Origin of the sequence: Lysinibacillus irui, assembly GCF_028877475.1 — a bacterium.
Lineage (GTDB): Bacteria > Bacillota > Bacilli > Bacillales_A > Planococcaceae > Lysinibacillus > Lysinibacillus irui.
In genome coordinates, this window is record NZ_CP113527.1 from 290,515 (window position 1) to 348,185 (window position 57,671).

The window sequence follows — 57,671 nt, forward strand, 5'->3', positions numbered from 1 at the left end:
ACATAAAAGTATTCATAAAATTTCTCCTTTTATAGTAAATTGTAATTTTTTGAAAATTATATAAATCATAAAGTGTGTTATTTGGATTACCTTTAATTTATAAATTCCACTATACGAAATTTAATCTGCATAATGGAATATAAATTATCGTAAAGGGAAAATATAAAATTGTCAATTTTAATTTTTAAGAATACTTGTAATTTTCCGTACTAATAGTGATTTCCTCTAGACATATTTCATCTAGCATCTATTTAAATATTTAAAAATTAGTTAAAATAAAATGAAACTACATTCAAAAGCAGGGGCTACATGTTAAATTTAAAAAGCACATGAAAGATTTGATAATTTGCATGAATTGTAATTTCTAAATTATTCCCCTAACAGCTATTTTAGATCTGTAAAGCTTTAGAGTAGAGGTCATATAGGATAATGGAAGGGAGAAATGGAATGATACAATCAATAGAAAGAGCAATGGTAGTTATAAATATGCTAGCAAGACATCCAAAACGGTTTTTTTCTGTGCAGGAAATTTTTAATGAAACAGACCTACCAACTAGCACAATTTACAGAATATTGTATACATTAGAAAACTTTGATTTAGTAGAGAGAAATGATAATAAAAAGGAATTTCGACTGGGCTATACATGGTTGCAACTTGGTATGAAAATGTATCATGAAACAGATATCAGGGAAAAAGCGCATCCTCTCTTAGAAAACCTTGCCTATAATGTTCGTGAAACGATCTACTTAAGTATTGCAAAACAGTTTGCATCCATTATTATTGATCGAATTGATAGTCCTAAAAATGTACGTATTATTGATATGATTGGTGAGAAAATCCCGTATCCTATCGGAGCTCCTAATAAAGTGTTGCTTGCATTTTCTAGAAGTGAGCTACAGCAGCAATTTTTAAAACAACTTGAAGAGCAAGAGAAAGAAGAATTGATTGAGAAGCTCAATGGTGTGAGAGAAAAAGGATTTGCCATAAGCTTTGGGGAAAAAACAAAGGGAACAGTATCAATAGCAGCACCTATTTTTGATTCAAATAAACAACCAATTGCAGCAATCAGCGCTGAATGCTTTGAATATGATACAGATGCTGAAAAATTGGAGAGTATAACAAAAGAAGTAATTAAAACAGCACAGCAGCTTTCATTTGAATTAGGATATATCTAAAACATTCTCCATTTTAATAACCATCTAATGTCAATGTATAGTAGACGTTAGATGGTTAAATTTTTTTAAAACACAAATGCTTCAGTTTTAGAAAGAATGGTTATTTCCTGCTACTCTCAATGCCTTGGTAATAGCGTCTTTTCGAAGGTCGTGTAGTTAACAGTAGTAGAATAATAGCGGTTAACAACATGAAAAAGGAAGCACTAACGACAACTGCACGGATTGTCATCCATTCAGCAACTAACCCAAATACAGCGGTGAATATAATGATAAAAAGAGCTTCAAAGAATCCGTAAATACTTCCAATTCGCCCCATGCTCTTAGTGGGAATGTTATTTTGATAAAATGTATAAAACCCTGTATTCGCAAAAGCAGTTGCAAATGACAATAGAAAGCATCCTAAAGCAGCAATAAGAAAAGTAAAGGATGAAGTAAAAACCAAATAACCTACTGCTGTTAAAAGAGAACCCATACCGATGAGCCATGCTGTAGGAATTTTTTCGACAAATGCTGAATTGGTTATAGAGCCAATTAACACACCTGCTCCTGCGAGACTGACTAAAATTCCATATTGTCCTTCTGACAATGCAAGAACTTGTGTTGCAAAAGCTGCCTCTAAAGAATCGGTTGCTGTCATCAAAACGACGGTAGTACTAAACAACAAATAGATCATCATGACGTAGCGATTTTTTAAGCTAAAACGTATGACCATTTGCCAATCATATAGTAAGACTCGGTAAAGCGATGCTTTTTCTGTTACATTATCAAATTTTTCATTAGCTTCAACATTAGGCATCTTAAAGGTTATACAGGCTGATAGACATAAAGCAATTGCATTTAAGTATATGGCCATATTGGGTGTTCCAAGTGTAAATAGTAAACCAGCAATAGCAGGACCAGTTAAAAATGCCCCAGAATCGAGAAGGCTACGCAGGGAATTAAAACGTTTCCGTTGTGCATTAGGGATCAATTTAGTGATATAAGTCATAGATGTTGGATGATACATAGTGCTAGCTACTGTAATGATAAAGACTAAGATATAAATTGATACTAAGCTAGAAAAGAAAGGGAGTAAAACGATTAGTATAGATTGAAAAAGATTTAAAATAATCATTAAATTTTTTTTATTAAAACGATCGATTAGGCTTCCTGACCAAAAATTAGTGAGCAAGGATGAGCATGCTCTTACAATATATAAGCCAGAAACAGCAAGAGCTGATTCTGTAAGCTTCAAGACAATCAGATTTAAGGCAATAAAATAGATCCATTCACCAATACTAGAGATACCAATACTACACAATAGGATAGCAGGATAGCGCCAGGCCTCTAAAGATTTTTTCATATAAATTCCTCCTTCAGCAAAGTCGTGATTTGCAAATAAAAAATCCCACCCCCAAGACGTATAGTCTTAGGGACGAGATTGTGGAATTTATACTCACGTGGTGCCACCCTAGTTCACTATTATGTCACTATAATAGCCTTTTCAGTACGACATAGTGCCTATGCTTATACGGTAACTCTATAACGGGAGTTCCCGTCGCACCATCAGTCAGATAGAAATCCAATGCGCTACTCCGAGGCTTGTTTCAATAATTCGTTCTTGCTCGTTTTCAGCAACTCGAGCTCTCTGGGAAGAACAGCCTTATTTACTCTTCTCTTCACTGTATTTTTGATAGTGTAGCATAGATAGATATTTCTGGTAAATAACCCGTTGGAAATTTACTTAATTAATTTGCAGAAATGCCTTTAATTGTTTCATTAGCGACTGACAACACTGAATAGTGAGCGCTATATTAGAAGGGATTTCAAGTGAATGATCAAGATTTTCGAAAACAGAAAGTTTATGTGAAGTTAATTGTGCTATTTTTTCCTGTGAATAATGGGGGTCAGCTGTGCCAATTGCCAAAAAGGCATGTTTGTCTAATAGATTTGTCAATGTATGTTCCAGTGACAACAGGGGTGTAAAGAGCACATAATTAGCAGGGATCAAGGAAGGTCGCTGCATATAAAAATCGATAATAGGCATGGTACCTAAAGATTTCCCTATGTAAATAACATGTGAATAAGGTTTTGTTTGTAAAAAGTCTTCTACAATAGGATTGACAACGCTATAAACCATATTCGAAATAGCTTGAGGCTCCTGCTCGAATTGCTGTTGTGCAAATGTATAATTAATTTGAATGACATCATAGCCGAGTTCTAGCACAAGTAACCTTGAATAATAAAGAATAGGTTTGTCATAGCTATAGCCAGTCCCAGAGAACATAAAACATATTTTATCGCTATTGTTATCAAAAAAGTTGTAGGATATACCGTTGTACATATCTTGCTTCGGTTTGATTTTCATGTAGGTTCCTCCATTATTTCTATATTTAGTTTATAATTTACTATAACAAGGAGGGGGAAATAAATGAAAGCAATTGTTATGAATGAGTTTGGTGGATCTGATGTTTTAAGATATATAGATTGTCCTAAGCCTACTATCTCTGAAGGAGAGGTTTTAATACGCACATCTTTTACTAGTGTCAATTATGCAGATATTAAAAACCGTACGGGTAATAAAGCGAAAGCGAATTTCCCGATGATTCTAGGCTTAGATGTTGCTGGTGTTATTGAAGAGGTTTTCGGTGATAACAGTGCTTTTCAAAAGGGTGACCAAGTCATTGCATTCCCCAAAAGTGGCGCTTACGCAGAATATGTGATAGCAAAGGAGCAATTAGTTTTTAAAGTTCCAAGTAATGTACCTTTTGAAAAGGTTGCAGCTGTACCGACTGTTTCTTTTTTATCGTATATCTTAACACATCAGATAGCACCCATTAGTCAACATGATGCTGTATTAATTCATGCTGCTTCAGGTGGAGTAGGGACAATGCTCATCCAAATGGCAAGAAAGCTTGGTGCAAAACAAATTATTGGTACGGTAAGTAATTTAGAGAAGGCTACAATTGTTGAACAACTAGGTGCAGATCATGTCCTCATATACGATCAATTTAGTAATCATGTCAATAAATTAACAGATGGCCGCGGTGTTGATATTGTATTTGATTCGATTGCAGGAGCTATAACCGAAGAAAGTTTGGCTTGTCTAGCACCTTATGGAACACTTGTGCAATTTGGCAATAGTGGAGGCCGTGCAGGAAACATTAAAACATCAGATTTACATAGTAGCTGCCGTAATATAAAAGGATTTAGCTTAGGCACAACTAGAGCTTCAAAACCAGAGATGTTACAACAAGTTGCGCAGGATATTTTTACTTTATTAAAAGAAGACAGCTTCCATGTGCCAATTGCTAAAGTGTTTAGTTTAGAGGAAATGCAAAAGGCGCATGATTTTATGGAGAGCCGACAGCATCAAGGGAAAATACTTATTAAAATATAAAAAAGTAAGGAAAAGATGACGCTCTTATAGTAAAGAGTATCATCTTTTTTAGTACTGAAAACAAATCAATCAATAGCAATTTTACGGGCAAGGCCTTGCTGTTCCACTTAAAACTTTTAAGGGGCTATTTTGCTTAACACTTTTGCACCATCTTTTTTCATCAACATTCTAATTCATTTAATTTTTCATAAATACGTCTTTTTCGATAGAGCATAATGCCGGTTTCTGCAACATCCTGTATCATCCCTTTATTGGCATAAGCTCCAAAAACCATCCCTGCAATGGGAATCATCTGAAACAGCTTTTTCCAGCCTAGTTGATCGCGATATGTGTAAAAAACCTCCTGCCAACCCTGAAGCTGAGAAATCATATTGTCCGAAGCTTTTTTTGTGCTATTCATTGTAGAAAGCTCCTGTAAAATCGCTTCTTTACCAACAATATCAGCAGAAGTAAACTGTAGGCACTTCACAATAAAAATACGCTCCATTTTATCATTCGGATCATAGCCATGAATCATGGCAATTTCCTGCAATGTTTTTAATGCTGTTCCTAAAATAACAGGAATATCAATAGCTAACGTAAAGATTCCACCAAAGCCAGTAGAAGCTCCTTGAACGGTAGCAAACTTTACACGCTCATTTTGTAATTGATCGCTAAGAGTGATCATGTTTTCTAATGGGATTTGACCGATATCAGCAATGGTCAATATGTGTTGAGTGGAAGAATGGTTACGGATTTTTTGCATCATTGCTTGCTCACTAATTAAATACTTTCCTCCTGATTGAATATAATTTCCCAATTCATCAACCAATAAAGCGATTTTATTTTGAATAAAGACTGGGGTCATTTTATCTAAAAGCTTAAAAGGTATTCGTCCTAACTTTTCCCAAAACCATAAATCTTTTTGATCTTTTTCCCATACTTTAATTTCCTGTAAATGCTGTTCTAATTGCTCACGGTTCTCCATCTCGTTTAATCCCCTTATGTGTCCATTTAATTTTAATGATTTAGCATATGTTATTTATTTAAGGTCTGCCGAATCTAGATCTAGCCTCCAACGGATGTCTCAGATTTTGAAGAGGAGATTTTTAAGCCTTGCTCGATAAAATCTGAACGCTTTGTTTAGCTGTACCAAAGTGATCTATGCAGAATCTGAGGCTTAATTGATATACGAAAAAATGTTTTAAAGGTTTCGCTTTATTTAATGAGTATTTCGACAAATAAAGAATAAGTCAGCGTTGCCAAACAGAAGCAAGCAGCGCGATGCCATCATTAATTTGCCCAAGTGTCAGTCCACCGTAACCAATAATGACCATTGCCTCATTGGTTCCATTTTGATAGGCAGTAGAGCAAGGGTAGACACGAATGCCTACTTCTTGTGCAAGCTGGATCGCTTTTTTCTCAGTAAGATAATGAGGTAACTTCAAAACAATATGGAGCCCTGATTTTTCACCGATTACCTGAAAGTCATTTGAAAAATGCTGAGAGATAGATGTCAGTAATGCTTGCTGTTTTTTACGATAAATTGTCCGCATTTTAGCCAAATGTTTATCGAATTGTCCTTGTGCGAGAAAATCTGCTAAGACAAGCTGGTCTACTTTGGAGACAACCGATTTTTGCTCTTGGTGGAAGGTCATAAATGGTGCGACTAAAGATTTTGGTAGAATCATATAACTTATACGTAATGATGGGAGCAATGTTTTCGAGAATGTTCCGAAATAGATAACGTGTTGAAGCTGGTCCATCTTAGCTAATGAAGGGATTGGAAGTCCCTTAAACCGAAACTCCGAATCGTAATCATCTTCTATAATAAGAGTCTCGTTCGAGATAGCCCATTGTAACAATGCAGCTCTTCTTTCCATTGTCATAATCATGCCCAAGGGGAATTGGTGAGCCGGTGTTGTGTATAACATGTGAATTGTTTTTAAGGGAAGTGTTATTCCCGAATTATCCACAGGAATTGCCTCTGTTGATAATCCACACTGCTGTATGATTGCACGTACTCGTTTAAAGCCTGGTTCTTCTAAACCAACCCGAGTAGTTGAACCAAGAAAAAGACAGAGGGCTAAAAGCTGGCTTTGCGTACCACTATAAATAAACACCTGTGAAGCGTCACACACGACCCCTCGGGAGCGTTCTACATAGCGGGCAATCTCCATACGTAAAACAGTTTCTCCTTCCCAAGGGCTTGTTGATAAGTTGTCGCAATTAAAATGCTTTTTCATGAGCTTGTGCCAAACAGCGTAAGGAAACGCTTCGTTATCCACATGGCCATTAGTAAAATCGAATTGTATGTTATCTTGGGGGTTGGTTGTGCTTGGAGCAGCAATTTGTTGTTCGACATGCTGCTGCAGCCAATCAAATTCAAATGGAGCAATGTAATAACCGGATCGTTCTTTGCTATAAATATAGCCTTCTGCAAGTAATTGTTCATAGGCTTCCTTTATAGTATGCACACTGACATCCAGCATTTGAGCAAGAGCACGTTTTGAGGGCAATTGCTCATGAGCGAGTAATCTTTTAGTTAAAATAGAGTGCTTTATTTCTTCATAGATTTGTATGTACTTAGCTGAATTTCCTGTAAATGAAATAGAGAGCTCCACATTCAAAACCTCCTTTGGTATGGTCGTTTTTTTAATAATTGGATATATCCATCATATCAATTTTGTCGTTAAATAAGTAGAAAAGGAGTGAAGTGTAGTGGAATTCATTACATTAGAAAATGAAGTAGTCAAACTAAAGCCTTTAGAGTTAAGCGATATTCAAGGACTTCTAAAGGCAGGTAGTTATCCAGAGATTTGGTCACATATGTCCACAACTATAGAAAAAAGGGAGGATGTGAATAACTTTGTGGAAAACGCACTACTTACAAGAAGCGGTAAAACTGAGTTTCCTTTTGTGATTGTGGATAAACAATCGGGGAATATTATTGGCTCTACTCGTTATATGGATATTGATGACAAGCATCAACGACTAGAGATAGGGTATACATGGCTGACACCCGCATACTGGCGCACAGCTATTAATACCCATTGTAAATATTTATTATTACAATATTGTTTTGAATACCTTCATTTACAACGAGTTCAAATCAAAACAGATCATGAAAATATCCGTTCTCAAAGAGCTATTGAACGTATAGGTGCCACAAAGGAAGGGATATTGCGTAATCATATGATTCGCAAAGATGGGACAATTCGGCATACAGTGATGTACAGTATTACAATTGAAGAATGGCCACAGGTGAAAAAACATGTAGAAGATTTATTAGTGCAAAGTAAATAAATAAAGGTATAAAATGGAATTTAATTAATCGATAAATCCGTTTTTTCTTATAAAAAGTGTCAAAAAATAATAGGAAGGGTAGAGTACCTAAAACTTGAAAGAGGGTAATCTACTTGAAACCAAAATATACTTTAAGACAAATTTATGGTGATAATGCTGTGTATACACCAAGAACACCGTATAGTGATAATCCTTGGATGATGGATGATCCTCATAAGCTAGATGCTTTAACCTCAAGAGAAGTAGCTATTGCTGATATCCCCGTATTAGTACACCGAGCCACACAAACAGAAAAAGCTCAAGAGCTACATGAAGTGGCAGGGTTACCTTGGGTTGAACAGCCCTATAGTTATGAAACCAAAGAGGAATATTTGGCACAAATTCAATCTTGGTGTGAGGAAGGAAAGACAATTGTTTGTCAATATATCCATGACTTGGAGCACATGGATCGTCAATGCTATTGGATGGATGCCGAGAAATTTAATGAGCTGAATACAAAAGCATATATCGATCATCTAATCGACAGTAAATTCGTGCCGAGCCGTTTAAATGTTGAGACATATAGACTTTCGGATGCCATTAAAAATTGGCAGCCACCAGTTGTACTAAAGCCCGGAGATGATTCTCCAACATCTGGGGGGTATGGTGTCATCATCTGTCATAATAAAGAAGAGCTAACAGAAGGCTTACGGCAATTTAGAATGACCGGTACGGAGAGCATAATTATTGAGGAACTTTTACAGACAAAGGACAATTATAGCTGTCAATTTGTTTATTCAGAGGAGCTAGGTATTCAATACTTGGGAGCCTCTCAACAAATTACCGATGATAATGGCATTTATGAAGGGAATATTATAGTAGAAAAAGTCCCTGAAAAAGTTATTGAAGTGGGAAGACATATTATGGAACGTGGTGTTGAAGAAGGTTTTGTTGGAGTGGCTGGCTTTGATTTAATCGTCACGGAGGCGGGAGATGTTCAAGCCATAGACTTAAATTTTCGTCAAAATGGTTCTACCTCTATGCTGATGTTTCATGAAGCTTTAGGGAAGCCCATTAATAAATTTGCTTCTTATGCAGCACCAAGCCCAGAAAAGAATAAGCACTTTTTTCAAACAATCAAGACATTGATTGAACAAGGGACGTTGTTTCCGCTATCTTTCTATGATGGCGATTACTTTGAAGAGCCTATAGCATCTAGATTCGTTGGCATATGGTATGCTGATACACTAGATGAAATTGAAAAGCTAGAGCAGAAGTTAGTGTATGAAGAAGAAAAGAATGGTCATTAATCGACCATTCTTTTTTTATAGATAATTGCCGCTAAAATCCAAGAAAGAAGAGACCATACAATAATCGTAATCATAGGAATAATCACATCTGTCATAGTGTACTTACCTTCTAATGCTTCCGCTAAAAGTAATAACTGTGAGCTTGGGAGCCATTCCGCTAATTTTAAGATTGGGTAAGTCGAAGATAGAGCTAAGGCCATAGGACCGAATGAGAAGATCAACATTATAGGCAGCACAATGATAGATGCTTCCATGATTGATTTAGCAAATAATCCACAAATTGTACCTAGAGCAATATAAAACACAGCAGAAAGTAATAATGCAATTGCTAAGATAAAAAGGTTCGCAGGTTCGTAGCCAACTAGAAAAATAGCCAGTGCTACAGAAACAATTGTAATAATTAGAACAAACAAGCTTTTACCAATCAAAATATCTCCAAGTGAGGCTGGGGAGAGCATGAGACTGCGAAGAGTGTTTTTTTCTTTTTCTTCTGCAATTAAACTACATTGTACGTAGGTGGTCACTATGGAGAACGTTAAATTAATTGGTAAGAAATATATGTTAATGGTATTTGCACCTGTTTGATTATATAAAAATGCCATTACAAGTGGTAATAACACCATAGATGATACAGCATAGTTACGTGAGAATTCCTTATAATCCTTCATCAATATAGCTTGAATACGTGTCATTGAAATATTCATACTAAATCACTCCCTGTTATTTGCATAAAAATGTCACCAAGTGTTGGCTCGTTTGTATAGATACATCTAACTTGCTCTGATTGCATCCATTGATATAATTTTTCTGCATCCTGAGCACCATTTTCTATAATTTCCTGAGCACCATTTTTAAGCTCTACTGTAATAGTGTCAGTACCAAATTCTTTTTTTAGGTCTTTTGGAGCTCCTATTGCTCGGATTTTCCCTTTATGGAGGAAAGCAACACGGTCACAAAGTATTTCTGCCTCGCTCATATCGTGGGTTGTTAAAAAAATAGTTGTCCCCATATCATTTAATCTTCTTAAGCCATTATAAATATGCTGCGTATTGACAGGATCAAGTGCAGAAGTAGGCTCATCTAAAAACAATAATTCGGGCTTATGCATGATGGCACGTGCAAGTGTAACACGTTGAATCATTCCTTTTGAGAGCTGACTAATCTTCTTTTTTCGGTCTGCATATAAATTGACAAAGTCTAAAGCTTCTTTGACAGCAGAATTAGGTATCTCATATAAATTACTGTAGAGTAATAAATTTTCCTCAATAGATAGTCTTGTGTACAGTCCACTATTATCTGTTAAAATACCAAAACGTTTTCGATTTTGACTTTGCTTCATGTCAGTTGCTGGCTGACCAAATAATAGAACATTGCCAGCAGATTTATCTGTTTGTGCGGTTAATATTTTAATAGTAGTAGTTTTACCTGAACCACTCGGTCCAAGAAAGCCAAATATTTCGCCTTTCTGAATAGTAAAGGAAACATCTTGTAATGCTGTCTCTTTATTAAAAGTTTTTTTCAAATGTTGCACATCAATCACTGCGTTCATGTGTAACCTCCTGTTTGTTGTTGATGTCTATACTATAATCAACAATAGTAAGGCTCACAGTAAAAATTGCGTGAAAGGCAGAAAAATGACCTTCAGTGGAACCTTATTAAAGGTGACAGGAGTCGTTTATTTCCTGGGAAATCTACTAAATTCCGAGTATTTCCTTTAAATCTGCCAGTTTATTTTTCGACAGGGGAACTACTGTCTTTTCTGTACTGTTGAGTGCTAGGCTATAGCTATTGCGTGTCCATGTAATGATCTCTCGAACCTTTTGTAGGTTAACGATATAAGAACGATGACTTCTAAAAAAGCCGAAAGGTGTCAATTTTTGCTCTAGCTCATTAAGGGATAAAGAACATGGGTATGCTTCACCAGCAACAAAGACAGAAACAACCCCATCAACACTTTCAATATAATCAATTTCAGGTGGATTAAATAAAATAATCTTGTCATTTTTCTTTGTAGGAATCTTATCAAGCCGAATTGGTGCGCTCTCAAATGGCTGTGGAGTATGTTCTACCTCCTCCTCCTTAACATCCAATGTATGTAAACCAGTTCCATCTAGCCTATGTATAACCGTACTTGTAATCATTAAGTCTTCCAAATTATTCGAGAGTAAAATAATACTTTTTTGTTGCTCGACTAAGCGTTTTAATAATTTTTGGATATTTTGTTTAGAAAAATCATCAATGTTTTGAAAGGGCTCTTCTAAAACTTGCATAGGCGATTGGTGGAGATATGTAGTCAAAAGCTTTAATCGCTGTTTTTCACCAGTAGAAAGTTTATGGATTTTAGTGTTTTTTTGTTCCATAAGGCTAAGTAATTTTAATAAATTCTCTTTTTCCCTAGTTGAATGATGAAAAAGCTTTAAAAAAAACTGTAAATGCTCGAGGACAGTTAGGCGCTCATACAAGGCACTCTCACGAAAGTATGTAAAAGTATTCTTTTGCTTCATAAACCATTGCATCAATGTATGTATTTTAGAAACATCAGTGTAGATCCCAATGATTGTACCAGGTTGTAAGGACAGGTGAAAACTTGGATAAATAACATTACCTCCTTCAATATAGGGATCAACGTCAATATTAATGTTACGTTCCATCTTTGTTCCTCCTAAATTTTGTTCTCTTGTAAAAAGCTTTTAATGTCAGTTTGTGCTTGTAGGAAGCTACTGTAGCAATAATTAGAGTTGGACGCATCCATAAAACCATGAAGCCCCTGATATTGTTTCAGATGGACATTTGGTATGCTCACAAGTGCTTGTTTTAAGGTTTTAACATCAAAGCTACTTTCCTGACTAGGTAAAATAACCAAGGTTGGACAGGAAGGTCTAACATCTATATATTGACGTATACGTGAACCATAAACACAAACGATTCGGTGGAGGGGAAGTGCTGATAATCTCCAAGCTAAAGTGGCCCCTACACTATATCCAATTAATACTACTTCTTCGTAGTCTTCACATGCTTTTAGCAGTTTTTGTGAAAGTAATTCAATAGGAGTATCGAATCCAACTGTCTGTACGAAAAAGTCATAAGCTTGTTTTTCCTGTTCATATGGAAAGGAAAGTCCCTCTGGATAGAGCGAAATACAGGTAGTAGTTGTGTTGTCATCACAGTAAGCTCTCTCCTGTTCTTTAATAAAATGATTTACCCCATATATTTCGTGTAATATAAATAGTATCCTTTTCATGATTACCTCTTTAACTTTTTCCAATAGTTTATCAAAAAGTAACGTTAACGTATATTTTGGAAATTTATGAATGTTCCTTTTTGAAATGAAAAAAAGCTGTCCGACTACTCGAACAGACTTTTTCAATATTAGTATGATTGAACAAATAAACGATAAAGAATGGACGCGATAGTAGCACGAGATAATGTGCTTTGTGGTTCGAAAAGTTGTTGTTTATCTCCTGTTAAAATTCCAGCTTGTTGTAAGCTATAAATGGCCTCTTTAGTATGAGCGGAAATAGCAGCATCATCCTTGAATAATAGCTTTGGCTGATGCTTTGATAATGGTTTTTCTATTAGCTTTGTAAAATTATACAAAATTACGGCAGCTTCCTCTCGGCTAATAGGTTCATGAGGCCTAAACTTTCCATCTGTTGAATCAACTAGCTTATGTTCATGAGCCCAAGCAATAGCTTCAGCAAAATAATCATCTGGTTTTACATCTGAAAAAGGGGCTTTTGTTGTAGTGCTAATCCCCTGTGCTCGACTGAGAACAGTAATAAATTGTGCTCTTGTCAGTTGTGCGTTTGGATAAAACTGATTTTTTGTGATGCCATTAAATATCTGAGTGCTTGCTAAGTATTCAATAGCTGTTTGAGCCCAGTGTCCTTGTATATCTGAAAATGTACTGTTATTCGAGTTGCCAAATGTAAAAGCAGTAACAGTGCCACTAACCTCGTGGGCAGCAAGTAAAGTTGGAAGTCCAGTAATACTTGTGGATGCAGGAATAAAGGTTAAACCTTCTGGTGAAACATCTCCCTTTATGTTTTCACTAAAATCTCGTTCATTGAAATATTGAACAAACTCTGGAGCATCCGGCTTTGTAATATCATACATCATAATGCCACCAACTCGTTCTATACCGATAAAGGCATACGTACGATCACCAATTTGCCCGATTTTTACATCCTCTGGTTCAGGTCCTTTTTTACCGCTGCGATTATCAAGCTTAGTATTATTATTGGAAGCATTGAAGTATTCAGGCAATTTGTATCGGCTTCATAGATTGAGAAAGACCGTGCACCGAAGCTATATAACTTTCCTTGTTGTAAACCATCATAATCAGATGAATCAAAAAGAACAACATCATTTCCTTTTAATTCCGTTTCTTTTTCATTTATGTAACCATTCCAATCACGTGAATCGCCTTCATTTGCTGTGACTAAATACGTTTTACCATTTACCTCGTAGGATGCAATTCCATCAGGCATATAGATTCCAAAAAGATTCTCTGTAGTAATATTGATTTTGTTATCTTTCATAAAATCCAGAGCATTTTTTTCCTTACTATGATCCTTAAAACCTAATGGTTGTATATTTATCCATTCACCCATTGTAAGATCTAGAGTAGCAATAGCATTTGCTTCTTGTAAGGTAATATAGGCTTTATCACTCATACGATTAACAGCTATATATTCTGGTTCAAAATCAACGGACGGATTCGTTTTCTTCTTTAGAATTATTCCTTTAGCCACAAGATCCTCACGTTGAGCGTCCATAGCCTTAAAAGTTATGTTTTTAGCGGTGGCTTTTGTCATATCAGTTGAGAGCTCAATTATACTGACGCTGCCTTCGGGATCTGTGGCCATCTCATAACCTTCTCGGGGTTCACCTTCATTTGCTACAAGTATCTTCTTTCCATCCGGGGTAAAGGTGATCATATCAGGCTGTTTACCAGCTTCCACAACATGAAGGATTGTACCACTGTAATCTAACAATACAGCTAATCCATTATCATTGTAGTCTGCTGCTTGTACTGCGGCTGCGATGATATCCGATTCCGTGCTAATACTAATACTTGTCACGTCCCCATATGAGAAGTTTGGTTTTACTTCTTTTAATGCCTTTTCAAGATTTATGAATTTCTCTGCTTTTAGGGTAGTAAAGGGCGTATTTTTTTGTAAAGGGACAACCTCAATTTGCTTAGTCGTCCCGTTGATCACATAATATTTGTGATTGTCAGCATTGTAAGCAACGATTTCGGTTGCGCCGCCATCCTCATTTTTTACACCAGAATCATACCGAGAGGAGACATTTAAGGTTAATTCAGACGGTATTTTTTCTACCGCATAGGATTGATTTTCTCCCACTAAAAAGGAAGCTAAAGCTATAGAACAACCTGCTGCCATTGCGGCTAATTTTTTATACTTCATACATATTAAACCTCCAATTAAAGTTAGTTTAAGCGTACATGTCCAATGTAAAGGCCGTATAAAGATTAATTAAAGAATAGTAAGATTTAGCAAAATATAAGGTTTTCATTATCATTTTAGTTGATAATGATTATCATTATCGTATAATGAGGTAAGGAGGAAATATAAAGTAATTTTTGTATATGAAAAGTAAACAGTTAGAGCTGTGGTAGGTAAGCCAATGCTATGGCCTTGGGATAGGAATAACAAATGAAAGGTGTGTTAAATATTGTTAGAACAAGAATTGTATGATGTAACAATCATTGGTGGGGGACCTGCAGGTTTGTATGCTAGTTTTTACTGTGGTTTACGTGAAATGAAGACAAAGTTAATTGAATCACAGCCACAGCTTGGTGGTAAAATCCATGTTTACCCAGAGAAAATGATTTGGGATATTGGAGGAGTTACGCCCATTTCAGGTGGGCAACTTATTAAACAATTAGTCGAGCAAGCCTTAACGTTTAATCCTTCCATTTATACAAATGAAAAAGTGCTGTCAATTGCCAAAAATAAAGAAGGAATTTTTGTCGTTACAGCTGAATCTGGAAATATTCATTATTCTAAAACGGTTATTGTTGCTATTGGTGGTGGCATTCTGAATCCTCAAAAAATCGAAATTGAGGGAGCTGAACGCTTTGAAGTATCGAATTTAAACTATACAATCAAATCCTATGAAAAATTTAAAGATAAGACAGTAATAATATCTGGTGGTGGTAATACCGCTGTAGATTGGGCATTAGAGTTAATGGAGGTAGCTTCCAAGGTATACTTAACTTATCGAAAAGATAAATTGTCTGCACATGAGGCTCAAATAACAGAGCTTACGAATAGTGCCATTGAGTGTCATTATAATTCTGAAATTACCAAGCTCATTGCAGACGATCAAGCAGGAATGATTAAAGCGATTGCTTTAACGAATCATGAAACAGGCACTGTAACAGAAATTCCTGTCGATGAAGTGGTTATCAGTCATGGCTATATACGTGATAAGGAGTTATTAGATAATAGCCCGCTAGCCATTGAACGTAAAAATGACTATTTTATTGCTGGTTCAATAAATAGTGAATCTTCCATTCCGGGTCTGTATGCTGCAGGTGATATTCTGCATCATGCTGGTAAAATCCATTTAATTGCTGCAGCATTTCATGATGCATTACATGCAGTCAATAGTGCGAAGAAGTATATTCAACCTGATGCTTCAGAGGGTGGTATTGTTTCCTCACATAACGATATATTTAAACAACGTAATCGCAAGCTATTGCAGGAAAGTTTAAAATGATAATTCCTAGGAACACTAATAAACTGTTGGTGTTCCTTTCTTTCTGTTTTCACATGCTTGATGAGGAAAATGATGTTCTATAAAATTGCCCCACTTAGTTGTTTTTTATCGGAAGGAACATAGATTTCCCTTTTTTGGACAACCTAAGCTAGAAATAATGACATGAGGTGATGATCATGAAAATAGAAAGGTCGTCCGAGTGGGAAGAAGGATTTGTTAATCGATTAAATCATCTTGAGAAATGGCATAGCTGGACATTGTATAAGATGAATTATGATATTGTGAAAATGAAATTGATTCCTGACTTTACAGGATTACAAGCTACGAAGTATTTACCTAATTTAAAGCCGCTGACACATCAGCTAGAAGCAGCTGAAACTGTAATTGAACGCATGAATGGAAAGGCTATCTTAGCTGATGAAGTAGGTCTTGGTAAAACGATTGAAGCTGGTTTAATTTTAAAGGAGTATCTCATTCGAGGTCTTGTCAAAAGGGCATTAATTTTGGCCCCTGCCTCTCTAATTAATCAGTGGATAGAAGAGTTAAATGTTAAATTTCATATACCTGCCATCGCCTATAAAAAAAATTGTCCGATAGAGCGCTACGATGTCTTAATTATGAGTATGGATACAGCAAAAAAAAGTCCTCATAGAGAGCGTATTTATGAGCAAGATTATGACATGATTATTATTGACGAGGCACATAAATTAAAAAATAATAAAACACAAATTTATGAATTCGTTCAAGGTTTAAAGAAAAAATTCTGCTTATTATTAACAGCCACACCTATACAAAATGATGTGTTCGAATTGTTTTATTTAATCTCATTATTAAAACCGGGTCATTTAGGGAACTATGATACCTTCCAATCGGCATTTTCAGCTAGTAAGCATCATTTAGAACATGATGATTATTTGAAAGAATTAGTCAATCAGGTTATGGTGAGGAACCGAAGAGAAGATACGGGTATAGAATGGACGAATCGTTGTGTTCAAATTGTACCGATTACTTTTACGGACGAAGAAAGAGAAGTTTATGATATGCTTGGAAACCTTGAAAACACAGGATCATTTTCATTAATTACATTGCAAAAGGAAATGTGTAGTAGTAAGGAAGCGACAGCATTAACATTAACAAATATGCTGGAAGAGCATGCACAGTCACAAGATATTGAAGCAATTATAGCAAAGGTAATGGCTTTAAAAGTAAATTCAAAAGCAGAAAAAACGCTAGAAATTGTGAAGCAAGCAAATGACAAGGTTATCATTTTTACTGAATATCGGGCTACACAAATTTATCTACAGTGGTATTTACACTCTAATGGTATAACGAGTGTGTTGTTTAATGGTAAATTTAATAAAAGTAAACGAGATTATATGAAGCATCTTTTTAAAGAAAGAGCACAAGTACTTATTGCTACAGAGGCAGGTGGAGAGGGGATAAACCTTCAATTTTGTCATCATGTTATCAATTATGACTTACCATGGAATCCAATGAAGCTAGAGCAAAGGATTGGTCGTGTCCACCGTTTAGGTCAGGAGCATGACGTCCATATTTATAACCTTGCTATCGAAAATACCATTGAAGAAAAAATCTTGGAATTACTTCATACAAAAATAGATGTGTTCGAGAAAGTGGTTGGTGATTTAGATGCCATTTTAACTAACTTTAAAGAATCCGTATGAGGTAAGGAGGAGCAGCCATGTATCCGCAACAAGTCCATCACTATTTAAAGGAATTTTTTTCTGAGAATGACTGTGCCATTTTGGTAGAAGAAAATCATTATTTAACGGTACAACTAACAGTAGATATTGATAAAAGAATTATGAATAGGCCGTTTTACTGGCAGTATATAGAAGCGACGAATAGTGAGCCAAACCCAGCACAAGTAACCTTTATTACAGATCAGTCAGCACTATCAGGCAATGTATTTGGAGAGGCAATTCATTACGGTTCGCCACGTCTAAATCAGCTATTTTTAGCGACAAGGGAGCTTGGTGCATATGTACAATTGTTTGAAAAGGTTGATCGAGATATGGGACAGGTCATTTTAACGCCCTGGCTAGGCGTTAATTTTAAAGTTTCCTATTGCTGTGATCGTACGAAAGAAATGCTTTATTCATTTGGTATCAATTTATTAACGGGTGTTATCAAGGAGGATTTTCATGAAACGATTTGTTCTTCGGATTTTGACACAGAACCCGCAGACAATGTATTTCATGTGCAATATATTATAAAGCCAACGCGAGCGCTTGAAAGATTAAAGGCTACAATAGAGTCAATTATTGAGCAGGACGATCATTCATGGGCAAATGAAGCACAAAAACGATGGCAACGAGATCAACGAGTTTTAGATTATTTTTATGAAGATGTAGAGGAAAAACCAGAATGTTATGAAATTGAAAGAAAAGCATTAGAGGAGCAATATGAATCTAAAATTAAAATTGACATAGTGAATGGCGGATTATTTTATCTCTTTTAAGAAGGAGCTGTCTGAAATAAGGACAGCTCCTTTTCTTTTATGAATCTTCAACCAAGCTCTGTAGCTGAGCCAATTTATTGTCCCAAAATAAATGGAAATATTGCAGCCAATCTTCAATTTCTTTTAAACGCTCGCTATGCAGCGTATAGATTTTCTCTCTACCCTTTTTTTGGGCAGAAATAAGCTCTGCCTGTTCTAATATTTTTAAATGCTTCACGACAGCAGTTCGACTTATGTCAAAATGCTCGGAAATATTAGAAATGGGTCTATCAGTTGCTGCAAGGAGCTGTAAGACATTTCTTCTTGTAGGATCAGCAATTGCTTGAAAAACATCATACTTTACTGCTGATTGAGACATTAGGATTCGGCAATCTCTTTTAATTTTTGATGAATAATCATTGTCCACCCGCCATCCATTTTTGTACGGATAGCTTCAGCAGCTGTGTTGGCTTTAGGGATAATATGTGAAGCTTCCTTCCAGCCTCCATGTGTTAAGGTAAATTCAGTTTGCTGTCCTACTTCTTTTAGCTCAAAAGTTACAAACCAGCCATCCTCATCCCAGGCAAATCGCAGAAAATGTGGGGCATCTACACGTTCTACCTTACAAGGTGAAGGTCCAAAAGGTGATTGAATAGTGAATTCGTGGCCTTCGATAGGTTGAAAATCATTTGGCATAAACCAAGTAGCAATCTTTTCAGCCGTTGCTACTGTTTCCCACACTTTTTCAATAGGGGCGTTTAGTGTAATTGTTTTGACAATATCCTGTAATTGTTCAGTCATGTTGAGTTACTCCTTTGTTGATGATATATAACCATAAGGTGTTATGAATATATAACACCTTATGGTTATATGTCAATAAAAATAATTTCTATCTTTTTGTAGGGCGATGCTTGTGCTACAATTAATTAAAATTTTCTGACAGATGGTGAGGGGATTTTATGGTCAACATATCTGTGTTCTTAGTTATGTGCATTTTGCTCATTATTTTACCTGGTCCTGATACAGCCATTGCCACAAAAAATACGTTAACTGTAAGTAGAAGGGGAGGGTTGCAGACAATAATAGGTTCTTGTTGTGGTTTATTGATTCATACATGTGCAGCAGTTATCGGACTTTCAGCTATTATTGTGAAATCTGCCTATATATTTGCCGTATTAAAGTATGTTGGAGCGGTTTATTTATGTTATTTAGGTATAAAAACCTTATGGACAATTCGAACAATACGCACACAACCGCCTGTTGTCGAAGATGTGGAAAGCATGGATCACAAATATTCTCAGCAATCTTGCTTTAAGCAAGGGTTTCTAACAAATGTGACAAATCCAAAGGTCGCTGTATTTTTCCTAACATTTCTTCCGCAGTTTGTGGACGGTACAAGCGGGACATTTTTTCCTTTTTTAATAATGGGTTTAATTTATACAGCATTAACCATGTTATGGTTTGTCTTTTATGTCTATCTTTTAGATCGAATTAGCGCATTTATGAAAAGGCCATCGACGAAGGCTATTATCGAAGGGGTAACTGGCGCTGTGTTAATAGGCTTTGGAATTAAATTAGCATTAGAAAAAGCCCACTAATTTTGTTGGGCTTTTCTAATGTAATATAAAATGTTAGAAGAAAAGGAATCCTATGCTAATAATGATTCCGGTATAAATTAAAATAAACAAACAGAAGCCCATAATATCTTTTGCCTTTAACCCAGCAATAGCAAGAGCAGGCAAAGCCCAAAATGGCTGAATCATATTCGTCCATGCGTCTCCCCATGCAATTGCCATAGCTGTTTTCGCATAATCTGCCCCTAATGCCGTCGCAGCATCTAACATAATAGGCGCTTGCACAGACCATTGTCCACCACCTGATGGAACGAAGAAATTGACTAATCCTCCTGAGAAGAATGTAAATAGATAGAAAGTATGTTCATTGGAAATACTCACAAACCATTGAGAGAACACTGCAGCTAAACCTGAATCTGTCATCATTCCCATAATGCCCGCATAGAAAGGAAATTGAATAACGATACCTGTAGTTATTTTAATGGCATCCTGTGCTGCCGCAAGGAAACGCTGAGGAGTACCATGAAAAATAATGCCCAAAACAATAAAGATTGTATTGACTACATTTAAATCTAGGGCAAAGCCTTTTGTAATAAAATGATGAAATAAAAAGACAAGTCCAATTAAACCGATTAATATCGTTAAAATATAGCTACGCTCCGAACGACTTGCGAAGTTATTTTCTGGCTTAGGTAGTGCGACTTTTTCTTCCTCTAATAATGAGGGCTCAACTTCAATTGTATCTTCGTCCTTTGGCATCATCCAGCGATTAAAGAAAGGTAAAGTTAAAGCTATTACAATAACAATAAATAAGTTATACGTTGAAAATAGTGTAACATTTGTTGGTATAACACCAATTAAATTTGCAAAAGGATGTCCCTCAGTTGCAATGGACAGGGGAATAGAGCCTGCCAATCCTCCATGCCAAATGATAAAACCCGAATAAGCACTAGCAATTAATAAGCGGTAATCTACTTTCTTTACATGACGAGCAATTTCCTTTGCAAATAAAGCCCCAATGACAAGACCAAATCCCCAGTTAATCCAACATGCTATAAGTGATATGAATGTTACAATAATAATGGCCATGCTTGGTGTCTTTATTTTACTAGCTACAGCTGACAACCCTTTTTTGAAAATTGGGCTATTTGCCAGTATATGTCCAGCTGCTAACACAATGACCATTTGCATCGTAAATTCTAATAATTTCCAAAAATTCCCTCCCCAATAAGTTACCATTTCGAGAGGTGACGAATCAGTAAGAGAGACCCCTAATAACAGTACTAATACTGTGAGTATAGTGACAAATATGTATGGGTCGGGTAAATACTTTTCCATAATAGTATTTGAAATCTTTGTTAATGTTTTCATTCATGAATCCCCTTTCTTTTTTCTGCATCCCCTACACTTAATATTACATAGAGATTATTGCGAATAAAGAGAAAATTTGTATAAGGGACGATAAATAAAACGTGTAATAGAAATAGATGTTTTGGGATTTTAATAAACGTGACCTAAATTAATGTTATTGTAATCATATGAAAGCCTTACAGCTATAGTATTCGGATACAAATTTTTTTAGAAGAAGGACTAGCAATATCAGAGAAGAATTTATTACTATATAGGAGTTTTTTAAAATAATTCATAACAAATTAGAATAAATGAGGAAGATGTTTATGGAATTACGAGATTTAAAAGCTTTTATGGCTGTGGTTGAACATGGAAGTTTTACGAAGGCAGCGAATGAATCGTTTGTATCGCAGCCTTCATTAAGTAAAAGCATTAAAAAATTAGAAGATACATTGCACGTTGAATTGTTAAACAGATCTACACGTAATGTAGAGTTAACAGATGCTGGAGATATAGTCTATAAACAGGGGCAAAAAATAATGCGCTCTGTACATGATTTGCATATTTTACTGGATGATTTATTACATATTAAAACTGGCTCAATCAAGTTAGGAATTCCACCTTTAATTGGTACATTATTTTTCCCGAAAATAGCTAGGGACTTTCATCAACAATATCCAGAAGTCCATTTAGAGCTGGTAGAACGAGGAGCAAAAATGGTAGGTACGTTAGTAGAAAATGGCGAGGTGGACATGGGAATAGTTGTGCTGCCCACTGATGAAAGGAAATTTTCAGTTCAGCCATTTGTAGAGGATCAATTTTTCGTATTTATTAATGAATTACACCCATTAGCTCAACAACAACATATACAATTACAAGATTTAAAAAATGAAACTTTTATTATTTTTGCTGAGGAATTTGCATTACATGATTATGTTATTAAATCATGTAAAAATGTTGGGTTTACACCCTATGTGGGCTATAAAAGTTCGCAATGGGACTTAATAGTTGAACTAGTTTCCTCCAATTTAGGTGTGACACTACTGCCATACTCCATTGCTGCCAAACAAACAAATACTAATGTCAAAATTCTTCCTCTATATAATTTTGACATGCCATGGCGTCTGGGAATTATTACAAAGAAAAATACATATCAATCCTATGCATTAAAACAGCTACTCAAAACAGTTCGTATGCAAGAAGATAAGTGATTTATTCTATTTAGGAATAAATAGTATTCAAATTAATTCCTTTACTTGTAAAATAGCAATGATGTAGAATTTTCCTTAATAAACGAGCAAATTTGGGAGGTTTCGAGATGGGGAATGGGAAGGTATGGAGTTCGTTCGAAGATGCTGTTGCAGATATTAAGGATGGAGATACATTAGCTGTAGGAGGCTTCGGGCTATGTGGTATACCTGAAAAGTCAATTGCAGCATTAGTCCAACAAGGAACGAAGGATTTAACGGTTGTTAGTAATAATTGCGGTGTGGATGATTGGGGACTTGGCTTACTGTTAGCAAATAAGCAGATTAAAAAAATGGTTGCTTCCTACGTAGGGGAAAATAAAATTTTTGAACAGCAATTTTTAAGTGGTGAACTAGAAGTAGAATTAACGCCACAAGGTACACTTGCTGAACGACTACGTGCAGGGGGGGCAGGAATTCCGGGGTTTTATACAGCTACTGGGGTGGGAACGCCAATTGCTGAAGGAAAAGAAGTAAAGGTTTTTGATGGAAAAGAATATATTTTAGAAGAAGGAATTGTTGCTGATTTTGCCCTTGTCAAAGCGTGGAAGGCTGATAAGCTAGGAAACTTAGTATACAGAAAAACTTCGAGAAATTTTAATCCTTTAGCTGCTATGTCTGGGAAAATTACGATTGCCGAAGTAGAAGAGATTGTTGAGGTAGGCGAATTAGACTCAGACCATATTCATACACCAGGGGTTTTCGTGCAACGTGTGTTAGTAGGCGAAAATTATGACAAGCGTATTGAGCGTTTGACGGTGAAAAAGGGGGAAGCATAATGGATACAAGACAGAAAATCGTCAACAGAGCAGTGAAAGAAATAGCAAATGGTATGAATGTCAATTTAGGTATAGGTATCCCAACACTTGTTGCAAATGCAATTCCTGCCGATTACGATGTGCTGTTACAATCAGAAAATGGTCTTCTTGGTATTGGCCCTTACCCAGCTGAAGATGCGGTAGACCCTGACTTAATTAACGCTGGGAAAGAAACTGTCACCGCAGTTCCAGGAGCATCTTTCTTTGACAGTGCAGAATCATTTGCTATGATACGAGGTGGCCACATCGATCTTGCTATTTTAGGTGGTATGGAGGTATCTGAAACAGGAGACCTTGCTAACTGGATGATTCCAGGAAAAATGGTGAAGGGTATGGGCGGTGCTATGGACCTTGTTGTCGGAGCCAAAAGAGTAATCGTTGTAATGGAGCATGTGAATAAAAATGGAGAATCAAAGATTAAAAAGCAATGTGAGCTACCACTAACAGGTAAAGGGGTAGTGCATCGATTAATTACAGACTTAGCTGTATTTGATTTTACACAAGAGGGTATGAAGCTTATAGAATTAGCTGAAGGTGTTACTTTAGAGGAAGTAAAAGAAAAGACTGCTGCATCGTTTAGTGTAGCTTTAGCCTAATAATTTCAGACCTAGGACTGTTCCCTGAATGATTGTAGACATCCTACAATAAACTAAAAAGGGAGCCATAACGATGAAACAACAATGGACAAATGAATTAGCAGTTGCACAGGTTAGAATAGCAAGACCCACAGATCGAATCAAAGAAATCGAACGTTTTTACTGTGAAGGTGTCGGATTAAAGAAAATTGGTTCTTTTACAGGACACAGAGGCTATGAAGGTATAATGATTGGCCTACCAAATGCAAGCTATCATCTAGAATTTACTGAGCATGTGGAGGGAAGTCCGTGCCCAGCACCAAGTAAGGACAATCTTCTAGTGCTTTATATTCCAAACAGCGAAACGATTCGGCACATTTCAGATAGACTAGCACTCATGGGATATCCTGAAGTAGAGCCTGAAAATCCTTATTGGGCAGAGAAAGGGGTAACGATTGAAGACCCTGATGGTTGGCGATTAGTATTAATGAATACTGAAGGAATATAAATAAAAAATAAGAGCAAGAGCTATCTGATATAGTCTCGTGTTTTTTTATGATGTAAAATACCCTAGATAGTATATACGAAAAGCATGGCAAAGGAATTTGGTATCCAACTCACTCCAAGATAAAACGGCCTTTTATATTAGAAGGTATAAAGCGGTATGTAAAATAACATGAAAGATACCCCTGCATGTATTGCGTGGGTATCTTTATTTTGATAGCACCTTAATCCTCTAAAGCTTCATCCTCGTGATAGTGAGTAGCTGCGGATTCAATATCAACCTGTAGATAGTTGGCCCAATCCACTTCGTTAAAATCCTCTTCACTAAAATAAATATTCAAGAGCTCTGTCATCGTTTTGTCCCCGTCAGGCTCAGTAAGAGGAGCAAACCAAGTAATAGCTGGTGTTTTCACGCTTTTTAGTTTGGATAATTCAGCAAAAATCTTAGTGGAATCCTTCAACATCTGACTTTTTGAGCCCTCTGTTACATCTGTATCTTGAATGGAAATCGTCACAACACCTTTGGATTCTTCTACAGAGAACTCATTTTTAACGATTGCACCCACAATATCTTCCACAGTAGTATTTTGATCAACTGCCACTTCCTTTGGTTCTGAACTTTTGCCGCAAGCCGTTACTAATAGTGAAGCAAATACTAGAAGAAAAATTAATTTTTTCAATATCATAACCTCCCTTGTTACTCCATATATGCGCAAAATGAGAGGGAATTATACTTTATTAGAGAATGTTACAAATACTTTTTATTTGTAAAATATAGTTTAGTTTGGGCGAAATCATTTTTGTTCTATTGGGGCCCACAATTACTTTACACATATTGGGTTGATTGTTAATATAATGGCTCAATAATATTGAATGAGTTACTATGCTTGCTGCATCCAAAAAATGTCGATCAATTCGACAAAAGGCGGATTGCACAGGCATACATAAGAATGGTCAAAAGGGGAGTACTAAAAGTAAAAGCTCTTTTAATAAGGGAATGATTTATGCTTTTCTCACCGTTGCTAATGAGATTGTTGCTTTGCCTAATAGTGAAAATGTAAACTTAGGGGTATCAGTGGGAATTATAAGTTACATTAATAAAAAACTCACCCTCCATTGAGAAGGGTGAGTTATTAGAAGCCTTGTGGCTGTAAGATCATATTAAAAAGCCGCGAATGCCGTAGTTATTATAGAAAGTTTTAAACCACCACTCCTCAAAGTGGGTGTTCGCAGAAGCTTTCCTGCTTATCCTCATGCACCGTAGTGTGAGGCCCGTCATTCCAACTCCAATAATAAAACTCCCTTTTACAGCTTAAAGGTTAAAACTTAATATTATACGAACAATGCAGCCTTTATGGATATAATAAAGCATGAGCGACAAACATGCAAGTAAGATGATTACAGCAAATTAGTCAATGGGCAAGCGTTCCAAAAGATGAAATAGGTATCTAAAATGGCTTGCAAATAGGTGCTATTGCTTCATATTTCTTTCACAAATGAGAACGGAAAATGCGAACAACCTTTGCTTATTATGGTTGACTATGTAAAGATAGGAGCATAAAGAGGATTTTCCTAGTTAAAAAAGTAGAAGGGGGAAGCACATTGGCTTATCCAAATTGTCCAAATTGTCATTCTGAATACACATATGAGGATGGAACAAACTTTGTGTGTCCTGAGTGTGCTCATGAGTGGAGCAAGGACACAGCTGAACAGGAATTAGATGCACTGATTGTTAAAGATGCAAATGGTAATTTATTAGCAGATGGCGATTCAGTTACTATTATAAAGGATTTAAAGGTTAAGGGAAGTTCTTCCACTTTAAAAATAGGGACGAAGGTAAAAAGTATTCGTCTTGTAGAAGGCGATCATAATATTGATTGTAAAATCGATGGCTTTGGCGCTATGAAATTGAAGTCAGAATTCGTGAAAAAAGCATAATAAAAATCAAATGCACCTAAACGTGGTAACAAGTTTAAGGTGCATTATTTGTCTACTTATTTGAAAATCCTGCGTAAAAGAATGGCAAAGGCTGCGCCTAATAAGGCAAAAATTGTATGTAAAAGAGCAATGTAGCCTGCTCCAACTATCAATGCTCCTATTTCTGTTAAGGAATAGCTGGTAGTATAGAGCTCATTATTTAAATTGTTAATAATGGCCCAGACAAATACAGGAACGGAGCTAATAATAAAGATAATCCAGATATTTTTATAGAAGAGGTATGAAAGGCAACCAAAAAGTGCATAGGAGATGACAAAACCCTTTTGATTGCCGAGCAATGATGAATTAATAGCAAACATAAAGGATAATACAATAAAGACAATATGAAAAAAAGATAATGTTCTTTTCATAGGTAAATATTCAATTGGGAGTTGCTTTGAACTAGTGAGCTGCTGACATTTTTGACAACTTGCTAAATGCTGTTCTATAAATGCTATAGTCGGTTTCTGGAGTGCTTGTTTCTTATAAAGAGGTATTAAATCTTCTACAATTGAGCATTCTTGTGACAATACTTTCCCTCCAATCAATCTCCCCTCATTATACGACTTTTTTTAGAAAATAAAAAAAGCCTTCCGTGAATTTTTCAATCGGAAAACTTGTACATGCCACTTATTATTTTGCTGTTAAAACTTCATTTGTTAATGCTTGAATATCGATATGTGTTTTTTCCTTTACGGCATCCTTTAAAATTTCTGTGCGGAAATACTGAACGCTTGCTTCAAGTGGAATCGCTAAAAGCTTGGAAAGGGCTGATTGATACATATAGACAAATTCCTTGTCCGTGTTGCCACGCTTTAATTCGGCAAACGCTTCATAAAATTGATCGAGCTTATCCGCGAATTCGAGTAAACGGCCTTCTAAAGTATTGTCCTTACCTTCCTTCATACGTTCAAAGAATATTTCCTGAAACTCCTGTGGAATTTCATTAATAATAAACTTTTCCATCATCTTTTCTTCCACATGTGCTAGCATTTGCTTCAGCTCTGGACTAGCGTGTTTTACTGGTGTTTTAATATCACCAATAAAAACTTCAGCAAAGTCATGGTTGATGGTTTTTTCATATAAAGACTTCCAATTAACTGTAGCACCGTTCATTTCTTCTAACGTTGCAAAAAACATTGCATATTGTGATACTTTCCAAGAATGGGCAGCCACATTGTGCTCCTCGAACTTAAAGCGTCCTGGGCAACGAATAATACGCTCTAAATCATTAAGGCTTGTAAAAAATTGATGAATTCCTATAAAAATCACTCCTTTTTGTTCTATAAGTGCATGTTACTATAAACAATACCCTCTTTGCGTGGATTTCAAACAATTTTACAATGATTCAAGCTGTGTTTACAAAGGATTCACAATTGTCGACCAAGCTGACTTAAGTTGGATGCTATAATGTAGAGGACTGATGAAAAGGGGAGTACCATCATGTTTTCCATTTATACACTTCTTCTTTATATACATATTTTAAGTGCTGTTCTTTCGATTGGGCCTTTGTTTGTTGTACTAACTGTCGTTAAAAAAATGCGAATAGCTTCCAATGATGAAATGCCACCTTATATAGAAGCTTTTAAAGGGGCAATTACTATTGTCAAACATTCAGGACATGTTCTTGTAGTATCAGGTATATTGCTAATGTGGCATGCTGGCTATCATTGGCGTACTTCATGGATTGTATTAACTTTTCTTGTGATGTTTGCCTCGATTGTATTTTTAGCTAGAGCTTTTAAACCTACATTACGAACATATAATACACCTGCTTATAATCAACAACAATTTGTTTCACTTTTACAGCGTAAAACATGGATGTACATTTTACTACTATTAATCATGCTGTGGTTAATGGTAGCTAAGCCAATTCTTTGGTAAGAAGAGGCTGAGAAGAAGCATCTTAGCTAATAAACAACCCGACCTATTTTTTAGAAACGCTCATTTAGTGTTTCATGATATAGGTCGGGTTTTCTGTTTCGATAGTTATGTTTACTCTAAAAATTATTTGGCTTCTAGTTTACTAGGCGTTTAAAATAGCTTTTTCGAATAAAGAAATAACTGATGAGGAACAGCACAAAGAAACAACAAGAGCTGGCAATCGAAACTTGTAAAAAAGCTGTGGAGACCATAGCTCGCATGGCTACTAATGTAGTAAGCAATAGTGTAATGGCTAAGGTGAACGGTACGAAAATAAGAATCGCTAATTCTTTTGCAATAATGGTAGCTAATTCTTTTTTTGAAAGTCCGAGCTTCCGAATGCCTATATATTTATTCTTTTCCTGCATCAATGTTGTTTGTAAATAGAAGTATAAAATACTCATCGCAGCACTTAAGAAAATTAAGCTTAGCATGGAACCAATGAAGAACATCACACTTTTAATAAACATTTCTGTATTATATAAGTCGATTTTCGAAGTAAAGTAACGTTGTTCTGGTAAAGAGGGTATGTCTTCTGTAATTGTATTCGCCAATGCCGTATGCGCTGACCAATTATCTAATTCATAAATATAGGTTTTATAAACAGGATAATCAATGGCTTGGTAAATGTCATCAGGTACAATGAAATAGCTATTCTGAAAACCCGTAGATAACAGGTTTTGCTCATTGATGTTCGCTAATTTGAAAGATTTTATATACTTGTCACTAGCATTTTGGGTGATGGGTAATACACCTCGGCTTCCTGCAACAGCAATAAATTCATCTTTACGTAGGTCATTGTCCTGTTGCAGTAACAAGTTATAATCAGATAATGCCATATAGCCAAGGCGTTGATCCTCATTTGATTTAAATTCAATAAAATATTTGTTTGCTTCCACTGTTGCAAGCTTTGTTTCAAGATAATCAAGATCTTTCTTGACCATATCAGCATTTACTTTTGGATCAGCGATGTATTGGAAGCTGTACGGGTAATTTTCTTCACTATCCTTTTTTACATTGTAATAAGAGCTAAATAAAATACTCGTACATAGAAAGACACCGCTTAATAGAATTGTGATTAGAAATAGCATATTTGCATGGGATTTCATTTTTGCATTTAAATTAGACGCCAACAGCATATTTGTTTTACGTAAATATGCTGGTGACTTTTCAAACATTATTAAAAACAGTCGGAATCCTTGAGTAATGACGAAGTAAATCGTACAAAGAATGCTAGCAAAAAATAAAAAATAATAGATAACACCTAGAGACTCTACAACGGCGTGCTCGATTTTTAGTATATAAGCTAACATGACCGTCATCACACTACTCACTGCTAATAAAATATAGTGTGGTTGAATCGATTTTTCGATAACCGTATCACTTTTTAAGAGCTGAATGGAGGCTTCTTTATTAATAAATTTAGTGACGACTTTAGAAATCACAATAAATAAGATCAAAAACAAACCAATAGTTAAGCCGATCGCTTGTAGAGGTAAATACATACCGAACGTTTCTGCCTTTAAAACAACTTTTGCTCCCATTAAAAAAAGGGGAGTAATGACTAGTCCGAGAACGATTGCTGCCATAATGGCCAAAATGCCAATGAACAGATTTTCTCGGAATATAAGTTTCCGAATTTGCTTCATGGAAGCCCCTGTAATCATAAAGATTCCGAGCGTTTTTGTCTTTTTCCGTAAAAATGCCATAATCGAGTAGGTAATGTAAATAAATGAAAATAAATAAACGAGCATACTAGCTAACATCAATGTAATGCCAAGTGTCGAATCTGGATCTAAACTTTTCAGACTAGGATGAAAGACGATAACTGAAAAAAGAAAGAAGATAATAATGGAAAACATACTACTCAAGAAATAAGAAACATACGTCCATTTATCTCGTAATATATTCTGGAGGACAATATGATTAAAGCTCATGATGCCCACCACCTAAAAAAGCAAGCGTGTCCATAATTTCTTGGTAAAATTGCTTACGATTGTTGCCACGATGTATTTCGTTATATAATTTGCCATCTTTTATAAAAATAATACGATTAGCAAAGCTTGCTACATAAGGGTCATGAGTCACCATAAGAATAGCTGTTTTTAGCTCTTTATTAATAGAGGTAAATAAGCTCATCACATCATTAACAGCCTTGGAATCTAAATTCCCTGTAGGTTCGTCTGCCAATAATAAATTAGGCTCATGGATAACAGCACGAGCTATTGCTACTCGCTGTTTTTGCCCGCCTGAAATTTCATAAATTCGCTTGGGTAACAGTTCCTCAATACCAAGAAATTGAGCTACATGCTTTAAACGTTGAGACATTTTTGAAGCAGGTAAGCTATCGAGAGTTAATGGCAATAAAATATTTTCTTTCACTGTTAATGTATGCACAAGATTAAAGTCTTGAAAAACGAATCCTAATTCAGAGCGTCTAAATTTGGCGAGCTCCTCATCATTTAATACATACGGATTTTTATTATTTATGACGATATCACCAGCAGTAGGACGATCAATAGTAGATACACTATTTAAAAATGTTGTTTTTCCACTACCTGAAGGTCCCATGACGGCAACAAATTCCTGTTGTTGTAACTGAAAATCGATGCCGTTTAATGCTTTATATGTGATTTCTCCACTATATTCTTTTTGTAAATTGGTCACGTGAAGTATTGTGTTTTCCAAACTGAAACAACTCCTTAATGTTGATTAGATAACTTAAGTATAAAAAAGGAGCGGTGCTTAACCTATTTCACTTGATGACATGAAGATGACAAAGTTGTCATCTTTTTAGACTGTTAGAAAAATTGATGGAAAAAGTAGTGACTCGGTCAATGGATTGTATGGAGAAAGGGTGTTCTAGCGCTGTTAAAACCTTTTTCACTAAATAGAGTCCTATGCCGGTTGCTTCTCCACCGATTCTTCCCTTACTTCCCGTAAAAAATAAATCAAAGACTCGTGCTAATTCGCTAGTAGGAATAGTTTCTCCTCCATTTTTTATGTGTAGAGTTACCTTGTCGTAATCGATTTGAATAGTACTTGCTATCTCACTATATTTAATAGCGTTATTTAACACTTGGTAAAGTACAATTTTTAACCACTTTCGATCTGAATAAATAATTTGGTCGTCGGCAACTGTCATTTTAGGGAAAACTTCCTTCGTGATAAAGTAATCCTTCAAATCATTGACAACTTCTTGGACAAGTCCTTTTAAATTAATGGATTCGATTTTTAAATCAGCCACTAAATTAGACGTACGCTCATACGTTAATAGCTGATTGAATGTAAACGTGAGTTTATCGCATTCTTTACTAATTGTTTGCCATTGTATTAATTCGTCTGAAGACTTGTTAGAGGATGATTGTACGATTAACTGAATGACAGATAGCGGTGTCTTCATTTGATGTGCAAAATGTGAAAGAACAAGATGTTTTTCTTGTGCTTGCTCCTCTAAGCTGTGTTGTTGAGTTAAAAATAAATACTGCATTTGTCTCAATTTTTCGCTGTAGGCTTGCTCAATTGGTGCAAGAGGTTCAAATAAATTCAGGCCTTCATAGGCTTGCACATTTTTTTGTAAATGAGTATATAACTTTCTTCTACGATAATAACGACCTAGTAGCCAACTACTAAACAGAAAGCTGACAAGAAAGATAAAATAGACATAGTGTGAGGTGAAATCATCCAGTTTATGAATAATCCAAGGCAATAGTAAAAAACTTAAGCAATAGAGCATAATAATACTTATATGATCACGAAAGAATAACTTCATCGACCTGCCTCCACTAATTGATAACCAAGTCCACGAATGGTTTTAATCTCAAGCTTTGAGTGAATGGCCTCCATTTTTCTACGGAGTCGACCAATATTCACTGACAATGTATTTTCCTCCACGAAGGTTTCATCATCCCAAATGGCGCTTAATAATTTTTGACGTGGTACAACGTTAGGAAAAGCTTCGAATAATAACTTGCTAAGCTGCATTTCTTTTAATGTTAACAAGCTCTCATTGCCTTCAGCTTGAAGACGAACTGTATCTGGATTTAATGTAGTATTGGCTATTGTGATGGAAGAGGATTCTGTTAAAGCATACTCACCATATGTACGTCGAAGTAGACCATTAATCTTAGCGATAAAAACGTCTAATGAAAAAGGCTTTGTGATAAAATCATCTGCACCATTTTCTATTCCATATACTTGATCAATATCATTAACTCTGGCTGAGACAATGATGATAGGACAAGTTGAGAGCTGCCGGATTTTCCTTGACCAAAAATATCCATCGTAAGTAGGAAGATTAATATCCATAATGACTAAATGTGGCTGAATGGTATTAAATTCTTCTATGATGTGTGTAAATTGCTGGACAGTATGACATTCATACTGATATTTCGTTAAATGCTCAACAATCAGTGAAGCTATATTGGCATCGTCCTCTATTATGTAGATTTTGTACATATTGATCGACCTTTCCTTAGTTCTGTATTTAAAGTGTACCCTTATTTCCATTAATTTTTAAAATGGTAACTCAGTGAAAAAAGAGCTAGCGCAAACTGCATAAAAAGATAGTAGGTTAGAAATAGGTTTCTTTCAACCTAGTCAATATATAAATTTGAAATTTTTTACATAAATGATTACTTTACGCATAAATTAAACGGCGCTTTATAGTGATTATAGTTCTATTTACTTTCCTTTTTATATTTTAAAAGAGTAAAACTGGATTAGTTTTTAAGTTTTCTTTAAGAAGTATGGCGTATGATAAATATATGAAATCTTATAGTTGAAGTCGGAACATAGATAAAATTTAACGAAAAAATCACCTCAATGGGAGAAATGGTCTATTGTGAGTAAATTCAAGTTAAAGTTATCATTTCTTATTGTTAGTATAACGATAATCGTTGTACTTGTTACGTCTAGTGTTAGTATCTGGAGTAGCTATCGAAATTTCAATGAAATTTTGAAGGTAAATAAAACAGACATGCAAGAAACATATGTAATGGAAGTATTGTCCATTACTCAAGACTATTTACAGAGGTCTGAGAAAGATGAAATCGAGCTGTATATGGAGCAAATAGTCGATACTTTACTTGAGGAAAAAGAAGTTTCTTTTAGCTTGTTTTTTAAGAAAACCATTGTCCCTATAATATTAGTAATAGCTATTATGCTTGGGCTAGTTATATGGTTAACGATAAAAATTACGCAGCCTCTGAAAAATCTTACGAAAAAAATGGAACTAGGGGAAGAGATAAACGAGAACAATGACATTACTGCATGGTATTATGAAGCGAAGATGTTGAAAAATTATGTACAAAATATGATGATTTGCTCACAAAGTAAAATTGCTGATCTAACGGAGCAATTGAACTTAGACTCATTAACAGGCATTCCCAATCGTAGAAGAATGGATCAAACTTTACATGAATTAATTGTTAATAAAGTCCCGCATGCCATCATCTTAATAGATTTAGATGATTTTAAAAGTATTAACGATACATATGGTCATACAGTAGGAGATGAAGTGCTAAAAGCATTTGCTAATAATATGCAAAACATTGTGGATGAACAAGGTTTGTGCTTTAGATATGGTGGAGAAGAGTTTATGGTCATCTTGCCTTCGAGGAACATAGACGCTGCTATACAATTAGCTGAAAGACTCCGAATTAAACAGGCTATACAAGAAACAGCATGTGGTAGACCTGTAACCATGTCTGCTGGTATTACTGCTTTTACACTGAATATCCAAAGTCCTAATCAATTGATAGAAATAGCAGATCATGCTTTGTATAAGGCCAAACAATCAGGAAGAAACTGTTTATGTGTAGTAAGGAATATGAGACAAATGATTATTAAATAAAATGTGTAAAAGCATGCTAGTGTTCAGTACTAGTATGCTTTTTAGTATTTTATTATCCAAAAATTAAATCGAAACGTCTATTATTGACCCTTTATATGGATGTGTAGGGACTTGCTGCTGAGGTATATCTTGCAGTAATTCAATTGCTGCAGATGTATTTAAATTAAGTGCACTCTGCATGACACTCGACTGGACGGTTTGTTGCAGCTCCATTAGCTGGGATGACATAAGTGAATTAATTTCCATTTCTACCTTCCCTCCTTTTCTTTTTTTATCGGCTTAAAATAGCAAGTATCTAATATGAAAACAGATAAACTGAGCAACTAAATTATAGATTCTCCCCGCTTAAATTATTGAAATTTCCAAAAAAATCATCAAAATTGTATATTTTTCCGTTTTTATAGTAATAATTCCTAATATCAGGCAGACAGTCCTGAGTTATTAAATTGCAAAGTTATGGTTGCTTTCATCAATAGAGTATTTAACTCTAGTGTGCTAGCAGCAGATTTGCAACAAATAATAAAATAATGGAGGTATTACTAAACATGAAGAAAAAAGCATTAGCTTTAGCAGTAGCAATGACCTTTGGTTTGAGTTTGTATGCTAGTCCTTCTTCTGCTGAGGACAAATCGCCAGGCAGTATATTATGGGCACTCCCTCAAATTTATAATTTAACAGTTGGAGAGTTCCAACAACTAAATGAGATGGAATCGTTCTTGTTTTATCCAGAACAAGATCTAGTGAAGGATACGACAAAAGTGGAAAAAACGTCAGAAGATGAATATATCATTAGAGGCGGTGACACATTATTTTCGATAGCCCGTACAAATGATGTAACTGTAGATGAACTAAAAGCGTGGAATAACCTTGCTTCAGACTTAATTTTAGCGGGTGAATCATTGGCAATTAAGGCTTCGGCAGCAAAGCCAAAGCCAAAGACTTCCGAGGGAACTGCACCTACTAAAACAGTTGCAACAACAAAAACGAAAGCAGTAAGTGCTCCGTCAAATAGTTCAGGTAAAACATTAACAATGCGAGCGACTGCTTATACAGCATATTGTGAAGGTTGTTCGGGAATTACAGCCAATGGAACAGATATTAGATCGAATCCGAATTTAAAAGTAATAGCTGTGGATCCGCGGGTTATTCCTCTAGGTACAAGAGTTTGGGTGGAAGGCTATGGGGAAGCAATAGCGGCTGATACAGGGGGAGCTATTAAGGGCAATAAAATTGATGTCTTTATTCCTACTGAGGGACAAGCACTTCAATGGGGCGTTAAAACAGTAACAGTTAAAATTTTAGATTAAGTGTAGAAGGGATTTCTCAAGTCTTGGGAAATCCTTTTTTATATGAGTGTATCAAATATTTTTGTATGGAAAGCAAGCGTCAGGTAAACGATTATGTAAAGACGAAATATAATAATTTGTGCATAAGAAATGGATAAGTTGGAAACCATCAAAAATAGAGGAGGTATTTTTATGAAAAAAATAAGCTTGATTGGCCTTTCTTTATTAGTTTTCGTTGGTGGTTGTAGTTTTTTTGATAAGAAAGAAGAGAAGGTACCAGTAAATGCAGAGTCGTCTCCATTAACAGCGACTGCAAAGGTAATAGGGGCAAATAACGAAAGTTATGGTAATGCCTATTTTCAGGAAGAGGATAATGGAGTAAGGATGACGTTGGCATTAACGGGCTTACCGCCAGGCACGCATGGCATTCATATTCATGAAGTTGGAAAGTGTGAGCCACCAAAATTTGAATCGGCTGGTGGACATTTTAATCCCACAAATAAGGAGCATGGCAAGCTAAACCCTAAAGGCTATCATTTAGGTGACTTACCAAACTTAGAGGTTGGTGAGGATGGGAATGTTGATTTAGATTTCCTGGCAGAAGGCTTGACCTTACAAAAAGATCAACCTAATTCGTTACTTGATAGTGATGGAAGCGCAATTGTCATCCACGAATCAGAGGACGATTATAAAACAGATCCTGCAGGTAACTCAGGTGCAAGAATTGCTTGTGGGGCCATTCAATAAAATACTGTATTCAACTGCATCTAAGCTTAGATGCAGTTTTTTTGAACTGTTTATAGATATTCATTATTTATACATATGGCATCTGTATTTATTTTATTAGAAAAGAAATTTTACGTTTAGGATAGAGAAAAAAGCATTAAATAATAGACTATTTACATTGTAAATTAGTGGATAATAAGTGGTATTTCATAATTATAAAATTCTGAATTTACTATAAATATATTGACATTATTATACAAGGTTTGATAATTTTAAATAGATTCTTAATTATAACCAGAGGGGGAAGGTTACTATGAAGAAAAGGCAATTTAAATTATTAATGCTATTGAGTATCTTCGCGCTATTAATTTTAGCTGCATGTGGATCAGATAGCGGCAGTGGTTCAAAGGACACGAGTGGAGATGACTCTGCATCATCCGATAAGCCAGCTTCGGATATTAAGTTTTTAAGCTTACTAACAGGTGGTACGCAAGGTACTTACTATGCACTTGGCGGAACTTTTGCCGATTTAATTTCGACAGATACAGGTATTAAAACAACTGCAGAAGTATCTCAAGCTTCGGCTGCCAACATGACAGCCTTACAAGAAGGAAAAGGTGAAATTGCATTTGTTCAAACAGATATTGCTTATTATGCTACTGAAGGGAAGCTCATGTTTGAGGGGAATAAAATTGATACCATTTCAGCTTTAGGTGCACTTTATCCTGAAACAGTGCAACTCGTAACAACTGAAGCTTCAGGTATTAAATCATATGCGGATTTAAAAGGGAAAAAGGTGTCTGTAGGTGCTCCAGGCTCAGGTACATATGCAAACGCTGAGCAGTTACTTGAAATTCACGGCTTAACAATGGATGATATCAAGGCTCAAAATCTTGATTTTGGTGAGTCAACAGATGGTCTTCAATCTGGCCAAATCGATGCAGCATTTATTACAGCAGGTACACCAACGAGTGCTGTAGAAGCATTAAATGCTACAACGAAAGTGAATATTATCGGAGTAGATCCAGGTAAAGCCGATGAAATTATTGAGAAGTACCCTTACTATGCAAAAGATACAGTAAAAGCTGGAACATATGGAATTGCAAACGATGTGGAGACTGTTTCAGTCCTTGCAATGCTAGCGGTGAAAAAGGATCTTCCAGAGGATGTTGTCTACTCAATGACAAAAGCTATTTATGATAATACAAATAAAATTTCTCACGATAAAGGGAAATTTATTAAAGCTGAAACAGGATTAGATGGCATTAGTATTGACATTCATCCAGGTGCTCAAAAATACTTTGATGAAAAGAAATAGTGTGAATTGTTGTTGAAACTAGCTTTTTAAAAGAAACGAAGAGGCTCGATTGCATAAAGCTTCGAGCCTCTTTCTTAAGTTGTAGATATAGGCGAGTAGCTTTTAAAGTGGGTGAATAGAAAAATATGCGTTGTAGGAAATTAATTATAGTATTAGCTTTATTAAGCATTTGCCTATGCATTTTTGTATTTCTTCCTCTTCAAAAAGTGTTCACCTTTACAGAAACACGTGCGGAACATCCGAACGTTCACTACATACCCATTTCAGCTGAGCAGAAATTTCAAATAAAATATACCCACTCCATACATAAATCAGATGTATGGGAATCCTATCAAACTGTTCAGGGAAATCGTATTCAAATGCTAGAGATGGAATATGAAGATTTGGCGATTGGTATGCCTGGCTATGCGGAGGAAAACCAAACTTTAATTCAAAGAGATGGTAAATATGTACTTCAGTTTGATAAGAACAAGATAATTGATGATTTTACAATTTATATTGGTGATTTAGATTTAGATCTTGTATTGATTTACGAAGATGTGGAATATGATTTAAAAAAAGATTTGGGTAGGGGAAAGTCCTATTTATTTAAAATTAGGCGACTATCGCTTTATGAACAGTGGAAAGGAGTAAGGATGAAATGACAACACAGGAAAAATCGCGAAAAGAAGAGCGAGTAGACGAATTTGAGCAAATTTCTGCTGAAGAGCAACAAGCCATACTTGAGAAGTATGATATTGAATCAAATGTAAGAACAGTTACGGGTGTCATGAAGCATATTATTTTCTTTGGTCTTCTAGCATTTTCATTGTTCCAACTATATACTGCAATATTTGGGCAATTTCCTGCACAAATTCAACGTACGATTCATTTAGGCTTTGGTTTGACACTTATTTTTCTATTATTTCCAGCTCGAAAAAAAGCGCCAAAGCACAAAGTTGCATGGTTTGATTATCTATTAGCTCTATTATCTATTGCAGTAGGTTCTTATTGGTCTATGAACTATACGGAGCTTGTGAATCGTAATGGCTCTATTACACAGATAGATTTTATTGTTGGTCTGATCGCTGTTGTTTTAGTGCTTGAGGCTGCTCGACGTGCTGTAGGACTACCGATAACGATTATTGCAATTGCATTCTTAATTTATGCATACTATGGTCCATATTTCCCGGCATTTATGGCACATAGAGGTCAGGATTTAGAGAGCATTGTGAACCTCATGTACTTTACAACAGATGGAATATTTGGTACGCCAATTAGTGTATCAGCAACGTTTATTTTTGTCTTTTTACTCTTTGGAGCATTTCTTGTCAAAACAGGGGTCGGTCAATATTTTAATGACTTAGCAGTTGCGTTAGCAGGTAAATTAATTGGTGGTCCTGCAAAGGTAGCTGTATTTTCAAGTGCTCTACAAGGTACCATTTCTGGTAGCTCTGTTGCTAATGTAGTAACATCAGGCTCCTACACGATTCCTATGATGAAAAAATTAGGATATCGTAAGGAATTTGCTGGTGCAGTGGAAGCGGCAGCATCCACTGGTGGTCAGCTCATGCCTCCAATCATGGGTGCAGCAGCATTCCTAATGGTGGAGTTTATTGGGCGTGGCATTACCTATTGGGATATTGCCAAGGCTGCAGCAATTCCAGCTCTTTTATATTTTACGGGTATATGGATTATGACGCATTTTGAAGCGAAAAGAGTTGGCTTAAGAGGTCTACGAGACGATCAAATGCCTAATCGACAAGAGGTATTTAAGAAAATATATCTTCTATTACCAATTGTAGCTATTGTTGTCTTGATGTTAACGGGAACACCAGTTATGCATGCAGCTTTGTATGGGATTATTATTTCAATTGGTGTTGCTATGTTTAATAAGGAAACACGTCTCAAACCAAAAGATGTAATTGAAGCATTGGTTGAAGGTGCTCGAACTGCCTTAGGTGTGGTAGCAGCAACAGCTTGTGCGGGGATTATTGTCGGAGTTGTCGTAAAAACAGGATTAGGTTTAAGTCTAGCAAATAGTTTAGTAGCATTAGCTGGTGGTAGTATTATTTTGACATTAATTTTCGTAATGATCGCTTCCCTTATTCTTGGTATGGGTGCACCTACTACAGCAAACTATGTTATTACATCGACAATTGCCGCACCAGCTATTGTGGCATTATTATCGCCAAATACACCACAGGAATTAGTACCGATAGTGGTTTTACTATCAGCTCATTTCTTCGTGTTCTATTTTGGTATTATTGCTGATATTACACCACCAGTAGCTCTAGCGGCTTTCGCGGCATCAGGTATTTCTGGTGGCGATCCAATCAAGACAGGGGTTAACTCAGCGAAGCTCGCAATTGCAGCATTTATTATTCCATATATGATTGTCTTTTCTCCAGCTTTATTAATGATTGATACGACAATTCCGCAGATTTTATGGGTAGTATTTACTGCCATCACCGGAATGGTGGCGATCGGTGCGGGAGTTATTGGTTACTGGTATCGCAAGCTATATTGGTTTGAAAGAATTATTGTTATTGCTGCAGGGCTATTACTTATTTATCCAGAGAAATTTTCGGATTGGGCTGGTTTAGCAATCTTTATTGTGATGTTTGTCATTCAATTTTTATCACATAAAAAAGGGAATCAGAATGATAACACTGGCCTAACAGTTTAATAAATTTTTGCCTTAAGATTTTAAATCTGCTCAATCAATAGCTGGCTACTAATAGCCAGGTGTTGGTGGGCAGATTTTCTTATGTTTTTAATCTAATATTGAGATTGGTTTTATATTTATAATGCATAATGTGTATTATTTATTGCTTTTTGCTAAAATCCTATTGTATAATTCTTTTATCAGAAAATTCAATTAAATAAGGAGTGATACAATGGGTAAACTATTAAATTCTAAATTTGAGACCTATTTAATGGATCAAGAGTTTGAGTCACATCAAGAGGAAGAGAACAATGAGGAGCAAATGGCGAACATTCAGTATGAAGAATATCCCGAAGGATTTTTTACAAGTTTATAATGTTTTTTTGATGGGCTATGTTGAAAGTGATATTAACTTTTAACATAGCCTATTGCATTGTAAGCCTCGATTTTTATCTTAATTGCTCTGCTAAATGTTCAAAAAAACTCGACGCATTTACGTAAAGGCTTAAACACCTTTCTCTAAGCATATTATAGATAAGATCATTATTATATTTTGTTTAGGTCCAAAGACATATGTACTTTTCTGAAATAGATTCATGTATAATGGGAAACAAAAATGCGTATAGAGGTGTAGTTATGTCAAAAGCTATAACAGTAGAAGAAACGATTTATCAATGGTTTGATCATTTTCATAAATATCCAGAAGTAAGCTGGAAAGAGTTCGAGACAACTAAAAAAATTGCTTCGATACTAGATGAGTTACAGGTTACTTACCGTTTATTAGGAGATGTCCCTGGTTTAATAGCTGAGATTGGGACAGGTGATGAAATCGTTGCTGTACGTGCTGATATCGATGCTTTATGGCAAGAAGTTGATGGGAAATGGCAGGCCAATCACTCTTGTGGCCATGATGCTAATATGACAATGGTTCTTGGTTCCTTATTACTACTGAAAGATCGTCCGTTAAAGCATCGTGTTCGTTTCATTTTCCAGCCTGCTGAGGAATTAGGAAATGGTGCTTGTGCAGCCTTTGATCGAGGAGCAGTTGATGGGGTAACACATTTATTTGGTGTGCACTTAAGACCAATTGAAGAATTGCCGCTTGGAAAAATTTCGCCAGCTATCCATCACGGTGCTGCTTATTTTTTAGAGGGTACTATTCAAGGGATTGATGCGCATGGTGCAAGACCACATCAAGGTAAAAATGCCATTGACGTCATTATGGCTGTACAACAAATGCTACACAGTATTCATTTATCACCATTTGAACCGCACTCCGCCAAACTAACAAAAATTATTGCTGATGGTGGTAGTACAAATATTATTCCCGGTAATGCAAGCTTTTCCATGGATATTCGCGCACAGCATAATCAACAGCTCGAATTGCTCCGTAGTAAAATTGAAACTGGTTTAAAATCAATACAGCAACAATTTGATATTGATATGGGGTGGAATTGGTTAGATTTCACACCAGGTGCTGAAGTTTCACCAATTGCTGCAAAAATGGCAAAGGATGCGATAATTGAGACATTAGGTGAGGAACATTTAGCGGATGAAATAACTACACCGGGAAGTGATGATTTCCATTTTTATACTGTGAAAAAACCAGAACTAAAAGCGGCGATGATTGGAATTGGGGCAAACTTAACGCCAGGTTTACATCATCCTAAGATGACATTTGATCGAAGTGCTTTGATAGATGCTGCAAAAGTACTTGCGTGTGTATTAGAGAAAAAACCTGAATAAAAAAATTTAAGCTATATGAAAAAATGTAATTATTTTTTCATATAGCTTTTTTTGCATGAACATTTTTTGAAATGCATGGATATTCAAGGGTTTGCATGGTTTTTTAATGCTACTTGAAAGCGTTTTATTACGCTTAAATAAAGGGATTTGCTTGAGAAGCATAATTTTTTTGCGTTGACTTTTAATTTTTTGAATATTAAGCTAAAAAACGTAAAAAATTATTTGCGTCTTTATAAAACCTAAAAGGGATTTGGTGCAAAAAAAGGGGATGGGACGATGAAAAAAGAAATTAGTGCATTTTGGGCACTTCTCACATTTGCAATTATGATTATTACAATGTTGATTACAGTAGTTGTATTAGAGCAAAGTCCTCACGTACCATTAATTGTTGGCACAACTGTAGCAGCAATTGTTGCCAAAATACATGGATATAAGTGGTCTGAAATTGAAGAAATGATGTATAAGGGTATACGTCTTGCATTACCAGCAGTTGTCATTATTATTTTAGTTGGTTTGACAATTGGCGCATGGATTGGCGGAGGAGTCGTAGCAACAATGATTTTCTACGGCTTAAAATTAATTTCTCCAGCTTGGTTCTTAGTGACAATCATGCTATTATGTTCAATCGTGTCATTAGCTATTGGTAGTTCATGGTCGACGATGGCTACAATTGGTGTCGCAGGTATGGGTATTGGTTTAAGTATGGGTATCCCAGCTGCCATGATTGCTGGTGCAGTTATTTCAGGATCATACTTCGGTGATAAAATGTCACCGCTATCAGATACAACGAATCTAGCGGCAGGCTTAACAGGAACTAACTTGTTTGACCACATTAAGCATATGTTATATACGACAATACCTGCATTAGTTATTGCTTTAGTTGCTTTCGGTATTATGGGAAGAAAATTTGCTGATATATCAATGCAATCAGAAGAAATTTTAACAACACTAAAAGTAATGGAAGAAAGCTTTGTCATCTCACCTTGGTTATTACTTGTACCAGTTGGTGTTATTGTATTAGTGGCAAGAAAGGTTCCGGCTATACCAGCTTTAATTATCGGGATTGTTTCAGGTTTCTTGCTACAAATTTTTGTGCAAGGTGGTACTGCAACTAGTGCTGTTCATGCACTTCAAGCAGGATTTGAAATTTCTACAGGCAATCATATGGTTGACGACCTATTTAATCGTGGTGGTTTAGACTCTATGATGAATACGGTTTCAATGACAATTGTAGCGATGACATTTGGTGGAGTGTTAGAATATTCAGGTATGTTAAAGGCTCTCATGAATCTTGTGTTAAAATTCGCTAAATCTACAGGTAGCCTTGTCGCTTCAACGATTGCTGCATGTATTACAACAAATGCAACATGTTCTGAGCAATACATTTCCATTGTTGTTCCTTCACGTATGTTTGCAGGTGTTTATCAACAACGTGGTTTACATTCTAAAAACTTATCCCGTGCATTAGAGGATGGGGGAACATTAACATCTGTATTTTTCCCTTGGAACACATGTGGTGTGTTTATTTTAGGTACTTTAGGTGTAGGAGCTATGGAATATGCACCATATGCTATTATTAATTTTGTTGTACCAATCATTTCAATTATTTATGCATATATTGGCTTTGCGATTGTTAAGCTGACTCCAGAGGAAATAGAAGCTGCGGAGCAACGTAAAAAAGAACAAGAATTTAATGATGCTGATAACATGGTAATGGTAGACTAATTTTTAAAATTATCTTTATCTTACAAGTTCAAAGAAAATTCTCGCAGATTATGAGGTCTGCGAGAATTCTATTTAATAGGTTGCAAAATTCAATTCATAAATAGTGCGGGGGCGACCTTGTTGATGAGTCATCTCTTCACCTACAACTTTTGCATAGCCATTATCAACTAATTTTTTGATAATACGTTCTGTTGTACGTCGAGTTACCTGCAAATATTCAGCAAGATTTTGTGAAGTAAATTGTGCCGATTGACGTTCATGACTAAAATTAATTAGTTTAGAAATATTTAACGGACTAAGGCTGGTAAGCTTTGCCATTTGTAAAACGTAAGGATCATCTGTTTTTAAAGAAACTTTACCTTTAGAATTAGGAAAAGGCCCTAATAGACTTTTATGTTCATCGAGAATATAGATTTCGGAAGGTTTAGCAAATGTTAAAGCATATTGAGCATTTTGTGTGGCTTCCAGAATGGAGTGCCCATAGCCAAATGCTAGTTTAAATGGTTGTTCGATTTGCTGTATGAGCTCTTCCAGGTTTTCCTTTTCTAGAGCATTTTGTAGATGTCCAGCTGTTGTATATAACTCAAAGGTATGCGCGGATATTTGCTTATAAGTTGAAAAGGTTGCCTTTGCAATTTGACTTAAAATAGTTGATTCTATAGATGAATCTTTTGGAATTTCTAATAGACCCACAACAGCCTTAAACGATTCTGATTTTGTTAATAATGATTTAGATTTAGTTTCTTCAAGACATTGGATGATGGAATTTTTTGTATCTAACATGCGCATTGCTGGTATTTGAAGTGCTTGTAATTCATCAAAAACACTATGAATACTTGTGATGACAAAATCAATGCTTTTGGTATTCCATAAGGCCATGTGACGCTGTAAAATATTCTCGGTCGGTTCCGTAATCGATATGTGCTGAACGTGTGGCTTTTCGCCCGTATACTCTATTTCTGCTAAAACATTATCAACAAAGGCTGGATTCATAACATCAATGGAAATTCTGTCGATGGGAACAGTATGTTTAGCTACTAGCGATAAAAAAGTTGTTGAGATGGCTGTTTCATCTTGTTTAATATAATTCCAAGGTATGGGTATTTCTGAAAGTAAAGATTGAGCATGCAAATAGGGTAATGTACCTCCAAATAGCAGTGCATCACATGGTTTAATTTGCTTTACCAAAGTAGGTGCTTCAGATGGATGCCTGTAAAGATAAAATTCTAATTGAATATCGGTTACGTTTTGTGCGATACTAATAATACGCTTCATAAATGCTTTAGAACAAATAATCGCTATTTTGGTAGACATGGGCATCGTTCCTTTTCTATTTTTTTAAATATTTAGCGACGTATTAGCGACAACTTTAACGACAGAGGAGACTGATTATGATGAAAATCCAACAAGTAGAAATTTTTGCTATACATTTACCGCTAATTGATCCATTTATCATTAGTTATGCTACATATGATACAATGCCTTCTATTATTTTAAAAGTAACAACTGATACAGGTATTGTCGGGTATGGAGAAGCTGTACCTGATGAGCATGTAACAGGTGAGTCATGGGAAAGTACTTATGCCGTACTGAAACATCAACTTGCCCCTGCGATTATCGGGGAAAATCCAATGGCCTTTGAAAAACTACACGATAAAATGAACAAAGTGGTGAAAGATGTACCTGCTGCCAAAGCAGCTATAGATATCGCTTGCTTCGATATCGCTGGGAAAGCATTAAACGTACCTGTATATCAGCTTTTAGGCGGTCGTTATCATGAAAAATTCCCAATCACTCATGTACTAAGTATTGGTGCTCCTGAAGCAATGGCTGAAGAGGCTGCTAATCGAGTTGAAATGGGCTATCGTTCCTTTAAGATGAAGGTAGGTACAGAGGTAATGAAAGATGTTGCTCGTATTAAAGCGGTACGTGAACGAGTAGGTGAAGACATTGCTATCCGTGTGGATGTAAATCAAGGGTGGGGGAATGCAGCAACTACTTTACAAGGATTACGTGCAATGAAGGATTTAAATATCGATTGGTTAGAGCAGCCAGTAGATAGCGAAGATATTGATGGAATGGTAGAAATTAAATCAAAATCTGATGTTACATTAATGATTGATGAAGGTCTTCGTGGCGTACGTGAAATGCGTGAAATTATTGCTAAGCGTGCAGCGGATAAAGTGAATATTAAATTAATGAAGTGTGGAGGCATCTACCCTGCTATGAAGCTTGCTGTTATGGCAGAGATGGCAGGTATAGAGTGTCAAATTGGTTCTATGGTTGAATCATCTGTTGGTTCTGCTGCAGGTTTCCATGTAGCTTTCTCGAAGAAAATTATGACAAGTGTTGAACTAACAGGCCCATTAAAATTCTCTAAAGATGTGGGCAACCTGCATTATGATGTTCCATTTATTTGCTTAAACGAAGAAGCAGGCTTAGGTATAGATGTAGATGAAGATGTAATAAAGGAATTATGTAAATTTTCAACAGTTGTAACTGCTTAAGGAGGCGTAAAATGGAAAAGATTTATGAAGGTATGCTTGGTAAGACACCTTTTTTTGTTACAAAATTAACGCCTCAGCATATACAACAAATTGAGGAGCTGCAGCATGAGGTCTATGAGGCATTAACAGATCAAAGTATTTTACAGCCATTAAGTACAGAGGAATTTGAGTATATTTTAAATGGCAATGGAATGATGATTGGTGCTTATGTTGAGGATCAATTGATTGCCTTTCGAGCACTGTTAAATCCACCTATTGATGAAGAGCATCTTGGCTATGATTGTGGAATTGAGGAGAAGGATTTTCAACGTGTTTTATATCAAGAAATTTCCAATGTTTCACCAAAGTATCGCGGTTATGGCTTACAGAAAACATTAGCTACTGTAGTGATGAATAGCATCGATTTAAAAAAATATGATTATGTTTGCTCAACCGTAAAGCCATATAATATTCCGAGTTTAAAGGATAAATTCTCGCAAGACCTCTTAATTAAAGGCTTGAAAATTAAGTACGTAGATAAGCTGCGTTATATTTTCTATAAAGATTTAAGACAAGATTTGTCATCAGTATTTACTGAAAAACAAGTAATATCAATGGGAGATATAGCTGGACAACAACAACTCTTAAAACAAGGTTTCCTTGGTACGACTATGTATGAAGAAAACAATGATTGGTTTGTTGTATACGAAAAATAAAGTAAAAGCCTTACCTGACACAAAAGTTTTGTGAAGGGTAAGGCTTTTTTACGAGGCTCTAAGTTATTTCTTCATTGGGCAATAACCACAGGCCATTAAGCCAGGGATATCTTTAGAAAAACAACATGATTTTCTTACAGGCAAATTGATTAAATTTGTGGGGCTTTGACCACCTGTATATTGTGCCCACCAAGATTTGTTGGAGAAGCGTGCCCATGTTTTAGGGTCCTCTAAAATTTCAATATCCTCCATAGCTTGATCAGCTAAACCAGGATTAGATAACAATACATGATAGTGCCATAGCAAATATCCGAAGAAATTTTCCCAAATGGTAAGAGGGGAAATCGATGTTACTTTCCTTAGTTTTTGGACAATTACATGCCCATCGTAAAGGACTTTCTCTATGACTGTTTGACGCTCATCTTCATCGACATAACGCCAATCATTTGGATTAGCGAACATGGCAACGGTAAAACTATTGAATTCCTTGGCCGCATCGAAACGCAATTCAAGTGGCTTACCATCCCATACTTCGTCATAAGCGGCAAGCATATAAAATTGCATAGCAAAAAACATACCATAGCGGCGTGCAAAGTGAGAAATAGCGGCAGTTTCTGTTGCGGCATCAGTTATACCCATCATGAGATTTAAAAAATCAGGGTGGTAAAAGTCTTTATGTATATCAGCTAATGTAAATAAAGTCCGCTTAGGCTCAGTTGTATAAATACTATAGGAGTTTAATTGTTGAACTTGATCCATCGTTAAAGCTGGCATGGTAATCCTCTTTTCCTTAGAACTTCTGTTAATTTCATTATAAAGTAATCAATTTTGCTTCACAAATAGTATGCCATATAGTAAAATACATTAAACATATAAGAAAGGTAGGGTTTATAATGTCACAGGTTCTTGCCATTCCAAGACCGCTAGTTCGATTAAATCAATGGACTATTCTTTTAAGTGTGATTTTTACATGGATAACCGGAGTTACATGGCTATTAGTTATTCCTCTTGCTGCAAATTTACTAGGCCTTTTATTCAACTATAACCCAATTATTCGCGTTGGGAGGCTGTTTTTAAAAAAAGCTCCTTCTGCCTATATACCAGAGGATGCACAACAACAGAAATTTAATTCCAGCATTGCTAGCTTTTGTTTAGCAGCCGGTTTAATAGGATATCTATTAGATTGGCAGGTCCTAGGCTATATCTTTACTGGTATGGTTGCAATAGCCTCATCCATCGCAATTGCCGGTTTTTGTATAGGTTGTTTTCTTCATTTTCAACTGAAGCAATGGCAATATCGACGTTCGTTAAAAAAATCTTTTTAAAAAAAGAAAAAAATTATTAGATAATTGTTGACAATTTAATTGATAATGATTATCATTATCGTATAAAGATTATTCCTCCTCTACAATACAGTGTAGAGAGGATGAACTTTAGCTACTTTTCTCCAGAAGTTTGCTAGTTCATGATTACGCTCCTAAAACCCCCCTCATTTTTTGGGAACGTGAAAATCTCAGACGACTCATTCTAATTTTAGAATGGAGTCGTCTTTTTTTGAAAATCATTGCGCATTGTTGTAATTACTATGGCAACCACTAGAGGAGTTATTCATCACTTAGAAGATTAACACGGAAATGTGCATCTTGGTTCTTGATCTGAATTGGAAGAACGACGATGACATCTGTGACCAACGAAAACTTCCGCCCACAGTGAAATGTTACGAAGAAGTAGTTTGCTGAACAGCGTTTTTTCTCCCAAGTATCATTGTATAGTAACTATGTAGTAACATGCCCACAATGATGACACCAAGACCTGCTAATGCAAGCGGGTTAGGGAAGGCAATTCCTAATAATAATACTTCACCGATTATAACAAAAAGAATTTCAGTTGATTGTGTAGCCTCAACTGCAGCTAATTTGCCTTGATGGTCTCTTACGCGGTCTGTTGCGATAAAAAATAATATGGTTGCAATGACTCCAGAGCTAATGCCAACAAGTAACGATTGGAACATTTGGCTTGCTGAAGGCAGGCCGACAGTAAATATGGCATAAATAGCCATGATGATCCATGCTGGCAATGAAGCAATCGTCATGCCTAGTACACGCTGAAAGGTATCGATCCGTCCCCCACAAACTTCCATCATCTTGCGATTTCCAAGAGGGTAAGCAAATGCTGCGACGATGACAGGTAAAATACCAAGCATTAAACTTCTAAATGAAACGGATTGTGCCTGCGGTATTTGTATTAGCAGAATACCTACTAAAATGACACAAGAAATAAGAAGAGAAATGAAAGGGATTTTTTGGCGCACTGTTTTACCAGCAATAACTGAAACGAAGAGGGGAGCTAATAATACACCAGCAACAATAGTAAATTGCCACGTGCCAGATACGAGCCAACCTGGACCAAATGCTGCAGCAAATGTTAATGGTGCATAGAATAAGACAAATCCCACGAAGCTCCAAAGTAGCCATGCTATAGGCTGTGCTTTCATTTCTCCAGATAAATGAGTAAAGCCTTTCCGATAAAAAACGATGATGAGTAAGAAGGGTAGCATGAAAAAGTATCGAAGTGACGCACTCCATAGCCAGCTACCACCTTGCATTTCCATTGCATGATTTAAAATAAAGGTCACGGCAAAGAAAAGTGATGCTAAAATGCCTAATGCAATTTCTTTCATAAAATCACCTCAATTTTAGTTTTAGATTCTTTTATGTAATTAGAAAATTCAGTAATTAATGCTGAAAAAATTACGAAGAAAGGAAAAAACCTTTCTTCGTAACTATAACATTATCAATTATGTCCCATCGAGTCCAGATTTTTTTGAGTTTAATCAATCTGTGACATTTTAACAGGTGAGTGGGTGGATCACTAATACATACCTATTATTTTGCTTGTTGTTCAAATAGCTGAACAATTTCAATAATAACTTGTGTTGCCTTTTCCATTGTTTCAGCAGATACATATTCAAATTTCCCATGCATATTTTCGCCGCCAGCGAAAATATTTGGTGTTGGTAAGCCCATATAAGACAATTGTGAGCCATCTGTACCACCACGAATCGGCAAAGTATTAGGTGTAATATCTAATTTTTCCATTGCAGCACGTGCAATATCAACAATTTCTTTTACAGGCTCAATTTTTTCGCCCATATTATAGTATTGATCTTCAATTGTAATGCTTAAAGCATGTTCTCCAAATTGTGCTTGAATTTTAGCTGCAGCATCACGCATTAATTGTTTTTTCTCTTCGAATTTTTGGCGATCATGGTCACGCACGATATAGGAAAGCTCTGTATGTTCAAGAGCCCCTTTAAAGCCCATTAAATGAATGAAACCTTCATAACCTTCTGTCTTTTCAGGAACTGCTTCAGCCGGCATTTCATTTTGGAAGGCAATTGCCATTGTAATAGCATTGACCATTTTATTTTTTGCTGAACCAGGATGTACACTTGTTCCTTTTGTAACAACCTTTACACCTGCCGCATTGAAGCTCTCATATTGTAACTCACCAAGTGGTCCACCATCCATCGTATAGGCATAGTCTGCTCCAAAAGCAGCTACATCAAATTTATGTGGCCCACGACCAATTTCTTCATCTGGTGTGAAAGCTACACGAATTTTACCATGTTTAATAGTAGGATTTTTAATGAGGTACTCCATTGCTGTCATGATTTCAGCAATACCGGCTTTATCATCAGCCCCTAGCAATGTAGTACCATCTGTTGTAATAAGGGTCTGACCCACGTAATTTTTAAGCTCTGGGAAATCTGTAGGGGACATGACTAAATTTTCATTTAATTGAATGTCTCCGCCATCATAGTTATCTACACGCTGTGGATTTACATTGGTACCTGTATAGTCTGTAGCTGTATCAACATGTGCTAAAAATCCGATAGTAGGTACATTTTTATCTGTATTTGCCTCTAATGAAGCAAATAAATAGCCATTTTCATCTAATGTAATCTCTGTTAAACCAATCTCGGCTAGCTCATCTTTTAAAACATGTAGTAGGTCAAATTGCTTTTGTGTAGAAGGAGTAGTTTCGCTTGTGAAGTCTGATTGTGTATCAATTTTTGCATAGCGTATTAATCGTTCAATTACTTGTTCTTTCATAAGTATGGCCTCCTATTGTGTACGTTGATTTTTTTAGCGGGTGTCCAAAATTTGCTCAAAGAAGTTTGAGCCTTTGATGGATGTCACGGAATCGGGCTTTGTGCGATCACAAAGCCAGTTCCGGACGTAACTATGCCAAGTCATAATTGATATTATTGTACCACTTTACTTCGGATTTCGGAATATTGAAGGATACTTAATGCAATAAACACTTGGGCGCTATAATAAGTCAGCATAATTACTTCATGTGAAAAAGCTAGTGGTGTAACAAATTTATTAATAGCTAAATAGGAATCGGAAGCAATAAATAACAGAGCCCCAATTATTGCAAATTTAGAGCCTGTTCTTATAGCTGTCCAGCCCATCGTTAAAATCACCGAAATATAGGCAATCACGGCAATGCTAAGAATTGTTTCACCTGTTTTCAAGACGGAACCTGCAATCCATATGGCCATGCAGACACCGTAAAGTAGTAGCGTTATTTTAGCCCAGGTTGGTACTTTCTGTTCGTTTGTGGTAGAGAAAGCAAAAATATAAAAGACATGACCAATAAGAAAGCTAGTCAGCCCAATTAAAAACCACTGCAATGTATAGTCGCCAATCATACAAAAAATAAGCCCAATAATAATTAAAAGTTGGTATTTTTTAATATGTAATGGTTTTTGAACGGCAGCTAAAATAATGATTAACAACATTGGAATTACTTTAAATAGTAGTTTTAAACTTTCGGCAATATGGGAAAAAAGAAAAATATAATAAAGACCAAACAAGATTATGAAACCTATTAATATTTTTTTAAACAAATTTTTCAGCTCCTTTCCTTTTGAAATTCAATATTTATGGTAGAATTCCTTTCTGTACAACGTATGTATGAAACTTTTTTAGTATGTAACCGTAAATAAGTAGACAGAAAGTTGAAGAGAGGATGAACCAAATGACTAAGCTACTGATAGCTTCTGCAGTCATTGCATTAATCGCGAGTGTATTAGTAACACCGCTTATTACAAAGAAGCGAGAAGATGGTAAATCGAGAAAGGTGATCGGATATTTCTTTATTGGCATCTTTGTGCTAGGATTTTTAGCCACAGGTATCACACTATATGTAACAAAAATTGATGTAAATTGGCTTGTTTTTTGGCCAGCAATAATTTTATTATCGCTAGCAGGTGCTCTGCTTGCGAGTGGTATTGAACGGAAGATTAAAGGAATTTTATTTTTAGCAAGTTTAGGTGTAGCAGTTTATGTATTATCAGCACCTTTATGGAATGCTAATGATAAATTTAATTCTTCAGAAATGAAGGAAGAGGTTGAAATAAAACCTTTCGATGAGACACAAACACCTGCGAGTGTCCCACCAAAATTTGCTCGTAATAAAATGAAAAAGGCATTCGGTCAAGTGCCAAATACTAGTTACTATGAGTTAGGACGTTTACAAATTCAAAAGGTGAAGGGTGAATATGTTTATATCGCACCAGTCGAGTTTTCTGGGTTCTTTAAATGGATGAATGGTGATACAACACCAGGCTACTTTATAATGAGTGCTACAGATTCGGCGGATAACCCTAAGTTTGTAAAAGAAGAAATGAAGTATGTCCCTTCTGCTTATCTAAATGCTAATTTAGAACGTCATATTCGCCTACAACATCCATTCCTTATTTTTTATGGGGATGTTCAACTAGAAGTAGATGATGACGGAAAGCCTTATTACATTCGTTCCTATGGTGAATTTATTTCAGCACGAAATGGCTTTGATGTGAAAGGGATTGTCTTAGTAGATGCACTGACAGGGAAATCAGAGGTGCTTAAACTGGACCAAATACCTGAATTTATTGATGGTGCAGTATCTCCAGAGACAGTAAGCTTACAAAATAGTTATTTCGGTAATTATGTTCATGGTTTTTGGAACAGTATGTTTGGTAAAAAGGATGTAAAAATCCCTTCCGATGAAGGAACAGAATCGAATGTTAGCCCAATTTTCGATGAGAAGGGTGATATGTATTACTTCACAGATTTTACAAGTCCTAAAGAAGGCGTAGATTCCATGCTAGGGTATTCCTTAACAAATGCACGCACAGGAGAAGCCACATATTATACAGGGAATTTAGATTCAAGTTATATGGATTCACAAGGTAATTTACAAATTATTGAGAAGAAATTTATTGAGAAAAAATGGACTGGTGAAATGCCAGTGCTATATAACTTTTATGGGGAAGCAAGCTGGCTAACAGCGGTGCTGGATTCCAACGGCTTTTTACAAAACTATTTCATTGTGTCTGCTGCCAATCCTGAAATCTCCGTTTATGCTACTACTCCTAAGGAGGCACTAAAATTATATAAAACTGCATTAAGCCGTGGAGGAAATACAGTTGACGGTAGTTCAAATGCTGAGGAGAAGCAAGCTAGTGGGAAAGTATTACGTGTGTACAAGGAACGTTTAGGAGATTTTACGACAGTTTCTTTCTTATTAAACAATGGTGAAAATTATTTAGTCAGTGCTGAAACAGAACCTCTAGCCATTTATTTACAAGAAGGTGATGAGGTAATTATCACGTATGGTGATACAGGGGAACAGTTCTTACCAGTTCGATCCCTCATCATTAAAGGGTTACAATAAAAAAACAAAAGACGATCTTAGGATAACGAAGATCGTCTTTTGTTATGTCGATTGTTTTTGAATGGAGGTAAGCATTTTGCCTCTATGGTTCATAAAAAGTGTCCTTGCATGGTCATTTAAAGTAAAAATTTGTTGTACATAGTCTTGTAGCAATCTATCTTCATATTCAAAAGAATGATCATCTTCATTTTCTAAAATATAGGATAATAGAAGTGCATGTAAGACAGCCACCTCTAGATTTTGGGTATTTGTAATAAACTTCAAATTTAGAATAGAGGTGTGGGAAACAAATTGATTAACATAATCAATAGCATTTTTATACAGTGTCAAATTAACACGTGGCTCTAACCGCTTTCTTAGCTCGGTGCACGCATTATTTAATTCTTCTATTTTTAAAAATAAACCTCTTACACTTCTCTTATGCTGTTGTTCTAAGGTATGAGCAAGATGTTTATTGATATGAGACATTGTTAGTAAAACTCCTTTCTTCAATAGGGTTCATTTATTAATATGAATGGAATAGCTGGAAATGGGAAGAGTCTTTTCGTTTAATTTGAAGCAGTCTTTACTCTATATATCGAGACAAAATTACTAGATTTAATATAGAAAAGTGATGACATTATGAAAAAAATGGGGTTATTATCATACGATAGTAACCCCATTATGTTATTGAAAAAATCACTATTATAAAAAGAACGTTGGCAGGAGGGATTTTATTTCCGTTCCCCCAGCTTCAAACAATCATGCTGCATTTACTAGCAGTAGTAAACAAAATCAATAAGTCGTTATGATACTGAATATAAATATTAGGTCTCTTGGTAGTTCATAGTAAATTACACTGAGCGTAATCAGTTAATTACTTCCAATTAAATCCTTTTGTAGCTAAAAACTCTTTGATATGAGGACGACGTTGTTCGACTAAAAAATCAGCCATTTGTTTTGTCCAATTATCAATTTTTCTATTTGAGGATCGGTTATTATAATACATCTCCATTGTCTCATTATAAGCTGGTAAAAGCTCATCATACTTGTCTACATTGTATCCGTTTTCATGTAATACGGCAGACACAGGTAAGCGTGGTTTGACTTCATTGCGTCGTGCTGGTACGCCAATTGTTAGGCCGAATAAAGGAAAAACGTGATCAGGTAGATTAAATAATTCACTTATTTCGGAAGGATTGTTACGTACCCCTCCAATATAGCAAATTCCATACCCCATTGATTCTGCTGCGATCACAAAGTTCTGTGCAAACAACGATACATCAGCTACACCCACTAGAACATTTTCAGCAGAATCTGCAACTATGTCTACACCTTCTAGTTTTCCAGCCATTTGAAGACGCTTGAAGTCAACGCAAAAGACAAAAGCACCACCAGAAGTTTCATATTGACGAGGGTTACCAGAGAGTAATCCTAATTTCTCCTTTTTGTCTGCATCTGTTACCCATATTACACTATAGGCTTGGACAAAATGTGATGTGGCAGCCATTTGTGCTGTTGCAATTAAATCCTCGATGATTTCTCTTGAAATCGGATTGCCATCATAAATACGAACCGAGGAATGGTTGCGTAATAATTCTTTAACCATTTAAATATTCTCTCCTTTGTGTCTTATCTATATCATGAGCATAGCACGCTTTGTTGTCAAAATCGAATAAAGAGGGATTTGTAGTTATATTTAAATAGTTTGTAAATGTAAAACTTTATTTCTTTTTCTTAAATGCAGATGTGACTTTTGGCTCTGTGCCATTTACTAATCGTTTAATATTTTCAATGTGCAAAATAATCGCTATGCCAAATAGAAGGACAGCAATAACAGTAGGACCGATTCCAGGAATCCATAAATAAGTTGCTGTACAAAAAACGAGATAAAACTCAAGTACTCCAACAATTAAATAGTTTGTTGCGAAAGATAAAATGACAAATAGAATAAGTGCAAATAAACCTATTTTCCAATCAACAGCAAGTAAAATGCCAATAATGGAAGCAGTACCTTTTCCACCATTAAAGCCCATATAAAATGGGAAATTATGACCTAAAATAACCCCTGCAGCCATCATGTAAGTTAAAAGCCATATTTGTCCTTCGGTTAAATGTATAGCATCTGCTAAATAAATGTGTGCGCCGATAATGGCTACAACACCTTTACCAATATCGATGAGAGCTACTAAAACGCCATATTTCCAACCTAGGGAAAGTGTAGCATTGGATGCACCAGCATTACCATGGCCAGCTTTTTTTAAATCAACCCCAGATAAAAATTGTGCCACTTTAGAGCCGTGAATACAGCCAATTAAATATCCAACTAAGAGAAAAATAATCACGGCTTTTACCATAAAAATACTCCCTTCAAAATTTTTTCTAAAATAGTGTATGCGTTCATAGTACGTAAAAGAGCAGACAGAAGTTTCGGAAAAAATAAAATTTACATGTTGACAGAAAAAAACTCTATGTTTATACTGTGTAACAACGATGGAAATTGAATCTCATACTCTTATCAAGAGCGGCGGAGGGATAGGCCCTATGATGCCCGGCAACCAGTAAGTGATGAACTTACTAAGGTGCTAATTCCTACAGATTCTTACTTGGATCTGGCAGATAAGGGGAGGAAAACTTGCAACCGCAACCCTCTTCTTAGCTGAAGAGGGTTTTTGTTTTCTACAGAAAAATCCTCCTCATCTCCGGTGCCATCGTAAAAAAATAACCATTTGGAGGTACACAATGACAAATTTTAAACCAGAAACATTGTTGTTACATGGTGGTCAAGAACCAGACCCAGTGACAGGATCTCGAACTGTTCCCATCTATCGCTCAACGGCATTCGTTTTTAAAGACACTGCTCATGCGCAACGTCTTTTTGCCTTAGAAGAAGCAGGGAACATTTACACACGCATTACAAATCCAACTGTTGATGTTTTTGAAAAACGTGTGGCTTTATTGGAAGGTGGAACAGCAGCAGTAGCACTTTCATCTGGTGCAGCGGCTATCGCATTTTCCATTTTAAACCTAGCTGGAGCTGGTGATGAAATTGTAGCAGCTAGTTCTTTATATGGCGGTACTTATAATTTATTTGCTAACACACTACCAAACTACGGTATTAATACAATTTTTGTAGATGAAACAAACCCAGACAATTTTAAGGCTGCAATTACCGATAAAACAAAAGCTATTTTTGCTGAAGTTTATGGTAATCCAAGCTTAAAGGTTTTAGATATTGAAGCGGTAGCTAAAATTGCACATGAGAATGGCTTACCATTAATTATTGATAGTACGTTTGCTTCTCCGTATGGCTCAACACCTATTGAATATGGTGCAGATGTTGTTGTTCATTCAGCCACTAAATGGATAGGTGGTCATGGTACAACTTTAGGTGGAGTAGTGGTAGATGCTGGTAAGTTTGATTGGACTAGCGGACGTTTTCCTGGTTTTACTGAGCCAGATGCTTCTTACCATGGCTTACGCTACGGCATTGATACGGCTTCAGCAGCTTTTGCTACGAAGCTACGCGTACAGCTATTACGTGATTTTGGTCCAACATTGAGCGCAGACGCAGCCTTTAATTTGTTACAAGGTTTAGAAACGCTTCATTTGCGTATCCCTAAACACAATGAAAATGCATTGGCAGTGGCTGAATATTTACAGAACCACCCATCTGTGGAGTATGTAAATTATAATGGCTTAGAAGATTTCCCAACACATGATTTAGCGAAAAAATATTTAAGAAATGGCTTCGGTTCAGTGCTCACATTTGGCATTAAAGGTGGACGTGAAGCCGGACGAAAGCTTATTGATAGCGTGAAGTTATTTTCACATGTAGCAAATGTAGGAGATGCCAAGTCATTAATTATTCATCCTGCCTCAACTACACATCAACAGCTCTCAGCAGATGAATTAGTTCAAGCTGGAGTAACCGAATCGCTTATTCGCTTATCCATCGGTTTAGAGGCAGTAGAGGACATTATTGCAGATCTAGAACAAGCGATTACGCAGGCAACAGCAACTGAACAAACAGTAAAAGCTTAAGTAAAAACATAAGGGAGAATGTTGTAGCGTTTACGTATTTTCTCATTCGATTTGCCTCATTTGGTAATACTTCTAACGTTACTACATCAGTCGAGTAAAGTCTCTGT

Annotated in this window: 58 protein-coding genes, 1 other RNA gene, 1 riboswitch and 1 other annotated feature (1 of these 61 running past the window's edge); of the genes, 28 read left to right on the forward strand and 31 right to left on the reverse strand. The window is 35.9% G+C overall.

Annotated elements, in window-relative coordinates:
- A protein-coding gene (locus OU989_RS01465) for a M20/M25/M40 family metallo-hydrolase (protein WP_274795340.1) crosses the window boundary here: on the reverse strand, window positions 1-16 show its beginning. Its footprint begins 1,589 nt before the window's first position; the window shows 16 of its 1,605 coding nt (coding positions 1-16); the start codon lies at window positions 14-16; the stop codon falls past the left edge of the window.
- 431 nt (window positions 17-447) lie between these two features.
- Between OU989_RS01465 and OU989_RS01470 the strand changes: the two genes are divergently transcribed.
- Entirely contained in the window at window positions 448-1,176 is a 729-nt protein-coding gene (locus OU989_RS01470) for an IclR family transcriptional regulator (RefSeq protein ID WP_274795341.1), read from the forward strand.
- Between the two features lie 100 nt (window positions 1,177-1,276).
- Here the strand turns inward: OU989_RS01470 and OU989_RS01475 are convergent, their stop codons facing one another.
- Complete coding sequence (locus OU989_RS01475) at window positions 1,277-2,518, reverse strand: MFS transporter (protein ID WP_274795343.1); 1,242 nt, start codon at window positions 2,516-2,518, stop codon at window positions 1,277-1,279.
- A 65-nt stretch (window positions 2,519-2,583) separates the two neighbouring features.
- Window positions 2,584-2,847, reverse strand: a binding site (T-box leader).
- Between the two features lie 52 nt (window positions 2,848-2,899).
- Window positions 2,900-3,523, reverse strand: coding sequence for a hypothetical protein (locus OU989_RS01480; RefSeq protein WP_274795344.1), 624 nt, complete (start codon window positions 3,521-3,523; stop codon window positions 2,900-2,902).
- A gap of 63 nt (window positions 3,524-3,586) precedes the next feature.
- On the opposite strand from OU989_RS01480, the gene OU989_RS01485 reads away from it, so the two are divergent.
- A complete protein-coding gene (locus tag OU989_RS01485; RefSeq protein WP_274795345.1) occupies window positions 3,587-4,555 on the forward strand; it encodes a quinone oxidoreductase family protein in 969 nt (322 codons plus the stop codon).
- A gap of 160 nt (window positions 4,556-4,715) precedes the next feature.
- On the opposite strand, the gene OU989_RS01490 is transcribed toward OU989_RS01485, so the two are convergent.
- On the reverse strand, window positions 4,716-5,522 hold the full coding sequence (locus OU989_RS01490) for an EcsC family protein (protein ID WP_274795346.1): 807 nt from the start codon (window positions 5,520-5,522) through the stop codon (window positions 4,716-4,718).
- Between the two features lie 265 nt (window positions 5,523-5,787).
- Window positions 5,788-7,158, reverse strand: coding sequence for a MocR-like pyridoxine biosynthesis transcription factor PdxR (pdxR, locus tag OU989_RS01495; RefSeq protein WP_274795347.1), 1,371 nt, complete (start codon window positions 7,156-7,158; stop codon window positions 5,788-5,790).
- A gap of 97 nt (window positions 7,159-7,255) precedes the next feature.
- On the opposite strand from pdxR, the gene OU989_RS01500 reads away from it, so the two are divergent.
- Window positions 7,256-7,840, forward strand: a complete 585-nt coding sequence (locus OU989_RS01500) for a GNAT family N-acetyltransferase (protein WP_274795348.1) — start codon at window positions 7,256-7,258, stop codon at window positions 7,838-7,840.
- Window positions 7,841-7,953: 113 nt separating this feature from the next.
- The gene (gene ldmS, locus OU989_RS01505; protein ID WP_274795349.1) at window positions 7,954-9,129 is read left to right on the forward strand and encodes an L-aspartate--L-methionine ligase LdmS; all 1,176 of its coding nucleotides are present in this window, start codon (window positions 7,954-7,956) and stop codon (window positions 9,127-9,129) included.
- On the opposite strand, the gene OU989_RS01510 is transcribed toward ldmS, so the two are convergent.
- From OU989_RS01510 to OU989_RS01535, 6 genes are all read right to left on the reverse strand, one after another.
- Window positions 9,126-9,833 (reverse strand): ABC transporter permease, encoded by a 708-nt coding sequence (locus tag OU989_RS01510; RefSeq protein ID WP_274795350.1) that lies wholly within the window; start codon window positions 9,831-9,833, stop codon window positions 9,126-9,128. The two genes, ldmS and OU989_RS01510, sit on opposite strands and share 4 nt — an antisense overlap.
- On the reverse strand, window positions 9,830-10,678 hold the full coding sequence (locus OU989_RS01515) for an ABC transporter ATP-binding protein (protein WP_274795352.1): 849 nt from the start codon (window positions 10,676-10,678) through the stop codon (window positions 9,830-9,832). Before OU989_RS01515 ends, OU989_RS01510 begins: the two co-directional genes overlap by 4 nt.
- Before the next feature lie 145 nt (window positions 10,679-10,823).
- Window positions 10,824-11,780, reverse strand: a complete 957-nt coding sequence (locus OU989_RS01520) for a response regulator transcription factor (RefSeq protein ID WP_274795353.1) — start codon at window positions 11,778-11,780, stop codon at window positions 10,824-10,826.
- Window positions 11,781-11,791: 11 nt separating this feature from the next.
- Entirely contained in the window at window positions 11,792-12,370 is a 579-nt protein-coding gene (locus OU989_RS01525) for a dienelactone hydrolase family protein (RefSeq protein ID WP_274795354.1), read from the reverse strand.
- A gap of 128 nt (window positions 12,371-12,498) precedes the next feature.
- Entirely contained in the window at window positions 12,499-13,395 is an 897-nt protein-coding gene (locus OU989_RS01530; RefSeq protein WP_274795355.1) for an S-layer homology domain-containing protein, read from the reverse strand.
- A complete protein-coding gene (locus OU989_RS01535; protein WP_274795357.1) occupies window positions 13,311-14,561 on the reverse strand; it encodes a choice-of-anchor I family protein in 1,251 nt (416 codons plus the stop codon). Before OU989_RS01535 ends, OU989_RS01530 begins: the two co-directional genes overlap by 85 nt.
- A 268-nt stretch (window positions 14,562-14,829) precedes the next feature.
- Here OU989_RS01535 and OU989_RS01540 point away from each other — a divergent pair, with 268 nt between their 5' ends.
- From OU989_RS01540 to OU989_RS01550, 3 genes are all read left to right on the forward strand, one after another.
- The gene (locus tag OU989_RS01540) at window positions 14,830-15,879 is read left to right on the forward strand and encodes an NAD(P)/FAD-dependent oxidoreductase (protein WP_274795359.1); all 1,050 of its coding nucleotides are present in this window, start codon (window positions 14,830-14,832) and stop codon (window positions 15,877-15,879) included.
- Window positions 15,880-16,049: 170 nt separating this feature from the next.
- Entirely contained in the window at window positions 16,050-17,564 is a 1,515-nt protein-coding gene (locus OU989_RS01545) for a DEAD/DEAH box helicase (protein WP_274795361.1), read from the forward strand.
- Window positions 17,565-17,581: 17 nt separating this feature from the next.
- Complete coding sequence (locus OU989_RS01550) at window positions 17,582-18,361, forward strand: YqhG family protein (RefSeq protein WP_274795362.1); 780 nt, start codon at window positions 17,582-17,584, stop codon at window positions 18,359-18,361.
- A 37-nt stretch (window positions 18,362-18,398) separates the two neighbouring features.
- On the opposite strand, the gene OU989_RS01555 is transcribed toward OU989_RS01550, so the two are convergent.
- Window positions 18,399-18,719 carry an ArsR/SmtB family transcription factor gene (locus OU989_RS01555; protein ID WP_274795363.1) on the reverse strand — a complete coding sequence of 107 codons (321 nt, stop codon included), beginning with the start codon at window positions 18,717-18,719 and terminating at the stop codon, window positions 18,399-18,401.
- Complete coding sequence (locus OU989_RS01560) at window positions 18,719-19,141, reverse strand: SRPBCC family protein (RefSeq protein ID WP_274795364.1); 423 nt, start codon at window positions 19,139-19,141, stop codon at window positions 18,719-18,721. The genes OU989_RS01555 and OU989_RS01560 overlap by 1 nt, the downstream gene beginning before the upstream one ends.
- 158 nt (window positions 19,142-19,299) lie before the next feature.
- Here OU989_RS01560 and OU989_RS01565 point away from each other — a divergent pair, with 158 nt between their 5' ends.
- Complete coding sequence (locus OU989_RS01565; RefSeq protein WP_274795365.1) at window positions 19,300-19,938, forward strand: LysE family translocator; 639 nt, start codon at window positions 19,300-19,302, stop codon at window positions 19,936-19,938.
- Between the two features lie 33 nt (window positions 19,939-19,971).
- Here the strand turns inward: OU989_RS01565 and OU989_RS01570 are convergent, their stop codons facing one another.
- Window positions 19,972-21,285, reverse strand: a complete 1,314-nt coding sequence (locus tag OU989_RS01570) for a short-chain fatty acid transporter (RefSeq protein ID WP_274795366.1) — start codon at window positions 21,283-21,285, stop codon at window positions 19,972-19,974.
- 305 nt (window positions 21,286-21,590) lie between these two features.
- Between OU989_RS01570 and OU989_RS01575 the strand changes: the two genes are divergently transcribed.
- From OU989_RS01575 to OU989_RS01590, 4 genes are all read left to right on the forward strand, one after another.
- Window positions 21,591-22,475 (forward strand): LysR family transcriptional regulator, encoded by an 885-nt coding sequence (locus OU989_RS01575; RefSeq protein ID WP_274795367.1) that lies wholly within the window; start codon window positions 21,591-21,593, stop codon window positions 22,473-22,475.
- 107 nt (window positions 22,476-22,582) lie between these two features.
- Window positions 22,583-23,290, forward strand: coding sequence for a CoA transferase subunit A (locus OU989_RS01580; RefSeq protein WP_274795368.1), 708 nt, complete (start codon window positions 22,583-22,585; stop codon window positions 23,288-23,290).
- Window positions 23,290-23,925, forward strand: a complete 636-nt coding sequence (locus OU989_RS01585; RefSeq protein WP_274795369.1) for a 3-oxoacid CoA-transferase subunit B — start codon at window positions 23,290-23,292, stop codon at window positions 23,923-23,925. Before OU989_RS01580 ends, OU989_RS01585 begins: the two co-directional genes overlap by 1 nt.
- A gap of 73 nt (window positions 23,926-23,998) precedes the next feature.
- Window positions 23,999-24,412, forward strand: a complete 414-nt coding sequence (locus OU989_RS01590) for a VOC family protein (protein ID WP_274795370.1) — start codon at window positions 23,999-24,001, stop codon at window positions 24,410-24,412.
- Between the two features lie 220 nt (window positions 24,413-24,632).
- Here OU989_RS01590 and OU989_RS01595 read toward each other — a convergent pair whose 3' ends face one another.
- Together OU989_RS01595 and ssrS are read right to left on the reverse strand one after the other, a co-directional pair.
- Window positions 24,633-25,094 carry a hypothetical protein gene (locus OU989_RS01595; RefSeq protein ID WP_274795371.1) on the reverse strand — a complete coding sequence of 154 codons (462 nt, stop codon included), beginning with the start codon at window positions 25,092-25,094 and terminating at the stop codon, window positions 24,633-24,635.
- Window positions 25,095-25,570: 476 nt separating this feature from the next.
- Window positions 25,571-25,763, reverse strand: a non-coding RNA gene (gene ssrS, locus OU989_RS01600) — 6S RNA.
- A gap of 247 nt (window positions 25,764-26,010) precedes the next feature.
- Here ssrS and OU989_RS01605 point away from each other — a divergent pair.
- Entirely contained in the window at window positions 26,011-26,346 is a 336-nt protein-coding gene (locus OU989_RS01605) for a zinc ribbon domain-containing protein YjdM (RefSeq protein ID WP_274795372.1), read from the forward strand.
- 56 nt (window positions 26,347-26,402) lie between these two features.
- Here the strand turns inward: OU989_RS01605 and OU989_RS01610 are convergent, their stop codons facing one another.
- Together OU989_RS01610 and OU989_RS01615 are read right to left on the reverse strand one after the other, a co-directional pair.
- Window positions 26,403-26,915, reverse strand: a complete 513-nt coding sequence (locus tag OU989_RS01610) for a zf-HC2 domain-containing protein (RefSeq protein ID WP_274795373.1) — start codon at window positions 26,913-26,915, stop codon at window positions 26,403-26,405.
- Window positions 26,916-27,018: 103 nt separating this feature from the next.
- A complete protein-coding gene (locus OU989_RS01615) occupies window positions 27,019-27,657 on the reverse strand; it encodes a YfbR-like 5'-deoxynucleotidase (protein WP_274795374.1) in 639 nt (212 codons plus the stop codon).
- Window positions 27,658-27,828: 171 nt separating this feature from the next.
- On the opposite strand from OU989_RS01615, the gene OU989_RS01620 reads away from it, so the two are divergent.
- Window positions 27,829-28,269 (forward strand): DUF2269 family protein, encoded by a 441-nt coding sequence (locus OU989_RS01620; RefSeq protein ID WP_274795375.1) that lies wholly within the window; start codon window positions 27,829-27,831, stop codon window positions 28,267-28,269.
- 134 nt (window positions 28,270-28,403) lie between these two features.
- Here OU989_RS01620 and OU989_RS01625 read toward each other — a convergent pair whose 3' ends face one another.
- The 4 genes from OU989_RS01625 to OU989_RS01640 all read right to left on the reverse strand — a co-directional run bounded on the left by OU989_RS01625 (window position 28,404) and on the right by OU989_RS01640 (window position 32,766).
- Window positions 28,404-30,245, reverse strand: coding sequence for an FtsX-like permease family protein (locus OU989_RS01625; RefSeq protein WP_274795376.1), 1,842 nt, complete (start codon window positions 30,243-30,245; stop codon window positions 28,404-28,406).
- Entirely contained in the window at window positions 30,235-30,996 is a 762-nt protein-coding gene (locus OU989_RS01630) for an ABC transporter ATP-binding protein (RefSeq protein ID WP_274795377.1), read from the reverse strand. Before OU989_RS01630 ends, OU989_RS01625 begins: the two co-directional genes overlap by 11 nt.
- A gap of 97 nt (window positions 30,997-31,093) precedes the next feature.
- Window positions 31,094-32,080: a sensor histidine kinase gene (locus tag OU989_RS01635; protein WP_274795378.1), complete on the reverse strand. Its 987-nt coding sequence runs from the start codon at window positions 32,078-32,080 to the stop codon at window positions 31,094-31,096.
- Window positions 32,077-32,766 carry a response regulator transcription factor gene (locus OU989_RS01640; protein WP_274795379.1) on the reverse strand — a complete coding sequence of 230 codons (690 nt, stop codon included), beginning with the start codon at window positions 32,764-32,766 and terminating at the stop codon, window positions 32,077-32,079. Before OU989_RS01640 ends, OU989_RS01635 begins: the two co-directional genes overlap by 4 nt.
- Window positions 32,767-33,151: 385 nt before the next feature.
- On the opposite strand from OU989_RS01640, the gene OU989_RS01645 reads away from it, so the two are divergent.
- Window positions 33,152-34,162, forward strand: a complete 1,011-nt coding sequence (locus tag OU989_RS01645) for a GGDEF domain-containing protein (RefSeq protein WP_274795380.1) — start codon at window positions 33,152-33,154, stop codon at window positions 34,160-34,162.
- A gap of 63 nt (window positions 34,163-34,225) precedes the next feature.
- Here the strand turns inward: OU989_RS01645 and OU989_RS01650 are convergent, their stop codons facing one another.
- Window positions 34,226-34,408: a putative motility protein gene (locus OU989_RS01650; RefSeq protein WP_274795381.1), complete on the reverse strand. Its 183-nt coding sequence runs from the start codon at window positions 34,406-34,408 to the stop codon at window positions 34,226-34,228.
- Between the two features lie 299 nt (window positions 34,409-34,707).
- Between OU989_RS01650 and OU989_RS01655 the strand changes: the two genes are divergently transcribed.
- The 8 genes from OU989_RS01655 to nhaC all read left to right on the forward strand — a co-directional run bounded on the left by OU989_RS01655 (window position 34,708) and on the right by nhaC (window position 43,610).
- Window positions 34,708-35,469: a LysM peptidoglycan-binding and 3D domain-containing protein gene (locus OU989_RS01655; protein WP_274795382.1), complete on the forward strand. Its 762-nt coding sequence runs from the start codon at window positions 34,708-34,710 to the stop codon at window positions 35,467-35,469.
- 171 nt (window positions 35,470-35,640) lie between these two features.
- Window positions 35,641-36,195, forward strand: a complete 555-nt coding sequence (locus OU989_RS01660) for a superoxide dismutase family protein (protein ID WP_274795383.1) — start codon at window positions 35,641-35,643, stop codon at window positions 36,193-36,195.
- Between the two features lie 292 nt (window positions 36,196-36,487).
- Window positions 36,488-37,492 carry a TAXI family TRAP transporter solute-binding subunit gene (locus OU989_RS01665; protein ID WP_274795384.1) on the forward strand — a complete coding sequence of 335 codons (1,005 nt, stop codon included), beginning with the start codon at window positions 36,488-36,490 and terminating at the stop codon, window positions 37,490-37,492.
- Between the two features lie 125 nt (window positions 37,493-37,617).
- A complete protein-coding gene (locus OU989_RS01670) occupies window positions 37,618-38,136 on the forward strand; it encodes a DUF1850 domain-containing protein (protein WP_274795386.1) in 519 nt (172 codons plus the stop codon).
- Complete coding sequence (locus OU989_RS01675) at window positions 38,133-40,160, forward strand: TRAP transporter permease (protein ID WP_274795387.1); 2,028 nt, start codon at window positions 38,133-38,135, stop codon at window positions 40,158-40,160. The genes OU989_RS01670 and OU989_RS01675 overlap by 4 nt, the downstream gene beginning before the upstream one ends.
- A 211-nt stretch (window positions 40,161-40,371) precedes the next feature.
- Window positions 40,372-40,515 (forward strand): hypothetical protein, encoded by a 144-nt coding sequence (locus OU989_RS01680; RefSeq protein ID WP_274795388.1) that lies wholly within the window; start codon window positions 40,372-40,374, stop codon window positions 40,513-40,515.
- 260 nt (window positions 40,516-40,775) lie between these two features.
- Entirely contained in the window at window positions 40,776-41,885 is a 1,110-nt protein-coding gene (locus OU989_RS01685; protein WP_274795390.1) for an amidohydrolase, read from the forward strand.
- A gap of 276 nt (window positions 41,886-42,161) precedes the next feature.
- Window positions 42,162-43,610: a Na+/H+ antiporter NhaC gene (nhaC, locus tag OU989_RS01690; protein WP_274795391.1), complete on the forward strand. Its 1,449-nt coding sequence runs from the start codon at window positions 42,162-42,164 to the stop codon at window positions 43,608-43,610.
- Window positions 43,611-43,682: 72 nt separating this feature from the next.
- Here nhaC and OU989_RS01695 read toward each other — a convergent pair whose 3' ends face one another.
- Window positions 43,683-44,924, reverse strand: coding sequence for a helix-turn-helix domain-containing protein (locus tag OU989_RS01695; RefSeq protein WP_274795392.1), 1,242 nt, complete (start codon window positions 44,922-44,924; stop codon window positions 43,683-43,685).
- An 80-nt stretch (window positions 44,925-45,004) separates the two neighbouring features.
- Between OU989_RS01695 and OU989_RS01700 the strand changes: the two genes are divergently transcribed.
- Both OU989_RS01700 and OU989_RS01705 read left to right on the forward strand, forming a co-directional pair.
- Entirely contained in the window at window positions 45,005-46,117 is a 1,113-nt protein-coding gene (locus OU989_RS01700; RefSeq protein ID WP_274797253.1) for a mandelate racemase/muconate lactonizing enzyme family protein, read from the forward strand.
- An 11-nt stretch (window positions 46,118-46,128) separates the two neighbouring features.
- A complete protein-coding gene (locus OU989_RS01705; RefSeq protein WP_274795393.1) occupies window positions 46,129-46,812 on the forward strand; it encodes a GNAT family N-acetyltransferase in 684 nt (227 codons plus the stop codon).
- A 63-nt stretch (window positions 46,813-46,875) separates the two neighbouring features.
- Here OU989_RS01705 and OU989_RS01710 read toward each other — a convergent pair whose 3' ends face one another.
- Window positions 46,876-47,586: a Fe-S oxidoreductase gene (locus OU989_RS01710; RefSeq protein ID WP_274795394.1), complete on the reverse strand. Its 711-nt coding sequence runs from the start codon at window positions 47,584-47,586 to the stop codon at window positions 46,876-46,878.
- A gap of 119 nt (window positions 47,587-47,705) precedes the next feature.
- On the opposite strand from OU989_RS01710, the gene OU989_RS01715 reads away from it, so the two are divergent.
- On the forward strand, window positions 47,706-48,137 hold the full coding sequence (locus OU989_RS01715; RefSeq protein ID WP_274795395.1) for a DUF4395 domain-containing protein: 432 nt from the start codon (window positions 47,706-47,708) through the stop codon (window positions 48,135-48,137).
- 392 nt (window positions 48,138-48,529) lie between these two features.
- Here OU989_RS01715 and OU989_RS01720 read toward each other — a convergent pair whose 3' ends face one another.
- From OU989_RS01720 to OU989_RS01730, 3 genes are all read right to left on the reverse strand, one after another.
- On the reverse strand, window positions 48,530-49,492 hold the full coding sequence (locus OU989_RS01720; protein WP_274795396.1) for a DMT family transporter: 963 nt from the start codon (window positions 49,490-49,492) through the stop codon (window positions 48,530-48,532).
- 205 nt (window positions 49,493-49,697) lie between these two features.
- On the reverse strand, window positions 49,698-50,927 hold the full coding sequence (gene pepT, locus OU989_RS01725) for a peptidase T (RefSeq protein ID WP_274795397.1): 1,230 nt from the start codon (window positions 50,925-50,927) through the stop codon (window positions 49,698-49,700).
- A 152-nt stretch (window positions 50,928-51,079) separates the two neighbouring features.
- Window positions 51,080-51,730, reverse strand: a complete 651-nt coding sequence (locus OU989_RS01730) for a lysoplasmalogenase (RefSeq protein ID WP_274795398.1) — start codon at window positions 51,728-51,730, stop codon at window positions 51,080-51,082.
- Window positions 51,731-51,861: 131 nt separating this feature from the next.
- Between OU989_RS01730 and OU989_RS01735 the strand changes: the two genes are divergently transcribed.
- The gene (locus OU989_RS01735; RefSeq protein ID WP_274795399.1) at window positions 51,862-53,541 is read left to right on the forward strand and encodes a hypothetical protein; all 1,680 of its coding nucleotides are present in this window, start codon (window positions 51,862-51,864) and stop codon (window positions 53,539-53,541) included.
- A 42-nt stretch (window positions 53,542-53,583) separates the two neighbouring features.
- Here OU989_RS01735 and OU989_RS01740 read toward each other — a convergent pair whose 3' ends face one another.
- The 3 genes from OU989_RS01740 to OU989_RS01750 all read right to left on the reverse strand — a co-directional run bounded on the left by OU989_RS01740 (window position 53,584) and on the right by OU989_RS01750 (window position 55,877).
- On the reverse strand, window positions 53,584-54,009 hold the full coding sequence (locus OU989_RS01740; RefSeq protein ID WP_274795400.1) for a hypothetical protein: 426 nt from the start codon (window positions 54,007-54,009) through the stop codon (window positions 53,584-53,586).
- 388 nt (window positions 54,010-54,397) lie between these two features.
- Window positions 54,398-55,129 (reverse strand): class II chromate reductase ChrR, encoded by a 732-nt coding sequence (gene chrR / locus OU989_RS01745; protein WP_274795401.1) that lies wholly within the window; start codon window positions 55,127-55,129, stop codon window positions 54,398-54,400.
- A 115-nt stretch (window positions 55,130-55,244) separates the two neighbouring features.
- The gene (locus OU989_RS01750; protein ID WP_274795402.1) at window positions 55,245-55,877 is read right to left on the reverse strand and encodes a glycerol-3-phosphate acyltransferase; all 633 of its coding nucleotides are present in this window, start codon (window positions 55,875-55,877) and stop codon (window positions 55,245-55,247) included.
- Between the two features lie 155 nt (window positions 55,878-56,032).
- Window positions 56,033-56,146: riboswitch (SAM riboswitch) on the forward strand.
- Between the two features lie 116 nt (window positions 56,147-56,262).
- Between OU989_RS01750 and OU989_RS01755 the strand changes: the two genes are divergently transcribed.
- On the forward strand, window positions 56,263-57,564 hold the full coding sequence (locus OU989_RS01755) for an O-acetylhomoserine aminocarboxypropyltransferase/cysteine synthase family protein (RefSeq protein ID WP_274795403.1): 1,302 nt from the start codon (window positions 56,263-56,265) through the stop codon (window positions 57,562-57,564).
- Window positions 57,565-57,671: the final 107 nt, after the last annotated feature.

Excerpts from the sequence above, each read along its gene's own strand:
- OU989_RS01515 (WP_274795352.1), bottom strand. The coding sequence starts at position 10,678 with ATGAACGCAGTGATTGATGTGCAACATTTGAAAAAAACTTTTAATAAA.
- OU989_RS01705 (WP_274795393.1), top strand. The coding sequence starts at position 46,129 with ATGGAAAAGATTTATGAAGGTATGCTTGGTAAGACACCTTTTTTTGTT.
- OU989_RS01665 (WP_274795384.1), top strand. The coding sequence starts at position 36,488 with ATGAAGAAAAGGCAATTTAAATTATTAATGCTATTGAGTATCTTCGCG.
- chrR (WP_274795401.1), bottom strand. The coding sequence starts at position 55,129 with ATGGTTAAAGAATTATTACGCAACCATTCCTCGGTTCGTATTTATGAT.
- OU989_RS01510 (WP_274795350.1), bottom strand. The coding sequence starts at position 9,833 with ATGAATATTTCAATGACACGTATTCAAGCTATATTGATGAAGGATTAT.
- OU989_RS01525 (WP_274795354.1), bottom strand. The coding sequence starts at position 12,370 with ATGAAAAGGATACTATTTATATTACACGAAATATATGGGGTAAATCAT.
- pepT (WP_274795397.1), bottom strand. The coding sequence starts at position 50,927 with ATGAAAGAACAAGTAATTGAACGATTAATACGCTATGCAAAAATTGAT.
- OU989_RS01755 (WP_274795403.1), top strand. The coding sequence starts at position 56,263 with ATGACAAATTTTAAACCAGAAACATTGTTGTTACATGGTGGTCAAGAA.
- OU989_RS01570 (WP_274795366.1), bottom strand. The coding sequence starts at position 21,285 with ATGAAAACATTAACAAAGATTTCAAATACTATTATGGAAAAGTATTTA.
- OU989_RS01655 (WP_274795382.1), top strand. The coding sequence starts at position 34,708 with ATGAAGAAAAAAGCATTAGCTTTAGCAGTAGCAATGACCTTTGGTTTG.
- OU989_RS01640 (WP_274795379.1), bottom strand. The coding sequence starts at position 32,766 with ATGTACAAAATCTACATAATAGAGGACGATGCCAATATAGCTTCACTG.
- OU989_RS01625 (WP_274795376.1), bottom strand. The coding sequence starts at position 30,245 with ATGAGCTTTAATCATATTGTCCTCCAGAATATATTACGAGATAAATGG.
- OU989_RS01735 (WP_274795399.1), top strand. The coding sequence starts at position 51,862 with ATGACTAAGCTACTGATAGCTTCTGCAGTCATTGCATTAATCGCGAGT.
- OU989_RS01695 (WP_274795392.1), bottom strand. The coding sequence starts at position 44,924 with ATGTCTACCAAAATAGCGATTATTTGTTCTAAAGCATTTATGAAGCGT.
- OU989_RS01470 (WP_274795341.1), top strand. The coding sequence starts at position 448 with ATGATACAATCAATAGAAAGAGCAATGGTAGTTATAAATATGCTAGCA.
- OU989_RS01555 (WP_274795363.1), bottom strand. The coding sequence starts at position 18,719 with ATGTCTCAATCAGCAGTAAAGTATGATGTTTTTCAAGCAATTGCTGAT.
- OU989_RS01680 (WP_274795388.1), top strand. The coding sequence starts at position 40,372 with ATGGGTAAACTATTAAATTCTAAATTTGAGACCTATTTAATGGATCAA.
- nhaC (WP_274795391.1), top strand. The coding sequence starts at position 42,162 with ATGAAAAAAGAAATTAGTGCATTTTGGGCACTTCTCACATTTGCAATT.
- OU989_RS01565 (WP_274795365.1), top strand. The coding sequence starts at position 19,300 with ATGGTCAACATATCTGTGTTCTTAGTTATGTGCATTTTGCTCATTATT.
- OU989_RS01520 (WP_274795353.1), bottom strand. The coding sequence starts at position 11,780 with ATGGAACGTAACATTAATATTGACGTTGATCCCTATATTGAAGGAGGT.
- OU989_RS01535 (WP_274795357.1), bottom strand. The coding sequence starts at position 14,561 with ATGAAGTATAAAAAATTAGCCGCAATGGCAGCAGGTTGTTCTATAGCT.
- OU989_RS01550 (WP_274795362.1), top strand. The coding sequence starts at position 17,582 with ATGTATCCGCAACAAGTCCATCACTATTTAAAGGAATTTTTTTCTGAG.
- OU989_RS01620 (WP_274795375.1), top strand. The coding sequence starts at position 27,829 with ATGTTTTCCATTTATACACTTCTTCTTTATATACATATTTTAAGTGCT.
- OU989_RS01480 (WP_274795344.1), bottom strand. The coding sequence starts at position 3,523 with ATGAAAATCAAACCGAAGCAAGATATGTACAACGGTATATCCTACAAC.
- OU989_RS01595 (WP_274795371.1), bottom strand. The coding sequence starts at position 25,094 with ATGATATTGAAAAAATTAATTTTTCTTCTAGTATTTGCTTCACTATTA.
- OU989_RS01485 (WP_274795345.1), top strand. The coding sequence starts at position 3,587 with ATGAAAGCAATTGTTATGAATGAGTTTGGTGGATCTGATGTTTTAAGA.
- OU989_RS01740 (WP_274795400.1), bottom strand. The coding sequence starts at position 54,009 with ATGTCTCATATCAATAAACATCTTGCTCATACCTTAGAACAACAGCAT.
- OU989_RS01720 (WP_274795396.1), bottom strand. The coding sequence starts at position 49,492 with ATGAAAGAAATTGCATTAGGCATTTTAGCATCACTTTTCTTTGCCGTG.
- OU989_RS01650 (WP_274795381.1), bottom strand. The coding sequence starts at position 34,408 with ATGGAAATTAATTCACTTATGTCATCCCAGCTAATGGAGCTGCAACAA.
- OU989_RS01675 (WP_274795387.1), top strand. The coding sequence starts at position 38,133 with ATGACAACACAGGAAAAATCGCGAAAAGAAGAGCGAGTAGACGAATTT.
- OU989_RS01700 (WP_274797253.1), top strand. The coding sequence starts at position 45,005 with ATGAAAATCCAACAAGTAGAAATTTTTGCTATACATTTACCGCTAATT.
- OU989_RS01750 (WP_274795402.1), bottom strand. The coding sequence starts at position 55,877 with ATGGTAAAAGCCGTGATTATTTTTCTCTTAGTTGGATATTTAATTGGC.
- OU989_RS01635 (WP_274795378.1), bottom strand. The coding sequence starts at position 32,080 with ATGAAGTTATTCTTTCGTGATCATATAAGTATTATTATGCTCTATTGC.
- OU989_RS01670 (WP_274795386.1), top strand. The coding sequence starts at position 37,618 with ATGCGTTGTAGGAAATTAATTATAGTATTAGCTTTATTAAGCATTTGC.
- OU989_RS01710 (WP_274795394.1), bottom strand. The coding sequence starts at position 47,586 with ATGCCAGCTTTAACGATGGATCAAGTTCAACAATTAAACTCCTATAGT.
- OU989_RS01575 (WP_274795367.1), top strand. The coding sequence starts at position 21,591 with ATGGAATTACGAGATTTAAAAGCTTTTATGGCTGTGGTTGAACATGGA.
- OU989_RS01475 (WP_274795343.1), bottom strand. The coding sequence starts at position 2,518 with ATGAAAAAATCTTTAGAGGCCTGGCGCTATCCTGCTATCCTATTGTGT.
- OU989_RS01715 (WP_274795395.1), top strand. The coding sequence starts at position 47,706 with ATGTCACAGGTTCTTGCCATTCCAAGACCGCTAGTTCGATTAAATCAA.
- OU989_RS01660 (WP_274795383.1), top strand. The coding sequence starts at position 35,641 with ATGAAAAAAATAAGCTTGATTGGCCTTTCTTTATTAGTTTTCGTTGGT.
- OU989_RS01490 (WP_274795346.1), bottom strand. The coding sequence starts at position 5,522 with ATGGAGAACCGTGAGCAATTAGAACAGCATTTACAGGAAATTAAAGTA.
- OU989_RS01685 (WP_274795390.1), top strand. The coding sequence starts at position 40,776 with ATGTCAAAAGCTATAACAGTAGAAGAAACGATTTATCAATGGTTTGAT.
- OU989_RS01545 (WP_274795361.1), top strand. The coding sequence starts at position 16,050 with ATGATCATGAAAATAGAAAGGTCGTCCGAGTGGGAAGAAGGATTTGTT.
- OU989_RS01560 (WP_274795364.1), bottom strand. The coding sequence starts at position 19,141 with ATGACTGAACAATTACAGGATATTGTCAAAACAATTACACTAAACGCC.
- OU989_RS01585 (WP_274795369.1), top strand. The coding sequence starts at position 23,290 with ATGGATACAAGACAGAAAATCGTCAACAGAGCAGTGAAAGAAATAGCA.
- OU989_RS01580 (WP_274795368.1), top strand. The coding sequence starts at position 22,583 with ATGGGGAATGGGAAGGTATGGAGTTCGTTCGAAGATGCTGTTGCAGAT.
- OU989_RS01590 (WP_274795370.1), top strand. The coding sequence starts at position 23,999 with ATGAAACAACAATGGACAAATGAATTAGCAGTTGCACAGGTTAGAATA.